Source organism: Tropicimonas omnivorans, from assembly GCF_031846565.1.
In the GTDB taxonomy this organism is placed as follows: domain Bacteria; phylum Pseudomonadota; class Alphaproteobacteria; order Rhodobacterales; family Rhodobacteraceae; genus Tropicimonas_B; species Tropicimonas_B omnivorans.
This window is the reverse complement of sequence record NZ_JAVRHL010000002.1, coordinates 957139-1013713: the sequence shown is the minus strand read 5'-3', so window position 1 is coordinate 1013713 and position 56575 is coordinate 957139. Positions and strand designations below refer to the sequence as shown.

Annotated in this window: 55 protein-coding genes (2 of these 55 running past the window's edge); 28 read left to right on the top strand and 27 right to left on the bottom strand. The window is 65.8% G+C overall.

All coding sequences use genetic code 11. The features are described 5' to 3' along the window. Positions 1-474, bottom strand: the 5' portion of a protein-coding gene (locus RM543_RS10115; RefSeq protein ID WP_311691142.1) for a Tm-1-like ATP-binding domain-containing protein. It extends 780 nt beyond the left edge of the window; 474 of the gene's 1254 nt are visible here — the first part of the coding sequence; it begins with the start codon at positions 472-474; the stop codon falls past the left edge of the window. A 486-nt stretch (positions 475-960) separates the two neighbouring features. Between RM543_RS10115 and RM543_RS10110 the strand changes: the two genes are divergently transcribed. Next, on the top strand, positions 961-2115 hold the full coding sequence (locus RM543_RS10110; RefSeq protein ID WP_311691140.1) for an efflux RND transporter periplasmic adaptor subunit: 1155 nt from the start codon (positions 961-963) through the stop codon (positions 2113-2115). Between the two features lie 9 nt (positions 2116-2124). Further along, a complete protein-coding gene (locus RM543_RS10105; protein ID WP_311691138.1) occupies positions 2125-5235 on the top strand; it encodes a multidrug efflux RND transporter permease subunit in 3111 nt (1036 codons plus the stop codon). Positions 5236-5447: 212 nt separating this feature from the next. Here RM543_RS10105 and RM543_RS10100 read toward each other — a convergent pair whose 3' ends face one another. From RM543_RS10100 to RM543_RS18940, 8 genes are all read right to left on the bottom strand, one after another. Next, entirely contained in the window at positions 5448-6254 is an 807-nt protein-coding gene (locus tag RM543_RS10100) for an HpcH/HpaI aldolase/citrate lyase family protein (RefSeq protein ID WP_311691136.1), read from the bottom strand. Beyond that, a complete protein-coding gene (locus tag RM543_RS10095) occupies positions 6251-7126 on the bottom strand; it encodes an HTD2 family dehydratase (RefSeq protein ID WP_311691134.1) in 876 nt (291 codons plus the stop codon). Before RM543_RS10095 ends, RM543_RS10100 begins: the two co-directional genes overlap by 4 nt. 23 nt (positions 7127-7149) lie before the next feature. Further along, positions 7150-8343, bottom strand: a complete 1194-nt coding sequence (locus RM543_RS10090; protein ID WP_311691132.1) for a CaiB/BaiF CoA transferase family protein — start codon at positions 8341-8343, stop codon at positions 7150-7152. Continuing rightward, positions 8340-9506 (bottom strand): CoA transferase, encoded by a 1167-nt coding sequence (locus tag RM543_RS10085; RefSeq protein ID WP_311691130.1) that lies wholly within the window; start codon positions 9504-9506, stop codon positions 8340-8342. Before RM543_RS10085 ends, RM543_RS10090 begins: the two co-directional genes overlap by 4 nt. Before the next feature lie 28 nt (positions 9507-9534). After that, positions 9535-10767 carry an FAS1-like dehydratase domain-containing protein gene (locus RM543_RS10080; protein ID WP_311691128.1) on the bottom strand — a complete coding sequence of 411 codons (1233 nt, stop codon included), beginning with the start codon at positions 10765-10767 and terminating at the stop codon, positions 9535-9537. 236 nt (positions 10768-11003) lie between these two features. Continuing rightward, positions 11004-11582: a cysteine hydrolase family protein gene (locus RM543_RS10075; RefSeq protein WP_311691126.1), complete on the bottom strand. Its 579-nt coding sequence runs from the start codon at positions 11580-11582 to the stop codon at positions 11004-11006. Positions 11583-11651: 69 nt separating this feature from the next. Further along, the gene (locus tag RM543_RS10070) at positions 11652-12287 is read right to left on the bottom strand and encodes a GntR family transcriptional regulator (RefSeq protein WP_311691124.1); all 636 of its coding nucleotides are present in this window, start codon (positions 12285-12287) and stop codon (positions 11652-11654) included. Positions 12288-12709: 422 nt separating this feature from the next. Then, complete coding sequence (locus tag RM543_RS18940) at positions 12710-12997, bottom strand: MBL fold metallo-hydrolase (RefSeq protein WP_432280452.1); 288 nt, start codon at positions 12995-12997, stop codon at positions 12710-12712. Here RM543_RS18940 and RM543_RS10060 point away from each other — a divergent pair. Beyond that, entirely contained in the window at positions 12878-13156 is a 279-nt protein-coding gene (locus RM543_RS10060) for a hypothetical protein (protein ID WP_311691120.1), read from the top strand. The genes RM543_RS18940 and RM543_RS10060 overlap by 120 nt on opposite strands. A 19-nt stretch (positions 13157-13175) precedes the next feature. On the opposite strand, the gene RM543_RS10055 is transcribed toward RM543_RS10060, so the two are convergent. The 7 genes from RM543_RS10055 to RM543_RS10025 all read right to left on the bottom strand — a co-directional run bounded on the left by RM543_RS10055 (position 13176) and on the right by RM543_RS10025 (position 19467). Then, positions 13176-13871 carry an ABC transporter ATP-binding protein gene (locus tag RM543_RS10055; protein ID WP_311691118.1) on the bottom strand — a complete coding sequence of 232 codons (696 nt, stop codon included), beginning with the start codon at positions 13869-13871 and terminating at the stop codon, positions 13176-13178. A gap of 25 nt (positions 13872-13896) precedes the next feature. Next, positions 13897-14673, bottom strand: a complete 777-nt coding sequence (locus RM543_RS10050; RefSeq protein ID WP_311691116.1) for an ABC transporter ATP-binding protein — start codon at positions 14671-14673, stop codon at positions 13897-13899. Then, complete coding sequence (locus RM543_RS10045) at positions 14673-15662, bottom strand: branched-chain amino acid ABC transporter permease (protein ID WP_311691114.1); 990 nt, start codon at positions 15660-15662, stop codon at positions 14673-14675. The genes RM543_RS10050 and RM543_RS10045 overlap by 1 nt, the downstream gene beginning before the upstream one ends. Then, a complete protein-coding gene (locus RM543_RS10040) occupies positions 15655-16545 on the bottom strand; it encodes a branched-chain amino acid ABC transporter permease (protein WP_311691112.1) in 891 nt (296 codons plus the stop codon). The genes RM543_RS10045 and RM543_RS10040 overlap by 8 nt, the downstream gene beginning before the upstream one ends. After that, on the bottom strand, positions 16542-17453 hold the full coding sequence (locus tag RM543_RS10035; RefSeq protein WP_311691110.1) for an NAD(P)-dependent oxidoreductase: 912 nt from the start codon (positions 17451-17453) through the stop codon (positions 16542-16544). Before RM543_RS10035 ends, RM543_RS10040 begins: the two co-directional genes overlap by 4 nt. A 4-nt stretch (positions 17454-17457) precedes the next feature. Then, positions 17458-18207: an SDR family NAD(P)-dependent oxidoreductase gene (locus RM543_RS10030; RefSeq protein ID WP_311691108.1), complete on the bottom strand. Its 750-nt coding sequence runs from the start codon at positions 18205-18207 to the stop codon at positions 17458-17460. Positions 18208-18279: 72 nt separating this feature from the next. Then, positions 18280-19467, bottom strand: coding sequence for an ABC transporter substrate-binding protein (locus RM543_RS10025; RefSeq protein ID WP_311691106.1), 1188 nt, complete (start codon positions 19465-19467; stop codon positions 18280-18282). 172 nt (positions 19468-19639) lie between these two features. On the opposite strand from RM543_RS10025, the gene RM543_RS10020 reads away from it, so the two are divergent. After that, a complete protein-coding gene (locus tag RM543_RS10020) occupies positions 19640-21004 on the top strand; it encodes a CaiB/BaiF CoA transferase family protein (RefSeq protein ID WP_311691104.1) in 1365 nt (454 codons plus the stop codon). A gap of 297 nt (positions 21005-21301) precedes the next feature. Here the strand turns inward: RM543_RS10020 and RM543_RS10015 are convergent, their stop codons facing one another. From RM543_RS10015 to RM543_RS09990, 6 genes are all read right to left on the bottom strand, one after another. Beyond that, positions 21302-22282, bottom strand: coding sequence for an NAD-dependent epimerase/dehydratase family protein (locus RM543_RS10015; RefSeq protein ID WP_311691102.1), 981 nt, complete (start codon positions 22280-22282; stop codon positions 21302-21304). Then, positions 22275-22847, bottom strand: coding sequence for a TetR family transcriptional regulator (locus RM543_RS10010; RefSeq protein ID WP_311691101.1), 573 nt, complete (start codon positions 22845-22847; stop codon positions 22275-22277). Before RM543_RS10010 ends, RM543_RS10015 begins: the two co-directional genes overlap by 8 nt. A 368-nt stretch (positions 22848-23215) precedes the next feature. Then, the gene (locus tag RM543_RS10005) at positions 23216-24004 is read right to left on the bottom strand and encodes a ChaN family lipoprotein (protein WP_311691100.1); all 789 of its coding nucleotides are present in this window, start codon (positions 24002-24004) and stop codon (positions 23216-23218) included. Next, positions 24001-24711, bottom strand: a complete 711-nt coding sequence (locus RM543_RS10000; protein ID WP_311691099.1) for a hypothetical protein — start codon at positions 24709-24711, stop codon at positions 24001-24003. The genes RM543_RS10005 and RM543_RS10000 overlap by 4 nt, the downstream gene beginning before the upstream one ends. Beyond that, positions 24708-26441, bottom strand: coding sequence for an ABC transporter ATP-binding protein/permease (locus RM543_RS09995; RefSeq protein ID WP_311691097.1), 1734 nt, complete (start codon positions 26439-26441; stop codon positions 24708-24710). Before RM543_RS09995 ends, RM543_RS10000 begins: the two co-directional genes overlap by 4 nt. Continuing rightward, entirely contained in the window at positions 26442-28685 is a 2244-nt protein-coding gene (locus RM543_RS09990; RefSeq protein WP_311691095.1) for a TonB-dependent receptor, read from the bottom strand. Positions 28686-28971: 286 nt separating this feature from the next. Between RM543_RS09990 and zigA the strand changes: the two genes are divergently transcribed. From zigA to RM543_RS09955, 7 genes are all read left to right on the top strand, one after another. Beyond that, positions 28972-30198, top strand: a complete 1227-nt coding sequence (gene zigA / locus RM543_RS09985; RefSeq protein WP_311691093.1) for a zinc metallochaperone GTPase ZigA — start codon at positions 28972-28974, stop codon at positions 30196-30198. Next, positions 30195-30566, top strand: coding sequence for a DUF6525 family protein (locus RM543_RS09980; protein WP_311691091.1), 372 nt, complete (start codon positions 30195-30197; stop codon positions 30564-30566). The genes zigA and RM543_RS09980 overlap by 4 nt, the downstream gene beginning before the upstream one ends. A gap of 193 nt (positions 30567-30759) precedes the next feature. Continuing rightward, entirely contained in the window at positions 30760-31818 is a 1059-nt protein-coding gene (locus RM543_RS09975; protein WP_311691089.1) for a zinc ABC transporter substrate-binding protein, read from the top strand. Next, entirely contained in the window at positions 31815-32522 is a 708-nt protein-coding gene (locus tag RM543_RS09970; RefSeq protein ID WP_311691088.1) for a DUF1007 family protein, read from the top strand. The genes RM543_RS09975 and RM543_RS09970 overlap by 4 nt, the downstream gene beginning before the upstream one ends. Continuing rightward, positions 32513-33439: a nickel/cobalt transporter gene (locus tag RM543_RS09965; protein WP_311691087.1), complete on the top strand. Its 927-nt coding sequence runs from the start codon at positions 32513-32515 to the stop codon at positions 33437-33439. The genes RM543_RS09970 and RM543_RS09965 overlap by 10 nt, the downstream gene beginning before the upstream one ends. A gap of 274 nt (positions 33440-33713) precedes the next feature. Beyond that, positions 33714-34037 (top strand): DoxX family protein, encoded by a 324-nt coding sequence (locus tag RM543_RS09960; protein ID WP_311691085.1) that lies wholly within the window; start codon positions 33714-33716, stop codon positions 34035-34037. A 169-nt stretch (positions 34038-34206) separates the two neighbouring features. After that, positions 34207-34545: a hypothetical protein gene (locus tag RM543_RS09955; RefSeq protein ID WP_311691083.1), complete on the top strand. Its 339-nt coding sequence runs from the start codon at positions 34207-34209 to the stop codon at positions 34543-34545. A 5-nt stretch (positions 34546-34550) separates the two neighbouring features. On the opposite strand, the gene RM543_RS09950 is transcribed toward RM543_RS09955, so the two are convergent. Continuing rightward, positions 34551-34781 (bottom strand): hypothetical protein, encoded by a 231-nt coding sequence (locus tag RM543_RS09950; RefSeq protein WP_311691080.1) that lies wholly within the window; start codon positions 34779-34781, stop codon positions 34551-34553. Positions 34782-35047: 266 nt separating this feature from the next. On the opposite strand from RM543_RS09950, the gene RM543_RS09945 reads away from it, so the two are divergent. The 3 genes from RM543_RS09945 to preA all read left to right on the top strand — a co-directional run bounded on the left by RM543_RS09945 (position 35048) and on the right by preA (position 38466). Beyond that, the gene (locus RM543_RS09945; protein ID WP_311691078.1) at positions 35048-35479 is read left to right on the top strand and encodes a PACE efflux transporter; all 432 of its coding nucleotides are present in this window, start codon (positions 35048-35050) and stop codon (positions 35477-35479) included. A 198-nt stretch (positions 35480-35677) separates the two neighbouring features. Continuing rightward, the gene (locus tag RM543_RS09940; RefSeq protein ID WP_311691076.1) at positions 35678-37102 is read left to right on the top strand and encodes an NAD(P)-dependent oxidoreductase; all 1425 of its coding nucleotides are present in this window, start codon (positions 35678-35680) and stop codon (positions 37100-37102) included. Between the two features lie 59 nt (positions 37103-37161). After that, entirely contained in the window at positions 37162-38466 is a 1305-nt protein-coding gene (gene preA / locus RM543_RS09935) for an NAD-dependent dihydropyrimidine dehydrogenase subunit PreA (RefSeq protein ID WP_311691074.1), read from the top strand. Between the two features lie 5 nt (positions 38467-38471). Here preA and RM543_RS09930 read toward each other — a convergent pair whose 3' ends face one another. After that, positions 38472-39062: a TetR family transcriptional regulator C-terminal domain-containing protein gene (locus tag RM543_RS09930; protein ID WP_311691072.1), complete on the bottom strand. Its 591-nt coding sequence runs from the start codon at positions 39060-39062 to the stop codon at positions 38472-38474. 169 nt (positions 39063-39231) lie between these two features. Between RM543_RS09930 and RM543_RS09925 the strand changes: the two genes are divergently transcribed. The 14 genes from RM543_RS09925 (at position 39232) to RM543_RS09860 (ending at position 54000) form a co-directional block, all read left to right on the top strand. Beyond that, on the top strand, positions 39232-40488 hold the full coding sequence (locus RM543_RS09925; RefSeq protein ID WP_311691070.1) for a Zn-dependent hydrolase: 1257 nt from the start codon (positions 39232-39234) through the stop codon (positions 40486-40488). Positions 40489-40714: 226 nt separating this feature from the next. Further along, complete coding sequence (hydA, locus tag RM543_RS09920; RefSeq protein WP_311691068.1) at positions 40715-42169, top strand: dihydropyrimidinase; 1455 nt, start codon at positions 40715-40717, stop codon at positions 42167-42169. Beyond that, entirely contained in the window at positions 42166-42585 is a 420-nt protein-coding gene (locus RM543_RS09915; protein ID WP_432280451.1) for a VOC family protein, read from the top strand. The genes hydA and RM543_RS09915 overlap by 4 nt, the downstream gene beginning before the upstream one ends. Further along, complete coding sequence (locus RM543_RS09910; protein ID WP_311691064.1) at positions 42582-43376, top strand: ABC transporter ATP-binding protein; 795 nt, start codon at positions 42582-42584, stop codon at positions 43374-43376. Before RM543_RS09915 ends, RM543_RS09910 begins: the two co-directional genes overlap by 4 nt. A gap of 77 nt (positions 43377-43453) precedes the next feature. After that, positions 43454-44377, top strand: a complete 924-nt coding sequence (locus RM543_RS09905) for an ABC transporter permease (RefSeq protein ID WP_311691372.1) — start codon at positions 43454-43456, stop codon at positions 44375-44377. Next, a complete protein-coding gene (locus tag RM543_RS09900) occupies positions 44374-45213 on the top strand; it encodes an ABC transporter permease (RefSeq protein WP_311691062.1) in 840 nt (279 codons plus the stop codon). Before RM543_RS09905 ends, RM543_RS09900 begins: the two co-directional genes overlap by 4 nt. 32 nt (positions 45214-45245) lie before the next feature. After that, positions 45246-46241, top strand: coding sequence for an ABC transporter substrate-binding protein (locus RM543_RS09895; RefSeq protein WP_311691060.1), 996 nt, complete (start codon positions 45246-45248; stop codon positions 46239-46241). A 228-nt stretch (positions 46242-46469) separates the two neighbouring features. Continuing rightward, on the top strand, positions 46470-47513 hold the full coding sequence (locus RM543_RS09890; protein WP_311691058.1) for an NAD(P)-dependent alcohol dehydrogenase: 1044 nt from the start codon (positions 46470-46472) through the stop codon (positions 47511-47513). Positions 47514-47898: 385 nt separating this feature from the next. Beyond that, entirely contained in the window at positions 47899-48819 is a 921-nt protein-coding gene (locus tag RM543_RS09885; protein WP_311691056.1) for a helix-turn-helix domain-containing protein, read from the top strand. Positions 48820-48911: 92 nt separating this feature from the next. Next, positions 48912-49829, top strand: a complete 918-nt coding sequence (locus tag RM543_RS09880; RefSeq protein WP_311691054.1) for an ABC transporter substrate-binding protein — start codon at positions 48912-48914, stop codon at positions 49827-49829. Positions 49830-49895: 66 nt separating this feature from the next. Next, positions 49896-51395 carry a sugar ABC transporter ATP-binding protein gene (locus RM543_RS09875; protein WP_311691053.1) on the top strand — a complete coding sequence of 500 codons (1500 nt, stop codon included), beginning with the start codon at positions 49896-49898 and terminating at the stop codon, positions 51393-51395. Further along, positions 51385-52362, top strand: coding sequence for an ABC transporter permease (locus tag RM543_RS09870; protein ID WP_311691052.1), 978 nt, complete (start codon positions 51385-51387; stop codon positions 52360-52362). The genes RM543_RS09875 and RM543_RS09870 overlap by 11 nt, the downstream gene beginning before the upstream one ends. Before the next feature lie 113 nt (positions 52363-52475). Continuing rightward, positions 52476-53201: an SDR family oxidoreductase gene (locus RM543_RS09865; RefSeq protein WP_311691051.1), complete on the top strand. Its 726-nt coding sequence runs from the start codon at positions 52476-52478 to the stop codon at positions 53199-53201. A 70-nt stretch (positions 53202-53271) separates the two neighbouring features. Next, positions 53272-54000, top strand: a complete 729-nt coding sequence (locus RM543_RS09860) for an SDR family oxidoreductase (protein WP_311691050.1) — start codon at positions 53272-53274, stop codon at positions 53998-54000. A gap of 2 nt (positions 54001-54002) precedes the next feature. Here RM543_RS09860 and RM543_RS09855 read toward each other — a convergent pair whose 3' ends face one another. The 3 genes in view from RM543_RS09855 to ugpE are tightly spaced (each overlapping or abutting the next) and all read right to left on the bottom strand, a layout consistent with a single transcriptional unit that may run on beyond the window. Continuing rightward, complete coding sequence (locus RM543_RS09855; protein ID WP_311691049.1) at positions 54003-54992, bottom strand: endonuclease/exonuclease/phosphatase family protein; 990 nt, start codon at positions 54990-54992, stop codon at positions 54003-54005. After that, positions 54989-56062, bottom strand: a complete 1074-nt coding sequence (ugpC, locus tag RM543_RS09850; RefSeq protein ID WP_311691048.1) for a sn-glycerol-3-phosphate ABC transporter ATP-binding protein UgpC — start codon at positions 56060-56062, stop codon at positions 54989-54991. The genes RM543_RS09855 and ugpC overlap by 4 nt, the downstream gene beginning before the upstream one ends. Then, on the bottom strand, positions 56062-56575 hold the 3' portion of the coding sequence (ugpE, locus tag RM543_RS09845) for a sn-glycerol-3-phosphate ABC transporter permease UgpE (RefSeq protein WP_311691370.1). It continues 329 nt past the right edge of the window; only the last 514 of its 843 coding nucleotides appear in the window; its start codon lies beyond the right edge, outside the window — the gene reads right to left on this strand; its stop codon occupies positions 56062-56064. Before ugpE ends, ugpC begins: the two co-directional genes overlap by 1 nt.

Sequence of the window (56575 nt, the reverse complement as noted above, 5' to 3'; positions counted from 1 at the left end):
GAGCCCGTAGAGACCGCCCGCCCAGAGGATCATCTGGATGTCCGCCGACAGCCGATCGGGCGCGATCAGCCCCGAAAACGCGATGGTGGATACGACGTATTTCGGCACGCCGAGCGGCAGCGCCCGAGCGCAATCGAGCGCCAGATCCGTGCCCATCGTGCCGCCAAGCGCGATCATCCCGTCGATCCGGCCCTCTGCACAGAGCTGCTCCGTCAGCTTCGAAGCCCCCTCCGCCATGATCTGCATCGCGACGTTCTCATCGCCCGCGGCGATCACGTCGGTGATCGACTTGTCGGCCGCCTTCGCCACGTCGTGCTTCGAAATGTCGGTTGGGCGCGAGGGATCGCCGAGTACGCTGACATCCATCTCCAAGACATCGCCGCCGAGCTTGCGGATGCGATCCGACACGAAGTGCAGCTCGCCGTCCTTCGTATCGTAGGTGCCGATGATCAGTATCGTTTTTCTATCGGTCATTGTCCTCTCCCTGCAGATCCGGGCCGCCTCTTGGCGCACCCGGTACGAGAGCTGACGCGACTGGCACCCGATGACACCGGGTCACGCCGGATCTCGTTCCGCGCCCCTTCGGCGAAATCGCACGTCCCTGTCGGATGCGGGCCGAAATCGAGTTCGCCCGGTCAGATTGTTTAACTTGTTATCTATTTGCAAGCGCAAATGCCGATGTCCCTTGGCGCGGCTTAGGTGGTGATACCGGCGCTGCCGTGCCTGCGGCTGACGGCCTCGCTTGCCGGTCGGCGGCGGCACCCAGACCATGTCCGGGTCGAACTACGAGACGACCCCCTCACCCGGACTTTGCGCAACAGAGCCGGGACCGGACGTCGTTTTGCGGGTAATCATCGAGGCCCCCCATCACGTTTGGGTCAGCTCGTTGCACAGGGTGCAGTTCTGTGGAAGTGAGCTTGAAAAGCCGGGTTCGCCCGCCGGACCGCACGAGGAACAGACATGGCCTTTCGCTTCACGCACCTTCTTGCCGGCGTTTTTCTTGCATCCGCCGCGAATGCCCAGATGCCGCCGCCGACCGTCGGTGTGATCGAACTGAAGACCCAGGCCGTTCCCCGCACCATCGTCGAGCCAGGGCGCGCGATCGCTTCAGCCCAGGTGGAAATCCGCCCGCGCGTCGAAGGCACCGTGACCGAGATTGGCTACCAGGCCGGACGGCCGGTCGAGACAGGCGATGTCCTCTTCCGGATCGATCCCTCGACTTACGAGGCCGACCTTCGCGCCGCCGAAGCCGATCTCGCCGCGGCCCGGGCATCGGTGCAGGAGGCCGAAGCGGCGCTACAGCGTTCCGAGCAACTGCTCGGGACCGGGACGTCGCAGGCGCAGGTCGATACAGCCCGCAGCACGCTGGAACAGGCGCGGGCGACGCTGCAATCGGCGACCGTGACCCGCGATTTGGCGCGGACGGATCTGGATCGCACGACGGTAACCAGCCCCATCACGGGGGTTGCCGGCTTCGCGAACGTTTCGGTGGGCGATCTGGTTGCAGCCAACCAGGCGGACGCCCTTGCGACTGTCACGCAGCTGGACCCGATCGACGTGGAGATCTGGGCACCCTCGGCGCGCATCCTGTCACTGATCGACGATGTGTCGAGCGATCGGGTGGAGATCGCGGAGTCGATCACGGCGACGCTGACGCTCGAGACGGGCCGCACCTTCGACGCCGACGGGCAGATGGTCGCAACGGGACAGAACGTATCCGAGACGACCGGCTCCCGCGCGACCCGCTTCCGCTTCGAGAACCCCCGCCATGTTCTCCTCCCGGGCATGTTCGTCCGGTCGGAGGTCATGCTGGGCTCGGCCCGAGCGATCCTTGTGCCGCAATCGGCCACCGAGCGGGCACCGACCGGAGAGCTGACGGCCTGGGTCGTCGTGGACGGGGCAGCCGAGCAGCGCAGCCTGAACGAGATCGGCACGCACGAGCATGGCTGGATCGTGACCGACGGGGTCGCAGCCGGAGAGCTTCTGGCCGTCGACGGCCTGGCAAACCTCACGACCGGGATCGAGGTGCAGACCGTTCCGGTCATGCTCGACGAGGACGGCGTCGTTCGCGATCTCGAGGATGCCGATGCACCCGGCGACACCGAAGCGGAATAACGGCGCATCATGGCACAGTTCTTCATCCACCGACCCGTCTTCGCGTGGGTCATCGCCGTTCTCGTGATGCTCATGGGGGCAATCAGCCTCTGGCGTCTGCCGATCGAGCAGTATCCCCAGATCGCCCCCACGACGATCAACGTCAGCGCCACGTACGGCGGAGCCAATGCGGAGGTCGTCGCCAACTCGGTCACATCGATCATCGAAGACGCGCTGACCGGGATCGAAGGCGTGATCTACATGACCTCCTCGTCGTCGTCCGGGAGCGGCGGCGTCGTTCTGACCTTCGAGGACGGCGTCGATCCGGACATCGCGCAGGTGCAGGTTCAGAACGCGATGCAGCGTGTCTCCGCGCAGCTGCCCTCGATCGTTCAGCAGAACGGCGTGTCCGTGAGGCGGTCGACCAGTTCGACGCTTCTGGTGGCGGCTCTGGTCGACCCCGAGGGAAACAGCACCTCGCTGGAACTGGGTGATCTGGTGACGGGTCGGATCGTGGGCCCGATCCAGCGCCTCGACGGCGTCGGTTCGGCCCAGCTTTTCGGCGCCGGCTACGCCATGCGGATCTGGATGGATCCGCTTCGGATGAACCAGTACCGTGTGACCCCCGCCGACGTGACCGCCGCGATCTCCGAGCAGAACTCCAACCTGACCGTGGGCCAACTCGGCAGCGAGCCCATCGCCAAGGGTCAGCAGATCACCGTGGCCCTCTCGGCGCAGTCCCAGCTGAGCACCGCCGAAGAATTCGAACGCATCCTGCTCAAGACCTCGCGGGACGGATCGACCATTTTCCTCGGCGACGTCGCCGACATTGCCATCGGGCAGGAATCCTACGGCACCGGCGGGCGCTACAACGGCCAGCCCGCTGCTGGCTTCTCGGTCTCGCTGGCGCCGGGCGCGAACGCCGTCGCCACCGCCGATCGGGTCCGCGAAACGCTGACGACACTGGGCGCGGCGCTGCCCGACGGGGTCGAGGTCGTCTATCCCTACGACACCTCCCCGTTCATCGAGGAATCCATCAACCAAGTCTACCACACGCTGATCGAGGCGGTGGTCCTCGTCTTCATCGTGATCTTCGTCTTCCTGCAAAGCTGGAGGGCGACGCTTATCCCCGTCGTCGCCGTGCCCGTGGTGCTGCTCGGGACCTTCGGCGTGCTGCTGCTCTTCGGCTTCACAATCAACACGCTGACGATGTTCGCCCTGGTGCTCGCCATCGGCCTTCTGGTCGACGACGCCATCGTGGTCGTGGAGAACGTGGAACGGATCATGGACGAGGAAGGACTGGATCCCGTCGCGGCCACCGAAAAGAGCATGAAGGAGATCACCTCCGCCCTCATCGGCATCGTGCTCGTCCTGTCGGCAGTGTTCCTGCCAATGGCTTTCATGACCGGCTCGACCGGGGCGATCTACCGCCAGTTCTCCATCACGATCATCACCGCCATGGTCCTGTCGCTGGGGGTCGCGGTCATCCTCACGCCGGCCATGTGCGCGACCTTGCTCAAGCAAAGCAGCCACCGGTCGCGCTTTGCGCCGGCACGCTGGTTCAACACCTCCCTCGATCGCACCACATCGGGCTATGGCCGTGCCGTCGGCGTCCTGATCCGGCGGCCCCTCTCGATGCTCGTGGTTCTTGCCGCCATCACGGCCGGCGCGCTCTACTTCTACGACCGTCTGCCGAGCTCGTTCATTCCGCAGGAGGATCAGGGCGTCCTGCTGGTCATGGTCTCGACCCCCGACGGATCGACGACCCCCAGGACCGAGGCCCGCGTGTCCGAGGTCGAAGACTACCTGCTCAACGCGCAGGGAGACGCGGTGGAGTCGGTTTTCGGCGTCATGGGCTTCAGCTTCGGCGGCTCGGGTCAGTCGTCGGCCATGCTCTTCGTCAAGCTGGCGGATTATGAAGAGCGCGAGGGTACGAGCGCGGCCGATATCTCCGCGCAGATCAACCAGCACTTCTATCTCAACAACCGGGCCGGCACCGTCTACGCGCTCCAACCGCCGGCGATCCAGGGAATGGGCGCAACCTCGGGCTTCTCGATGTATCTCGTCGACCGCAGCGGTCAGGGCGCCGAGCGCACCGCCGAAGCAGCCGACGCGGTCGTGGCAGCAGCGCAGCAAGACGGGCGGTTGACCAATCTGCGCGGCAACGACAACCCGATCCAGTCCTCGCTCCGCATCGACATCGACCAGCAGAAAGCGGCCGCACTCGGCCTGTCCGTCAGTAACGTCAATGCGATGCTGTCGGTCATCTTCAGCGGGCGCGAGGTAGGCGATTTCCCGATGGCCGACGACTTGCGCCCGGTGATCGTGCAAGGTCAGGCCGAAGCACGCTCGCAGCCCGAGGATATCGGACGCTGGTACGCCCGCAACGATTCCGGCGAGATGGTCTCGCTCGACGCGTTCACCTCGCTGGTCTGGGACGAGCAGCCTCAAGCCATCAACCGCTTCGCCGCCACACGCGGGATCCAGTTGACCGGGACCGCCGCGGAGGGTGTATCCTCCGGCGACGCGATGCTGCTGATGGAGGAGTTCGTCGCGGATCTCGGCGACGGTTACGGCGTCGAATGGACGGGGCTATCCTATCAGGAACGGCTTTCGGGCAACCAGGCGCCGCTGCTCTACGCCCTGTCGGCGCTCGTCGTCTTCCTCGCGCTCGCAGCGCTCTACGAAAGCTGGGCCCTGCCGCTGGCCGTGATGATGACGGTCCCTGTCGGCATCTTCGGGGCGATCGGCGCGGCGCTCTTCTTCGGCCAGCTCAACGACGTCTACTTCAAGGTCGGCCTTCTGACGACGATCGGTCTGGCCGCGCGGAACGCGATCCTGATCGTGGAATTCGCCGAGGAACAGCGGCGCGAAGGCAAAGGCCTCGTGGACGCCGCGATCACCGCCTGCCGGATGCGCCTGCGTCCGATCCTCATGACGACGCTTGCGTTCATGTTCGGCGTGCTCCCCCTGGCGATCGCTTCGGGTGCGGGCGCCGCCGCGCAGCAGTCGATCGGCATCGGCGTTCTCGGCGGCATGGCCGCCGCAGCGGTTATCGGGATCTTCCTGGTGCCGGTCTTCTACGTCGCCGTCCTCGGAGCCGTGGCACGCGTGCGGAAGGGCGCAAGACAGCCGGCGTAGGTTTGGACTGCGCCGCGCTGTCGCTCGCATAGCCGGCTGGCCAAGGTGGCTCGAGCCGGCGTGCCCGGGCCATTCCGGCCAGGAACATCAAGATCGGAAGGCATTCGCTTTCGGAGCGGAGTGCCCTTTGTCCGACAGCTCTTCGAAAGGCAGGGCGTTCAGCGGCCGCGGTCGCGCTCCCTGCCCCGCTGCCCCGCTGCCCGGTTCACGGATCAAGGGCTTGCGGCATCTGCATCCTGAAGAATTTGCTGCGCGCGGTCGATCAGGGGTCGGTCCACCATCTTACCGTCGAGCTGCACCACCGACCCTGCGGCCGCGTCGAGCGCCGCAAGGATGCGCTGCGCCCAGTCGATTTCGGTCGGGGTCGGAGCGAAGCCGTCGTTCACGCGTGAGACCTGCGCCGGATGGATGCAAAGCTTCGCTCCGAAGCCCATGGCCCTGCCCCGGACAACATCGCCGGCGATCACATCGGCGTCCTTGAGTTCAGTGGTGACGCCGTCGATCGGCGGCGCCAGCCCGCCGAGGCGCGACGCCAGCACGAGTTCGAACCGAGCGGGGTCAAGCACGGGACCGCCTTCGGGAATGCGCGCGTCGGCGCCAAAATCGAGATTGCCGAAGGCAACGCGTTCGACACCGTCAAGCCGCACCGTGTCCCGAAGCCCGGCGAGCCCCGCGACCGTTTCCACGAGCGCGATCAACGGACGTCCATGCAGATGCGCGGCAACATGTGCGACGGCATCGGGTTCGGCCTTGGGCACCATGACGGCGACGGCCGGCAGTGCTGCAAGCGCATCGAGGTCGTCCTGATGCCAGGGCGTACCCGCACCGTTGATCCGCACCAGCCCCTGGCCGCCTTCGGCAAACCAGGTCCGAACGTGCGCGCGCGCCTCATCCTTGGCTTCAGGGCCGACCGCGTCTTCAAGGTCGAGGATGATGGCGTCCGCACCGGACGCTGCCGCCTTGGCGAACCGGTCGTGGCGGTGGCCTGGCACGAAAAGATAGCTGCGCGGATGTTTCATGGCGCCACACCGGTGCCGAAGGCTGCCTCCGCCTTCATGGCCAGTTCGCCGTCTGGCCCCCTGGCCCAGAGGTCGAGCTTGCCATCCTGGCCCGGCGCGGATTCCAGTTTGAAGGATTGACCGACGAACAACGGCGCCATGCCCCGGAATGTGAATTCGACAAGCCGCTCGTCAGGCCGGGACTCCGCGGCAAAACCCTGTAGCAGGGTCGCGATCAGCGGGCCGTGGACCACGAGATCGGGATACCCTTCCTCGCCGGTGGCATAGGGGTGATCGTAGTGTATGCGGTGGCCGTTCCACGTCAGTGCCGAATAGCGGAAGAGCAGCACCGGATCGGGAACGACCTCGACCGAGCGATCTGCATTCGCGGGAGCGGCGGACGGCGACGGCTTCGGTGCATCCGGCGCGGGCGCCTCGCGGTAGACGATGTCCTGCTCTTCCTCGATGCAAAGCGCGCCGCCAACCGCGATACTGTGCCTCACGGTGACGAAAACCAGATTTCCGGCGCGACCGGACTTCGATACCACGTCCAGGATTTCGCTCGTTTTCTCGGCCTGCGCGCCAACCGGAACGGGAGCATGATACCGCAGCCTGCCTCCGGCCCACATGCGACGAGGCAGCGCCACATCGGGCAGAAAGCCGCCGCGCCTTGGATGACCGTCCGAGCCGAGTTCGCTGCGGCGGACCGCCGGATTGAAGAACAGCCAGTGCCAACCCGGGGGCAACGCCCCGCCTTCGACCGGCGCGTCGTCAAGATCCAGTACCGCCGCCATTGCCGCAACGCGGGCCGGTCCCATTCGCTCCGACCTCGTCTCCACCCTCCCGATGGCAGAGCGGTGATCGTCTTCGCGCAGCGCCGTTTGTGTCGTCATTGCCAGAATTCCTCCTCGTGAGGTCAGAAGATGACCTTTTCGTCGACCAGACGCGTCTGCTCGGCCCGGCCCAGGCCCAGAAGCGCGCCGTAGACGTATTCCTCATGTTCGCCGAGGCCGGGGGTGCCGCGCTCCATTCCGGGTGCGTCGCTGCCGGAGAAACACGCCGGAAAACCGACAGCCATCCGGCGACGCCCGTCGGTTTCGGTCACCGGCACCACGGCGCCGCGGCCAATCATGTGCGGATCGTCGGCGATATCCCCGGCACGCCACGACACGTGCGCCGCGATGCCTGCCTCCTGCAGACCTTCCGCCGCCTCGTCGGCGTCCACCGATGCTGCCCAGTCCGCGACCAGCGCATCCACCTCTTGCCGAGCGGCAACGCGCGCCTCGGACGTGGAATAGCGGGAATCCTGTGCAAAATCGGGGCGTCCGATGATACCCGCCAGTGTCGACCATTCCACGTCACTGGACACCGCGATCGACAGCCACCGGTCATCGTCGCGTGTCGCGTAGAGCCCGTGCGGCGCACGTTGCGGGTCGGTATTTCCGGTCCTGCGCATCTCCACCCCGGAAGAAGCCGCGGTCATCGCATCACCGGCGAGAGATGAGGCGACCTCGCGTGCAGCGACATCGACGTGACAGCCCTGACCCGTGTGGCGGCGCTTGTGCAGAGCGGCCATCGTTGCGAGCGCAGCGTTCATCCCGACGGAATGGTCCATGACATGGCGCATCTCCACGGGAGGGCCGTCTTCGTATCCGCTCAGATGTCCCAGCCCTCCCCATGCTCCGAAGAGCGGCGCGTATCCGGCAAAATGGCTGTCAGGTCCCGTCTGGCCGCAGGATGAGACCGACGTCATGACGATGTCCGGTTTCACCTCGCGAAGTGCCGCATAGCCCAGCCCCAGGCGCTCGATGACGCCGGCACGAAAGCTCTCGGCGGCGACATCGGATCGTGCGACGAGGCGTTTGGCCAGCGCTACACCTTCCGGATGCTTCAGGTTGAGCCGCACCGACAGCTTGTTCGACGCGACCTGATCGAACGTCGCGGGGCCGGCGCGGCCATAGACCGCGTGCGGTTTGCGGAAGATGTCCAGACGCTGTGCGCTCTCGATCTTGATGCACTCCGCGCCGAGTTGCGACAGCATGTGTGTGCAGAACGGGCCTGCAGCGTGAACGGTGAAATCCGCGATGCGGATGCCGGAAAGCGGTTTCATACGGTCGCCCTCCGTGCAGTTGCCTCATCGCCTGCATCAAGAAGACCTTGATGAGCACCCGGCGCAGGTGCGGCCGCGCCAAGCGGCAGGCCGGTCTTGGCAAAACGGAACGGCGCCGTCTGGATCTTGATCGTCCCGGTTCCGGGAACCTCGAGGTCCTGGAAGATGCCGCGCGCCGTCTCATGTTTTCCCGACAGGATCTGTTCGGGCGTGTTGTACCGCGCCATCGGCACACCCAGATCCTGCGCCCGCGCGACAAGCTCATCGACATCATGGTGCCGCGCCCATGCGCGAATGGCGTGATTGATCGTGTCGCCCTGTTCGCTGCGACGGGCGGGGTCGCTCATTGCCTCGTCGAGCGCCCATTCCGGGTTCTCCATGAGCCGCACGAGCCCTTGCCACTGGCGCTCCTCGAGCGTCAGAAGCTCGACGTAGCCGTCACGGCACTCGAGTACGCCGCCATACCGGAAGGATCGCGAGTGGCGATGTTCGATGGAGCCATCGCCATATCGCTGCAGCGCAAAGGCCCCGACCGCGACGTTGGCATCCTGCACCGACGCATCGACAAACTGTCCCTCGCCGGACCATAGCGCGGCAAGTGCGGCGAGCGCCGCGGCGACGCCGCCCTGCATTTCGGCGAAGTGTCCGGCGATCTTCAGAGGCGGACGATCCGGAAACATGTCTGCCGACAAGCCGTTAGGCAGAAGGTAGCCCTCGCCGCCCGCATGGACGATGTTGATCTCGCCGGCTTTCCAGCCAGCCTTTGGTCCGGCCGCGCCAAAGGGCAGAACCGAAAGATGCACCAGCTCCGGATGCCGTTTCGCAACGCTTTCCTGATCCAGCGACCACTCTTCTCGATCTGCCAGCGGAGTGTCGTCGATCAGGATCTGGGCGCCGTCCAGGAGGACCGCGAGCGCATCGCGGCCCTCGCCCGTGTCGAGGTCACAGATGACGCTGAACTTGTCCGCTGCGACGTACTGGAACAGCGCACTGCCCCCGGTTTCGAAAAGCGGCGCCTCGCGGCGCAGCGGGCACAGGGCCGGAGGTTCGACCATGATCACCTCCGCCCCCATGGCCGCGAGAAGGCGTCCGGCCCAGGCCGCGGACACGCCGGAGGCGTGTTCAACTACGCGAATGCCCGCAAGTGGCTTGTCCTGCTGCATGGCGACGCCCTCCCCTCCTGGTTTCGGCTCAGCGGACGACCGGCAGGTCGAGTTCGAGATTGCCGCCATCGAGGAACACCCGGAGCTCGGGATCGCGCGACTGCAGCGCGACGGTCGCGACGCCGGGGGTGGTGACTTCCCCGCGCTGGTTCTCCCCCCAGATCTCGATGTCGACGAGAGCGTGGCCGTCCTTGATGTACTTCTTGGACACCTTGCCCTTGCACCAGGTGCTGTCGCCCATGGTGTTGAAGCGGCGCATCTCCGTGCGGACCCGCTTGAGGAAGGCCGCGTCGCCCATCCAGTTGGTGACCAGCGTGGCCATCCACGATGACCGCTGCGGGCCATAATCATAGACGCCGGGGACGCCGACCTCTTTCGCCGTGGATTCGCGGTGATGGCCGATGCCGGTGTACTCGATGCCGCCGCCCGCTTCGGGGTTGCGGAAGAAGTGGCCCGGATGCTTCATCGCCGCCTGGAACACCACGCCGTGTGTGTGACCGCGACCGCAGCCGACGAGGAAGCCCATCGTGTCCATCAGCGACAGCGGACCCCGCACGATGGTGTCGAGCGTCTCGCCCTCGGTCACATCCTCCCAATAGCGCACCTTGGACCCCCGGATCTTCTGGGGTTCTTCCATGATGCAGGCGTCGAGTGCCTCGTATTCTTCGGGCGTGTAGTCGTGGGTCGTGATGTCCTTGTACTTTCCGGCGTCACGCGCAGCCTTGCGTTCGTGACGGGTGCAGGTGCCAAGAGCCCGCGCCAGCAGGTCACCGTGCTGGTTGAAGTAGCTGGCTTCGACGTATTGCAGGACGAGGCGGCCGGAGAACCTCGACTCCTTTTCCTCGATCCCGATCACGCGCTCCACGGCGTTGACGCGGTCGCCGGGACGCACGTTGCGGAACAGTTCCCAGTCGTTGCCCGCATAGAAACCGTGGACGCCCGGAAGACCCCAGCGGGTGCGCCCGATCCAGCCGAAGGCCATCGGGAACATCGGGTGACCAAGCTGCGTCCCAAAGCGGGACGCGGCACCGTAGCCAGGATCGCGGTACAACGGATTGAGGTCACCGATGCCGTTGCACCAGTTGCGCAGGGTATCGGCGGTCGCATCCTGCAAGTAGGGGCCCTCGGGGCGCAGCTGCAGGCCGATCATGTCGCGGGCGGCAGCAATGGCCTCGTCCGTGATCTTGCCCTCGGCCGGTGCGCCACCCATGCCCTTGGTTGCGGTTTCGTCACTCTTCTTGATCGTTTCGGCAGTGGTCACGGTCCGTGTCTCCTCTTGTACATTCAAAATTTCCGCGGCGCGGACTGCGCCGTGGCGGCGCCGGGACATCTGCCCGCCATTGCCCCTCAAATAATGCATTATATTATTTTTGGTCAAGCGTAGTTTGTTGAGGCGACGTATTTTCGCTCAAAACACCGATTATTTTGGGATAAGACGCAGCTTTGGGGGGCCAAACCCAGTGGCGCCCCCGATAAAAGATGCATTATTATGACTGCTTAGAGCGTCAGGTCGCTCGCCGTCGTGATGGTTGCGTAGCGCTTAAGCCCGGCCAGAGCGAAATCATGCTCCTCGCGCGTTGCGCCCGCGCAGCAATCTTCCAGCACGACACATTCGTAGTCGCGATCATGTCCCTCTCGAACCGCCGCAGAGACGACGCCGTTCGTGGACACCCCGGCGAGAACAAGTCGGGAGATGCCCTGCGCCCGCAGAAGCGGCTCAAGCTTCGTGCCGTAGAAGGGGCTGACACGATGTTTGATGATATCCGGGTCGCCTTCCTGCGGGGCGAAATCGGCGAAGACCTCGGTTCCCCACCCCCCAAGGGTAAATACGTTGTGGTCCCGTGCTTTCGAGAAGATCGGCGAACCGGGCGGGCACTCGGCATAATCGGGTGAAAACCCGACGCGGACGTATCCGACCATCAGGCCGGCTTCGCGCGCGCGGCGAATGGCAAGCCTGGTGGCATCGTAGACACCGCGCTCCTGGCAGAGCGGGACGTAGGATTTCGCCCCCATACCCTCCGGATGGATAAGATCGTTGAGCATGTCCATGACAAGCAGGATGCTTTTTTCAGGCATGTCTGTCTCCTTGCTACGTTGCGATTGCGCCTTTGGCGGCACCGCGTAGCGCAGGAGGCCCGCTCCGCCCTATTCGGTGTAACCCGCCTTGAACTCGTCCCACCCGGCGCGGATGTGCGTGCGCAGGGCTGACAGCATGGTCGCTTCCTCGTGAGCCAGGATGGCGCTCAGCATCTCGCGATGCTCGTCCGAGGCCCGCTCGACCCGATTTTCCAGCTTGTTGATCAGATCGAAGGGATAGCGCGCCCAAAGCGCCCGCACGAAGCGCAGGGTCTGCGGCAGGTCTGCTGCCAGATAGAGAACCTCGTGAAAGCGGTAGTTGATGCTCCGCACCGCGTCCCGATCGCCCTGCCCTGCCGCCGCTTCGAGCTGCTCCTGCAGGTCGCGGAGCTCCCGCATCTGTTCCGATGTCAGCTTTTCCATCGCGCGCAGGGCAAGCTTGCATTCCAGCGTCACCCGCAGGTCCACGATCTCTTCCGTCGCGTTGATGTCGAACGGGGCCACGACCGCGCCGCGATGGGACGTGCTCAGAACGAACCCTTCCGCCTCCAGCAGCTTGATCGCTTCGCGCACCGGGGTGATGCTCGTCCCGATCTGCTCGGCGACCTCGGCCTGCTTCAGCTTCGAACCACGCGGAAACTGCCCGGAAATGATCCCTTCGCGCAGGTAGTCGGCAACCCGCTCTTCCTTGGTCTGGTGCTTCAACGTGCCGGCCTTCCATGCATCTTCCGAGTGCCATATAGCCTTCTTCCGGTGGCATGATGCAATATTTCACCCCAGGGCACCGCGATCGGGATCACCATCCAGTCGCAGGACATGTGGCGATCCCGCGCCGTCGGCCGGCGGATACAGCAGGGCGACCAGGGGATCATGGCCCGGCAGCACGTGATCGTCGCTGTCGGCCAGAGCCCGGATGGTATCGTGCGCCGCGATCATGTCGGAAGACTTGAAGACGACGGCGAAAGGCACGCCGCGCTCGTATTCCTCGTAATAATGCAGGGCGTCCGACGCCAGCACCACCCAGCCTCGCTCCGTTCGGACGCGGACGACCTCCTGTCCGGCACAATGTCCGCCCACCCAATGCACGCTGACCCCGTCGGCTATGTCCGCCTCGCGCCCGTGCAGGCTCAACCGGTCCGCATGCAACAGGGCGACCAGTTTCTGGATCTCGTCGACCTCGTAGGCGCGACGAAACCAGGCCTTTTGCATCCAGGGACCGGTGACATACGACATCTCCTCGGCCTGCATGTGAAATTGCGCGGCGGAAAGGCGTCGAGAAACCCCAGATGATCGTAATGGGCGTGCGTCAGGATCACCGTGTCCGCGGCAGCGGCGTCGATCCCAAGCGTCGCCAGCGCCTCGACCGGGCTGAGCAAGTGCGTATGTCCGTGAAGAGCGGCCTTTTCGGGGGCCATGCCCGTATCGACGATGATATGCCGGTCACCGCACACCAGCACCCACGAATAGAAATCGAGCACCAGCGGCACATCCGGCTGCGCCTCGAGGATGAAGTTCTGCCCCCGTGTCCGGTCCGGATTCACCGCGTGCCGGATGCCGTAGATCTTCCAGATTGAATCCGACATCGCTCTGACCTCACACCGCTGCGCCGAGAAACGTGTCGATGGCTTGCTGGCGCGAAGCACTGTCTTTCAGCTCCTCCGCGCTGCGGTGTCCCACCAGCATTCCTCCGCGGAGGAAGTGCAGCTCATCGCAGATGCGCATCGTTACCGCCAAATTCTGCTCGACGAGAACGATGCTGAGGTTCGTCTCCTTGCGGATCGCGGCAAGCCGGTCGAACACCCGCCGCACCAGCATGGGCGCAAGCCCCAGCGACGGCTCATCGAGAAGCAACAGGCGCGGCCCAGCCATCAGGCCCCGCCCGATCGCCAGCATCTGCTGTTCACCGCCCGAGAGGCGCCAAGCGGAGCGGTCGGCCTTGTTCGCGATTTCCGGAAAGAGATCCAGCACCATCGCGGCCCGGCTTTTTCGGTCGCGCCCGCCTAGATGGTACCCGCCCAACACGAGATTTTCGCGGACCGTCATGTTGCCGACGATCTCGCGACCCTCGGGAACGTAGACGATACCGCGCCTGACACGCCCTCGTGTCGGAAGATCATCCAGATCGGTGCCATCGAAACGAACGGTTCCCGTGGCGGGGATAAGCCCCGCAATGGCTTTCATGATCGATGTCTTGCCGGCGCCGTTGGCTCCCAAAAGGGCAACCACCCTTCCGGTCCCCACCGAGAAGGAGACATCCTCGACGGCCTGCGCCTTGGCCCCGTAGAACACCGACAGGTCCGAAACGTGCAGAAGATCAGTCATCGTCGCTCCCCAGGTAGATCCGAACCACGTCTTCGTCGTTGCGGACTTCATCAGGCGTGCCGCAGGCGACGAAGGCGCCGAAGTTCAGAACGTAGATCCGGTCGCAGATCGACATCACCAGATCCATGTCATGCTCGACGACCACCATCACCAGCTCGGGTGATGCGAGGGCGCGCAGACTTCGCATCAGATCTCGCGTTTCCAGGTTGTTCAGGCCGGCAGCCGGCTCGTCGAGCATCAGAACCGCGGGGCGCCCGACGATCGCGCGAGCGATTTCGACGAGCCGCAGCATCCCCGGCGGAAGCTCCGACGTCATCTTGTCCGCCGCCCCGGCGAGCCCGAGTTCGGCCAGCGCGCGTTCGGCGTCTGCCCGCATCTCCGACATCTCGTCCCGGCCGCGACGGGTCGGCAGGAAGGAATGCAGCCAGCCCGAGCGGTAGTTGCGGGCCACCCCGATCATGACGTTCTCGAGCACCGTCAGATCTGGGCTGAGGGCGGTGTGCTGGAAACTCCGCACGATGCCCTTGCTGGCGCGGGCCGCAGGTGACAACCCGTCGAGGCTTTCCCCGGCATAGGTGATTGTCCCCTTCTGTGGAGAGTATGCACCGGTCAGACAGTTGAAGAGACTGGTTTTCCCGGCCCCGTTGGGGCCGATCAGGCCGCTTATCTCGCCCGCGCGAAATTCCACGTCCAGCCCCTTGAGGACCTCGATCCCACCGAAGGACAGCGCAATACCGTCACCCTTCAGCGAATTCGTCGCGATATCCATCACCGTGCCTCCTTGCGATCTGCAATCATCGCCTTCAGGCGCGGCAGGTAGTGCCCCAGCAGGATCATCCCCAAGAGCGCGAGTCCGTAGAACACCGGGATCCAGGCCCCCGACGCCGACAGGAACTGAGGCACCAATGTCAGAAAGGCGCCGCCGATCAGCGCTCGTGGCAGCGTCAGCCCGTAAAAGCTGACCACCGATCCCACGAGCAGGAAAATCGAGGACCAGAGCGTGTAACCGCTGGGCGAAACGGTCGAGCCCGCGAAAGCGAGCATCGAACCGCAGAGCGCGGCGATGCCGCCGCTGATCCCCATGATGGCGATGCGCGCCCAGACCTGCCGGGTGCCGAAAGCGTCGGCGGCGGCCGGGTGGGTCTTGGCAAGCAGGATCGCCAGCCCCTGGCGGGACTGGCGAAACCGCGACAGCGCGTAGACCGCCGCAATCAGCACAACCAGCGCCACGTAGTAGCGTTGATAGCTCATCGGGACGCCCGGGATCAGCGGCCGGGACACGTAGAGCCCCTCGTACCCCCCCGTCAGCGCGTCGGCGTTGTTGATAAGTTCCGGCACCGCCAGGGCCAGTGCCATTGTCGACACCGCAAGGTAGATCCCCGAGAGCTTTCGCGACGGCCATGCGAAGGCTACGCCCGAGATCACGCCGAGCAGAAGCGCCAGCGGGACGCTCAGCAGTATAGACAGACCATATCGTGTGTCCAGGATCGCCACCGAATAGGCACCCACCGCAGCGAAGAATGCGTGGCCGATCGAAACCTCTCCGCCGTAGCGTACGAGCACGCTTACCGCGAGCACGCCGATGGAATTGGCAAAGCAGACGCCGAGCGCGAAGATCCACGATCCGCCGATCAACAACGGCATGGCGATCAGGATCACTGCCAGCACGTAGCTGCCGAGGCCTGAGGACATGAGGCTCCAGAGACGTTCGTGGGTCCCTGACTGCAGGTCTGTTACCTTGGCGGGTTGGTTATACACGGGTGCCTCCTGCGCGTTCCAATATCCCGTTGGGAAAGATGTTCAGCGCCAGCAGGATCACTCCGAGCAGAAACGTGCTGCTGAATTCGGGCGAAACGTAGAAGGTGAACAGGTTCATCAGAACGCCGATGAGGATGCCGCCGACAAGGCTGCCCGGCAGACTTGCGAAACCGCCGATCACGGCCGCCGCGAATGCCTGCAGCATGAAGGCGGCCACGGTGGTCACGCTGAGGAAGGTCGTTGGCACGATCAGGAGCGCGCCGACGACACCGAGGACTGCGGCCACGGTCCACGAAAAGAGGTGAACCGAACGGAGGTTGAGACCGCAGACTTCGGCGGCGAAAGGATTTTCCGATATGGCGCGGAAGGCGATGCCAAGCTTGGTATAGTCGATGACCGAGAACAGGGCGCCTATGGTGACGACGGCCACGGCAAGAACCGTCAGATCGTAGCCGGTGATCAAGAGGCCCAGGACCGACATGCGGAAGCGCGGGATCGGCAGATCGAGGCTGACGATATCGGCGCCGAAGATCAGGAGCGTCGCGCCCTGTGCGATCAGGCCGATACCCAGCGTCGCTATGGTTGCCGTCAGGTCGGATTCGAATACCAACGGCGAGATGATGGCGTAGGTTACGAACGCGATGGCAATCACCGCCATGACAGCCAGCAGCACCGCGGTGCCCCAGCTCAGCTCCAGCAGCACGCCGCTGGAGAAGCCGTAGATCAGGAAGGCGGCGAAGCCCGCGACATTGCCGTGGCTGAAGTTGACCACACGCGAGGACTTGAAGATCATGACCAGCCCCATTGCACCCAGGGCATACAGACATCCGGTGATCATCCCGGACCAGGCGAGCGGAAACAGGTCGCGGAGAAGGTCGCTCATGCCGCGTCCCCCCGCGTGACGGCGTCATCCACGGCGCCGCGTTCCACGAGTTCGATCACGCCCGGAAAGTAACGTCCCGACAGATCGGTCGTGGTCGCCGCCTCATAGTAGCGCCTGACGCTCGCTGCAGCAGGCAGATTGATGCCGGCGGTCTGCGCCATCTCGAAGACGTAGGAGATGTCCTTGAGCACATATTCCGGCGAGAACGCCCTTTCGGGAAATTCGCGCGGGAGCATCGCCTTCCTGCCGTGGTTACGAAGAACAAAGCTGTCCCCCGACCCCTTCGAGACCGCCTCGAGAAGCGTCTCGGGCGCAACGCCGGACTTCTCGCCCAGCACCATCATCTCGGCCAGTGCCACGGTATTGGCGAAGACGAGCATGTTGTTGACGAGCTTGAGGACCTGCCCCGCTCCGACTTCGCCGCCGTGAGTGATGTCGGTGGCGATATAGTCGAGCATGGGCTTGATCCGCGCGAACAGGTCGGACGGCGCGCCCACCATGATCGCCAGAGACCCCTTCTGAGCCGCCTCGCGGGTGCGGGCGACCGGCGCATCTGCAAAGGCGACCCCATTGCCTGCAAGCGACGCGGCCACTTCGCGGGCCAGTTCGACCGGTGCGGTCGAAAGGTCGACGACCGCCGTGCACCTGCCCTTGTTCGCGCCGATCTCGCCTGTCACCGCCTTCACTTGCTGGCCGCCGGGCAGCGACAGAAAGATCACATCGGCTTGCGCCGCCATGTCTGCAATCGATCCGGCCCGCTCCGCCCCGGCTGCTTCGACATCGGCCAGCGCATCCTCCGACAGATCGAAGGCCACAACGCGCCCAAGGTGTTTTGTCGCCATGTTCCTGCACATCGGCCCGCCCATGACGCCAAGCCCGATGAACCCGATGGTTCCCATATTGCTCATGATCTCAATCCATCAACATGCCGCCGTTCACATCGAGAACGGTACCGGTGATCCAGTTGGAAGCAGGCGAACAGAGAAAGAGGATCGCCTGCGCGATATCTTCGGGCTGACCGAAGCGGCCAAGGGGAACACTGCCATTGGCCGACGGCGCAGAGCGTTGCGTCACGGTTTCCCACATCGGGGTTTCGACCGGACCGGGCGCAATGATGCTGGCGTAGACGCCCTTGGGCGCGCCAGCCTTCGCGACCCATTTCATCAGACCGTGAACCGCCGATTTTGCGGCCACGTATGACGGTCCCGAGGCGACGCCCCCGATCTTGGCAGCTATGGATCCAAGCGCGACCATCTTGCCCATGCCTTGCTCTTCCATGACCGGAAAGATCGCCCGCACGGGGTTCACCACGCCCATCAGATTGACGTCGAGGATCGCCCGCCATTCGTCATCGGTGGAGTCGGACAAAGGTCGGTGCGAGATAGTCCCGGCGCAAAGAACCAGAGCGTCGATGCGGCCGTGTTCGTCCAGAACGCTTGTCACCAGAGCGTCCGTCTCGCTTTGCGAGGTCACGTCGTAGCGACGGTAGATCACATCGGTCCGGCCAAAATCGGCGCTTTCGACGATGTCCGTCGCGATGACCGTGGCCCCCGCCTCGGCCAGGGCGAGCGCTGTCGCCCGACCTATTCCGCCTGCCGCGCCGGTCACGAGCGCGACCCTGCCGTCCATACGTGCGGGTGCGCTGATTGGTGTCAGGGCCATCCCTGTCTCCCGGATTAACTTGTCTGGTAGGATAAAGCCTCCGCCGCTGTGCGGCGAAGGCTGGGGGTGCCGTCACTCGGCCGGAGCCTCGTTGAAGACGACCGACGGATAGGGGCGGAATTCCTGGACAAGCTCGAAGTCGTCACCCTTCGCCTGGATGATGCCCTCTTGCCGCGTACCGCGGTGATCCCCCTGCTCGAAGGTCACGCCGCGCGCGCCTCCGACAGAGGCGCCTTCGAGCGTTTCCAGCGCGGCGACCAGGTTCTCGCGCGTCAGTTCATCGCCTGACTCCAGAAGCGCTTCGAACCCCTTGTGGAAGATCGCGGCATTGCTCCAGCCATTGAGGCCGAACACCCCAACGGGGTCATTGGGATAATACTCCGCGATCGAGTCGCGATAGGCCGCGATCTCAGGTTCATCGCTGGAGACCGGAAGCAGCCAGGATGAAAAATAGACCCCGTCCAGCAGATCACCCGCCAGTTTGAGCGTCGAGGGATCCGCAGTGAAGAACGGCGCGAACCATTCCGCTTCGAGCCCCTGCAGATCGGCAGCCTTCAGCGCCGCCGCCAGGTTCGCATTCGATCCGAAGAGGATCACCGCCTCGGCACCGGAATTCGAAACGCGCCGGATATGAGGACTGAAGCTGGTCGTCTTCACATCGAAGGGCACGGATTCGACTAGCTCCATGCCCGCCTCCTCCATGTAGCTTTCGATGCCGCGCTGCGCGGATTTACCGAGTTCGTCGTTTTCCCAGAGCAGCGCGATCTTGGTCAGCCCCAGGTCATTGACCGCGTATTCCGCGTTCGACGCTGCCGACCAGCCATAGTCGGGCAGAAGCGGAAAGACGTTCGGCTCGACAAAGAACGCGCTCGCGCCTCCGATCGGACCAACCACCGGAAGCCCGACTTCCCGTGCATAAGGAAGCACCGCCACGTTCGTGGCCGTCCCGATGGGCGCCGAAAGAGCGAAGATCCCGTCATCCTCGACGAGCTGCCGTGTCACCGAGACTGATCGTGCCGGATCGTAGCCATCGTCCTTGGTGACATAGTTGACCGTCCAGCCATCAATGCCGCCATTCTCGTTCAGGTGGCGGTAATACGCTTCGGCGGCGTGGGTCAGGGTTGCGTAGAAGGGAACTGGCCCCGTCACCGGCGTGAACGCACCGATGGTGACGACCTTGTTCTCCTCGTCGATCCCCGCATCCGCGGCCGCCAGGGGCCCTGCGGCCACTCCTGCAGCTACGATGGATGCGACGCACATCGGCCTCCTCAACTGCGAAATCATCTGCACTCCTCCCATGCATGTTTCGTGGTCTTGCGACGACGTTACGTTCCTCCGAACGGTTTCGTCAACTTATGTAATGCATTTTTTACGGGTAAAAAACGGTGTAGTCTGGCGTTTCACCTAGATATATCCAAATTTATCAGCGGATATGCGCCAAAATCTGGCTTTTGCCAGCTCTGCCCATGAACAACAATGCATTTTATTCTTGCTTGGCGCCATCGCCTGTGCGACCCGTGCCGCTGATATCGCCGTCCGTGCGGCAGCCAGTAACCGGGAGAGCGCCATGGAGAGCGGAGTTCTGAAAGGAAGAACCGTCGTCGAACTGGGGAGCATGATCGCGGCCCCGTTCGCCACACACATTCTGCAGCAGCTTGGCGCCGAGGTGATCAAGATCGAGCCGCCGGCGGGCGAGACCACCCGCAAGCTGGTGCGCGGGGGCCCGAGCGGCAGTTATCTCGCCTTCAATCGCGGCAAGCAAAGCCTGTGCCTCGACCTGCAGTCCGAGGCGGGCAGCGAGATCTTTCGCGAACTGGTAAGTCGGGCGGACATCGTCCTGCACAACCTCTCGCCCTCGGCGGCCCGGAAGCTCGGCGCCACGTTCGAGGATTGCAACGCGCTGAACCCCGGCATCATCTTCTGCCACATCAAGGGTTACGGCGCCGGTCCGCTCGCCGAAGAAGTCGCGTCGAACCCGATCGCCGAAGCTGCCACCGGGGTGATGTTCTCGAACCGGGTTGCCGGCCGGCCGTCGCGCCTCGGGCCCTCCTACCATGATCAGTTCGCGGGGTGTTACGCCGTGATTGCCGTCCTTTCGGCATTGCTTTCCGGCGACGATGAAAAGCGCAACATCGAGCTTGGCCTCTACGAGACGGGCCTGCACATCGCCGCACGCGATCTGCTGGGCGTCCAGCTCAAGACGCAGCTTCTGGGACGCCCCGAAACCGAACCGTCGGCCGAATTCAGCATTCCCGGATACGGAGCATACGAGACGTCGGACGAGCGGTGGGTCTATCTCGTCATGCTTACCGATGAACATTGGCGAAAGTTCTGCCTGGCGACCGGCGTCGCACCGGACCCTGAACTCGCCACCCTTCGCGCCCGCCGCCGCGCAAGACCTCGGGTGGAGGAGATGGTGTCTTCCGCGGTTGCCGAATTCAGCTATGACACGCTGGCTGACAAACTTTCCGCTCACGGCGTCGGCTTCACCGAAATCCTCTCCACCGATCGCGTGCTGAGCACCCCGCAAGCGACGTCTCCCGGCAAGACGTCGGAGTTCGGCTTCAGGGATCTGGCGTTCGAAACGCCCGACCTGCCGCTTCCGTCGATGGTGCGGAACGACGGGCTTTCTGCAGCTCCCCCCCTTCTGGGCGAGGACACCGAAGCCGTGCTCGCCCGGCTGGGTTACGACGCAGACACCATTGCCGCCATGGTTGCCTCCGGTGCGGCCGTGCTGGCCGACAAGGAGGCCGACCTCTGGTCGCGCCCGAAGGTTCCGACTGCGGCCACGTCGTGATCGTCGACACCTCCGCTCCAAAGCAGCTTGGCAGTGGCCATCGAGCTACCGCCGCGAAGGTCAGCGGCGGTGTCGACCATGCGCGTTCTCTTCAAGTGTTACGATCCGGGGGTCCGGCGTCGGCGAAATGGGTGCCGATATTTCGCATGCAGACATCCATGTCCCCCCCGCCACTGGGTTCGCACGAAGAGCGCCAGGGGAAATTTTGCAAAGTCTGTTCTTTGCCCGGAACGGGTATCGGTTGACGAAGATTCCGTCGGCGTGGAAACTACCGACACCACGGTGCGCTGCTGCTACTCAGTCGCCCCTCATTGCGCGCAGCTCCTCCAGCCCCCGCTCCCAGGTCATGGTCGGAACGTAGCCCAGTTCGCGCTCGGCCTTGCCGATATCGAGCGTTATCTCGACCGCGCTCGTGGAGAACTCCTGCAGGCTCAACGGCCCCCGCAGCCGACCGCCGCTCAGGCGGTAGGCCGCTTCGCCGGCACGCGCGACGGTGCGCAGGACGGACCGCGGCACCGTCTTCGTCGGCGGGGCGACGCCCTGGCTTTCAAGCAGGCCCGTCACCGTCTCGCGGAACGGGCGCGCCGGGCCATCGGACAGGTGATAGATTTCGCCGCTCTGCCCCCGTTCCAGTGCAAGATCGACGGCGTGGCATAGATTGGCGACGTGCAGGGTCGAGCTGAGATACGTGCCGCCGGAAATCCAGGCAAGCTGACCGCTGCGGGCAGCCGCCAGCAGGACCGGCAGGGCGGTCGTGTCATCCCGTCCCCAGACCATGCGCGGTCGCAGGATCACGATATGCTGGCCGTCGGCCGCGGCGCGGCGCGCGATCCGCTCGGCCTTGGCCTTCCCCGCCCCGTAGGCCCCCGCGGGGCGGCGCGGGTAAGGCGCGGTCTCGTCGACGTTCCGGAGCGGGCGGCCGCTTTGCAGGACGGAATCCGTGCTGACGAGGATTATACGACCCACGCCAGCCCGACGCGCGGCCTCGAGGACGCGGCGCGTTCCCTCTGCATTGGTCCGGTAGGCCTCGGACCCGATCCCGTGATCGGTGCTCGCCGCCGCGTGGATCAGGACGTCCGACCCGGCAAGCAGGGGCGCAAGATCGGTCTCCATGATGTCGCCGAGGACGGGCTGTCCGCCCCAGCCCGCCACCCTGTCGGCCGCCTCGGTATTGCGGACGAGACCCGTGACGCGGCTACCGCGACCCGAGAGATGGCGCAGGAGATTACGGCCGACATAGCCCGCCGCGCCGGTGACGAAGATGCAGGCGTCAGACATCGGCGGGCTCCTCGTCCAGGCTGCCGTCCCGTGCGAGCGTTTCGATCTCGGAAAGGATCGCGGCGCGGTCGGCTGGATCCCAATGGTGGAACTGGAGATGTTCCTGAAACTTCAGCCCCTCCAGCGCCAGCCAGGCCAGCCGGGCGGCCCGGGGCCGGCTGGCCGCGCCCGATAGCTCCTTGCCAAGGGCGTTTTGATTCTCGCGGAAGGTGGCGCGAAGAACGTCATCCTGCATCAGGGCGGCAACGAGGCTCAGGACCGCGGCATTCGCCTCCGGCCCCGGCGGACTGCGCCGCGCCGCCTCGATCCGGCCCATCAGCGGCGCGTCCGGCGCGCCTTCGAAGGGCGCACGGCAGGCCGCGTTGAAGGCGTTGTCTGCCGCAATCGTGCGCTCGACCAGGGCCGCGACGAGGTCGCGCTTGGTGGAATGCTCGTAGAGAACGGTCGCCTTGGAGACGCCGGCCTCTTTCGCGATAGCGTCCACCGTCAGCACGCCGTCCCGCGCGACCACGCGCTCGACCGCGTCCAAAATCTCGTTCTGATCGTGCTTGCGTGGGCGCGGCATCGTCTTGACCAATTTTATTTCCGACCGTTTGGTTATTAACTGGCGTGATGCCTCCGTCAACGATCAATCGGCCGTAAACCCCATGACCCGGTGCTGGCCTCGGCGCGGTCGGTCCACGGCCGCTCCGGCGAAGAGAAGAGGACGACGGCGCTCCACCCCTCCTGTCGCATCCCTGTGCTGTCGTGGTGACCGGCAACGAAAGCTGGCGCTTCCCGGAGATCGGATGCCGCCGGGGTCAGGCTTCGCATTCCAGCACTGATCGCCTTCGCCTTTTGTCGATCCCCGCCGAATTCAGCGGGGGGCCGGGCGTGCGGGCAACACGGCGCTCCAGGCCGATGCGGCGCGTCGCGGGGCGACGTGTCGCCCTGTCAGGCGAGGCACATCGCGTAGTCGGCCGCGCCGCCCTTAATCTTCGCCTGCTCAGTCGAATGCGGGATCGCGACGCGCACGTCCGTCACGCCGAGATCGGCGAGTTGCCAGGACACCCCTCCCCCGTAGGCCAGGTGCCCCATCCCCACGATCCCGACGAGAAGCGGCCCGTCCGTCCGAACGGCTGCCGCGAGGCGCGTGGCGAAGGCCCGGTCCCAGACCTCCTGAGCCCGCAGGAACCTGCTGAACCGGGGGGAGTCCGGGTCGGCGTCGCTTCGTCCGGGCTGACCGTTTCCGGTCAGATCAAAGATGTGACGGCGGTAGGCCTCGGGCGAGGGGCGCGCCGGTGTCAGGCCCTCGCGGTCCTCCTCCCGCACGCTCTCCCATCCCCCCTTGCCGACCTCGCTGACGAGACCGCGGCGGCAATTGAGGCCGAGCATCGGCGTGCCGGTCTCCCGGCAGAACCGGAACAGCGGCAGGTAGAGGTCGGCCGGGAAGCCCCAGACCGTGCCCCACTCGGCCTTCTGGAGGAACTCCTCCTCGGCAAGTTCGCCTGCGACCCATTCCGACAGGACCGGACCCATCCGCGCTGGAAACATCTCGAACCCAAGGATCAGCGGGCGCCGGGCGAGAAGCCCCGCCGCCACATGAAGCTGCCAGCGGTGCATGTCCGCCCGGTCGTGCTGCTCGCCGAGAAGCACCACGTCGCCGCCGGCCATGTCGTCGAGGACGGTCGCGTGCGGGACGGCGTCAGGCGCGCCGGGACGATACCAGAAAGGTCCGGTCACGCCGCTGCCTTCGTCATCCGCGCCACGACGAGGCCGATCTCCGAACCGTCCGGTGCCACGGCCATCCATCCCGCCCGTGTCTCGCGCCACTCCGACACGGCGCCGGCCTTCACGTGCAGGTGGAAATCGTCCGTGGTGACGTTCGAGAACCCCATGCCCGGGCGGACCGTTTCGATCGTTCCCTGCCACGATTGCTCCCGTCCGGCGAGGCGGTGCCGGATCTCGACGGGATCCCCCTCCTCCCGCAGCCTGTTCAGCAGGATGAACGCCGGATCGGAGGTGATTTCGTCGGCATCGCCGCCCATCCGTGGCATCATCCGCTCCTTCGGCTCGAGCGCTACCCGCGCTTCCGCGCCGAAAGCCGCGACGAAGGCGGGCGCCCCGCCCATCGCGATGGCCTTGAAGAGCTCGGTGCCATCCCCGTCCTGGAACTCGAGAGCCGGATAGCTTCCGCCGGCGATCACGAGCGAGGTGTCGAACACGACGCGGCTGGCGGTGCCGGGATCGATCCGGGCGGTGTGGACCGGTCCACCGATCGCGATCATGTCGTCCACCCGTGACACCTCCCCCACCGCGCCGATCCGCTCGTGGGTCGCCCCGCCGGAGCGGAGCACGATCATGATGTTCTCCATGCCTTCCAGCCGGTGGAGCATCTCGCCCACCTCGGCATCGGGCAGCTCCCAGCGGCCTTTCTCGATCTCGGTCATGCTGTCTTCCTTTCGTCTTGGGGGACCTCCCCGATGAACCAGGTCCCGGTGGGGTCGAGCCCGACCGGATCGCGGTGCGCAACGCAGAGGATCGCGGCCCGGGGCAGTTCGCGCCTGAGTAGCGCGAGGAGATGCGCCTCGCTGGCGGCATCCAGAGAGGATGTCGCCTCATCGAGGATGACCCAGTCCGGCCGGTGCAGGAGCACCCGCGCCAGCGCCAGGCGTTGCCGCTCGCCGAGGGACAACCCTTCGAGCGCCGCATCGCCATCGTCCGGGCCATCGGCCGAGAGCGCGCCCAAACGATGCGTCAGGCCGAGGCGCTCCAGAACGGAGCGCAGCCGGTCCGGCGGAACGTCGGCGGGATCGGAGGGATAGCAGGCCGCCGCGGCGAGGCCGTCCGAGAAGAGATGCGGTCGCTGCGGCAGGACGATCATGCGCCCGGTCGGCATGTCGATCCGCCCCTCGCCGTAACGCCAGAGCCCGGTGATCGCCGCGAGGAGTGTCGTCTTGCCCTGGCCGGACGCGCCGGAGATCCAGATCCGCTCGCCAGGCCGGATCACCCGGTCGGGCACGGGCGCGAGCCATCGTCCCTCCGGGGTCGCGAGGGTCAGGCCGCTCACGCGAAGGGCAACGTCGCCCCCATGGGTCCGCTCGATTGCCGTAACGGCACCTGCGACCGGCTCGGGGTCCCCCGTGGCGCGGAACAGCTCGTCGAGGCGGTGGGACACGGCGGCGAACTCCGCGAGTTCCTTGTACTGGAAGATGAACCAGGACAGGGTCGTCGTGACCCGGCTGAACGTGCCCGAGAGCTGCATCAGCCCCCCGAAGGTCACCGATCCCGCGAAATAGGCCGGCAGCGCGAAGAACAGCGGCACCCGCAGGACCGTCTGGTAATAGGGCCGCGTGAAGAGGCCGAGGATCAACTCGCGGCGGATCAGGTGCAGCCAGTTGTGTCGGATCCCCTCGAACCGCGCATCGAGCCGGCGCCGCTCCGCCGCCTCACCGCCGGACTGGGCGATCTCGGTTGCGTTGTCCCGGACCTGGACGAGCGAATGCCGGAAGTCGGCTTCCCGCCTCTCGTGCCGGAAATAGAGGGATTTCAGCGGCCAGCCGACGGCGTGGGTGATGAGACTGGACACCAGCACATAGAGCAGCGCCAGCCAGACCATGTAGCGCGGGATCTCGATGCCCACGCCGAAGAGGGAAAAGCTCAGGACGAAGTCGGACAGCGTCCAGAGGATCGCGATATAGGTCACGACCCCGGCGATGCGGCCGACAAGATCCAGTGTCAGCAGAAGAAGTAGCGCGACGAAGCGGTCGCAATCCTCGGCGATGCGCTGATCGGGATTGTCCACGGTCACGGCCGAAAGGCCGGGCCGGAGATGCCAATAGGCCTTGCCCCCCGTCCAGCGGTCGAGCGCCTGCCCGGTCAGCTTCTGACGCCATCTCAGCCGCAGGCGCTTGCGCAGGTAGTCGCTCGTCAGGAAGATCGCGGCGGAGGCGGTCACGAGGACCGCGAAGACGCCGAGCTCGCGCATCGCGGCGGCGGTCTCCATCTGCTCCACCGCGTCGTAGAACCGCCGCGTCCAGGCGATCATCTTCACGTCGACCCAAAGTTCGACGCCGATGAGGGCGAGCGCGATCCCCGCCATGAGCAGTCCGATCCCGGCGCCCGATCCGAAGACCGCGCGCCGGGTCAGGCCCCAGATGCGTGCGAGGGAGTCCCGCATCTAGAACGTCTTGTCGAAGCTTACGGCGAAACTGCGACCGGGCCCGGTCTGCAGCTCGATCGGGTTCGTCGCGGCCACCGAAGCCGAAGCCGTGGACCCATAGGTCGCTGCGCCCGCGACGAAGTAGCGCCGGTCGAAGACGTTGTTGACGCTGAGCTTCAGGAAGCCGTCCTCGACCATCTCCCACTTCGCGTGCAGATCGAGCACCTGATAGGCATCGGGCTTGAAGTCGTCCGGGCTCGCGGTCTCCTTAACGTCGGAGGCGAAGGTGGCGACCCCTTCGAGGAAGAGACCGTAGTCCGGGAATTCGTGCGCCAGCGCGAGGGTCGCCGTCAGCGGCGGCAGCGTATGGGGCGTTTCATCGGCGTCGTCGCTGACCTGCTGGGTGCCCTCCTGCCAGGCGGCGGAAACGCTCATCGTCGTCCCCTGCCCGAACGTCCACCCGGCTTCCGCCTCGACGCCGTGGACGTTCACCACGGAGAGGTTGCGGTAGGTGTAGTCGATCGTTCCGGGCGGGTTGTAGAAGCTCTGGATGAAGTCCGAGTAGTCCGCCTTGAAGACGCTCAGGGACGCGAAGCCCCGCGGCTCCTCGTATCTCAGGCCGAGCTCGTAGCTCCGCACCTCCTCCGGCTTCAGATCGGGCGCGGGGGTGAGATTGAAGAAGGCGCCGGGCGAGGAGGTGAAGAGCTGCTGCGCGGTGGGCATCTTGAAGCCTTCGCCGTATTTCGCCCAGGCCGACCAGCTGTCATCGAAGCGCAGGATCGCGCCGAGGCTCTTCAGCAGGGTCTCGTCCTCGCGGACTCGTGGCGCCTGGCCCGGTACCTCCTCGTAATCCCCGTCCGGGCGCGGATCGATCTTGTAGGTGGCGTAGCGCAGCCCCGGCGTCAGTTCGAAGCGGCCCCCACCGAAGGTCACGCGGTCCTCCACGTAGACGTCCGCCCTTTGCGTGGTGGCGTTGGCGAAGTTGAAGCCGCCGGCGACCGTTTCGGTCACGGCGCCCGTCGCGAGGTTCGTCTCGACGTCCCGGCGTTCGTAATCGGTGCGCGTCCGGTCGCCGTCGAACCCGAAGATCAGACGGTGATCCGCCGCGCCCGTCTCGAAGCGGGAGGTCGCCTGGATGTCCAGTTCGACGAAGTCCTCCTCGTAGGTCAGCTCATCTTCGGTGAGGATCTCAGCACCGCCCGCGGAGGTCGAGAGTTCCCGCCCCGTCCGCTCGTAGCCATGGGGGGTGTAGGCCAGCGTGGAAACGATCTCGTCGAACGGGCCGGCAGCGGGCGTCCAAGTATGCTCCAGACCGAGGCGATGCCGGTAGAGGCCGAGCGCGCGATCCTTGCTGTCGATCACGTCTCCCGTCGGTGCGCCGGTGATCGTGGACAGCACCGGCCCGAGGGAAGAGTCCTGCGCGACGCTGGTGTCCCTGATCAGGGCATCGACGCTGAACTCCAGACGGTGCGCCGCGTCCGGCGTCCAGACCAGCTTCGCAAGGGCCCGCGTCGAGGTGGCATCGGTCGGGTCGAAGGCCCCGCAGGGAGTGGCGCCGAACTCCGTATCGCGCGGGCAGCCATAGATTCCACCATCATCGCGCGCGTTCGTCAGTTCAGGCTCGTGCGCGGCGCTCTGGGCGATCCCGGCGAGGACGGACAGGCTGTCCGACAATCTCCGCCCGAATGTCAGGCTCGCGCTGACGCCGTCATCGTAGCTGTCGTACCCGGACGTGACCCGGACTGCCTCGTCCTTGCCTTCGAGGAGATCCTCGGGATCGATCGTCTCGAAGGCGACGAGCCCGCCGAGCGCATCCGCCCCCCAGAGAACGGAGGCCGGCCCCCGGACGATCTCCGCCTGCTTGGTGAAGTTCAGGTCCACGTAGTCGCGCGTGCCGTCGATAATCCTTTCGGCCATGCGGGAGCCGTCCACCTGCACGGCCACCCGGTTGCCACCGACACCGCGGATCGTGAACCCGCCGAGGGTGCTGAAGGGATCCGCGCCGGAGCTTTGCCGGTTCACCGTCACACCCGGAACGCGGCGCACCAGCTCCTCGATGTCAGAGACCTGACGGTCCTCGATCTCCTCCTGCCCGATCACCGTGATGCTGGCCGGAACGTCGAGGATTGCTGTCCCGGACCGGTCCGTCGTGACGATGATCGGATCGAGGGTGAAGCTCGTGTCCTGCGCAACCGCCAGCGACGGGCACAAGGTGGGAAGGCAGAGCGCGGCACAGAGTACGGGTGTCGGGCGATGACGCACGGCAGTCTCCTGAGATTGAGAAAATCCGGGAGCTTGCTTTGGCGCTGGCATCGGTCGGGCCGGCAGATGTCCGCCGGCGATGGAGGGGTATTCTCAAACCCGATTGTTTTAGTCAAGTATCCCGCGGGGTTTTTTACGCAAGAGCGGCATGCCGGCGAGACAGGACGAAACACCCGATCCCCCGCCCCGCCCCGCCCCGCGAGAGCACGATGACACCACAACGGCTTGCACGCCGCCTGTGACGACTTTATGTGTTATGCTATTACATACTACAAAGGATCTCGACGTGACCCCTTCGCCGAACGATTCCGCCCTTCTGCCCGTCACGGTCCTTTCGGGCTTCCTCGGGGCGGGAAAGACTACGCTTCTCAACACTGTCCTGAACAACCGGGACGGTCTCCGCGTCGCCGTCATCGTCAATGACATGTCTGAAGTGAACATCGACGCCGACCTCGTCCGAGCGGGCGATGCGAACCTGAGCCAGACCGACGAGACGCTGGTCGAGATGTCCAATGGTTGCATCTGCTGCACCCTCAGGGACGACCTGCTTCAGGAAGTCCGCCGCCTCGCCGCGGAGAAGCGGTTCGACTACCTGCTGATCGAATCCACCGGCATCTCGGAGCCCCTGCCCGTCGCGGCGACCTTCGAGTTCCGCGACGCCGAGGGTCAGAGCCTCTCGGATGTCGCCCGGCTCGACACGATGGTGACGGTGGTCGACGCGGTGAACCTGCTGCAGGATTATTCGAGCCACGACTTCCTCGGGGATCGCGGCGAAAGCCTCGGCGGCGAGGACGAGCGCACCATCGTCGATATTCTGGTCGACCAGATCGAATTCGCGGATGTCGTCGTCCTGAACAAGGCGAGCGATGCGGGTTCGGACCGGCTCGACGCCGCGCGGAAGATCGTGACCGCGCTCAACCCGGATGCACGGATCGTGGAGGCCGATCACGGGCACGTCCCGGCAGACGAGGTCCTCGGCACCGGCCGCTTCGATTTCGACACAGCGCATGAGCATCCCCTTTGGGCAAAGGAGCTCTACGGGTTTGCCGACCACGTTCCCGAAACGGAGGAATACGGCGTGTCGTCCTTCGTCTACCGCGCGCGCCGTCCCTTCGATCCCCGGAAGATCCACGAGATCCTGACCGGCGAGCTGCCGGGAGTGATCCGGGCGAAGGGCCATTTCTGGATCGCGACGCGCCCGGACTGGCTCGCCGAATTCTCGCTCGCAGGTGCCCTGAGTTCCGTGAAGCCGCTCGGCCGGTGGTGGGCGACGGTGCCGCAGGATCGTTGGCCGGACCATCCGCAGGCGCGGGCCTATATCTCCCGGCACTGGCAGGAGCCGTTCGGCGACCGGCGGCAGGAACTTGTCTTCATCGGCAGCGGAATGGACCGGGAGGCGATCGTCCGGTCACTGGACGCGGCGCTTCTGGGCGGCGAGGCGTTCACCCCGGACGACTGGTCGACTCTGGGCGACCCCTTCCCCGGCTGGCTCGACAGGATGGCCGCGGAATGACGCGCGCGAATACCGGCAATAGCAGCCTCGCCCGGAGGAGGCGCCGGGTCTCCCCCATGGGCGAGTATGACCGGCTACCGAAGCCCCTTCGCCGCTGGCTCGCCACGGCCACTCTGCCCTGGTCCCCCCGCTCCGCTCTCCGCACCTGGCAGACGGCCCTTGGCCATACCGGAGGCGACGAGGCGGCCGCGCTTGGGCGGCTCGACGCCATCGAGGCCAGGCAGATCAGCCGCGACGCGCGCAAGGTCTGGAACCGGGGTCATCCGGCTTCCGAGAGCCCCCGCCCGTCATCGCGGGCCGACCCGCGGCGGCCGACCCCTGGCCTTGGGACCCGCGCGTCAGCGGTGCAACAGGCCACTGTGAGATGACGCGTGTGGGCTGGACTCCGCATGGTGCCCCCCGCCTCGCTGGAGGGGTAGCACGCCCTTGCCGGCAATGTCGGTCCGCCCTCCGGCCCCTTCTTCTCGCGGTCTCGGACCAGTGACACCGCTCCGGGTTGAAGCGTTAGATGATAACAGCTATCGAACACGACGAAATGTAATACAGTTACGAGGCACCTACATGTCGATCCGCCTGACCACGTTCTCCGGCCTCGCCGGCCTCCTTGCCTCCGGCGCCGCCCTCGCCGATGTCCCGCAGGTGGTCACCGACATCCCACCGGTCCACTCGCTCGTTGCCCGTGTCATGGACGGAATCGAAGACGAGCCGAGCCTGCTCGTGAAGCCGGGCGTCTCGCCGCACGGATATGCGATGCGCCCGTCCGAGGCGCGTGCCCTGCAGGACGCCGACGCGGTCTTCTGGATCGGCCCGGACCTGACGCCGTCTCTCGAGGGCTCGATCGCGAACCTCGCGGACGGCGCCGAAATTGTCGGGCTTCTCGACCTGCCCGATACCCAAACTCTTGCCTTCCGTCATGGCGCCACGTTCGAGGCACATGATCATGGCGATCACGACCATGAGCACGGCGAGCATCAGCATGATCACGACGAAGAGCATGCCGGACACGACCACGATCACGCCGATCACGATCATGGCGAAGAGCATGCGGAACATGACCATGAGCATGACGACGCCCACGAGCACGCCGGCCACGATCATGCGCATGACGGCACCGATCCCCATGCGTGGCTCGACCCCGAGAATGCCAAGGTCTGGCTGGATCAGATCGCAAGTACCCTGAGCGACCTCGACCCGGACAACGCCGCCGCCTACGCGTCGAACGCCGAAGCCGGCAAGACCGAGATCGATGATGCCGTTGCCCGGGCGAGCGAGACCCTTGCTCCCGTGTCCGACCTGCAATTCATCGTCTTCCACGACGCCTACCAGTATTTCGAAACGCGCTTAGAGCTGTCCGCCGCGGGGGCCATCTCCCTCAGCGACGCATCCTCCCCCTCTCCCGCCCGGATAGAGGAGGTCCGCGATACGGTGCTGGATCTCGGCGTTTCGTGCGTCCTCTCCGAGCCGCAGTTCAATCAGGGATTGGTCCGGACCGTGGCCGACGGCACCGGCGTCTCGAGCGGCATCATAGACCCCCTCGGCACGGACATCCCGCTCGGGCCGGACTTCTATCCCGCCCTCATCCGGACCGTCGCGGAAGAGGTCGCATCCTGCGGGAAATGACGAGATCGGCGCCCTCTTGCCGCCGCCTCGCGGTCCGGCTCGTCCGGGCCGCGTCGGACGGGGTGGTCTGCGCCGCCGGCCTCCTTTTCTGCGCAAGCGAGGCATCCGCCCATCCGCATATCTTCATCGACACGGATTTCGACCTGATCTTCGATGCGGACGGGCGGATCGAAGCCGTTCTGGTCGAATGGACCTATGACGATTTCTACTCGCTCCTCCTTCTGGAGGAGAAGGACCTCGACGAGAACGGCGACGGCGTCCCGGAGCAGGAGCGGCTCGATGCCTTCGCCGGCCGGGACGTCGACTGGGACGCGGGCTTTCCGGGAGACTTCACGCTCACCATCGACGGGGCGCCCATCGAGCTGGACCCGCCGGAAGCCCACACCGCCGAGTGGCGGGACGAGCGCTACGTCACCTCGCATATCCGCCCCCTCGCCGAGCCCACCGGGATCGAAGGGCACGACATCGTCGCACGGGCCTACGATACCACCTACTTCGTCGCCTACGACGTTCCGGGCGAGCCGGGCGTGATCGGGCGGGAGGGGTGCAGTCTCCTGCGCGATGAAGCGGATGCCGAAGAAGCGCGCGCGACGTACGGCGACCTTCTCGCGGAGGTGGACATGGCCTCCGATCCCTTCGACGTCGTCGATCTGCCGGATATCGGCATCCTTTTCACGGACGCGTTCCTTCTATCATGCGACTGAGCTTTCTCATCCTGCCGGCCCTCGCGCTCGGGGTGTTCGCGACTATGCTGATCACCGGCGCCGACGCCGATCTCGCCCGGTGGGCCGCCGGCTGGCAGCGCGCCTTCCAGAACGAACTTGCCGGAGCCCTGCGCGCCCTCAGATCCGGCGATCCCGGCGCACTGGCTCTGATGATCGGCCTGTGTTTCGCCTATGGCGTCGTCCATGCGATCGGCCCCGGGCATGGCAAGGTGCTGATTGGAGGATATGGCGTCGGCCGCCGCGTGCCGATCTTCCGCCTCTCCGCCATCGCCCTCTGTGCCTCGCTGGGACAGGCCGTGACGGCGATTGCCATCGTCTGCATCGGGATCCTCGGCATCGGGTGGACGCGGGTGCAGGCGACGGGGGCCGCGGAAGGCATCATGGCGCCCCTCAGCGCCCTCGCCATCGGCCTCGTCGGCATCTGGCTTGCCATTCGCGGCGCGGGGCGTCTCTGGCGCATGAGCCGGACAGGCAGCAGCGGCGGCCAATCGGGCCACGATCACCATGACCACGACGACCATCGGCACGAAGGCGGGTGCGCGCATGAGGGATGCGGACATCGACACGGCCCGACGATCGAGGAGGTGTCCGGGGCGACGTCCGCGCGCGGTATCGCCGTCCTCATCGCGAGCATCGCGATCCGCCCCTGCTCCGGCGCATTGCTGCTTCTCGTCCTGACATGGCACATGGGACTCCTCGCGGCCGGAATTGCGGGGAGTGTCGCCATGTCCCTCGGCACCGGCGCCGTGACCGCCGGCGTCGCCATCCTCGCCGTCACCGCACGGGAAAGCACGCTGCTGTCCTTCGGGGAGGGCTCCCGGGTCCGGCTGTTCCTCCCGTGTCTCGAGGTTCTCGCCGGCAGCTTCATCATCCTTGCATCTCTTCAGATGCTCTGATTGATACGCCCGCGCCAAGACGTGCGACGCCCCTCCTTTCATCACATGGAGCGGTTTGGGCATGGCGCGGCATGCCCAAACCTCGATCAAAGTGCTCAAAGAAAGCTCTCGGCAAAGCCGTTGTAACGGATTGGAAACTTTCGTAGTTAGAGGCGCAGTCCGTATAAAATTGCGCATGGGTCACCGTAAATTCGGTTACCTTGAATTCGGTCGCCGTGAATTCGGTCGCCGTGAATTCGGATCGATTGGACCGGTTTGCTCAGTAAAGGTGTCCATGTCCCATTTCATTGCCTGGTCCGCGTCTCTCTTCTTCCTCATCGGCGGCCTTATAAACCTGATCGGAGAAGAAAGCGCCCGGTCCGAATATACGCGCTGGGGATACCCCACATACATGAACCGCCTCGTGGGCAGCCTTGAGCTGCTGACCGCTATCTTGCTGATCCCGGCAATGACGCGGGATCTCGGCGCGGGAATGGGAATCAGCGCCATGTTCGGGGCCGGTTTCACGCTCTTTGTTCATCGCAAGTACCGGCATGCCTTGATGCCGGGCGCGGTGATCGTCCTGCTCGTGATCGTTGTGGCCATGTCGATGGACTGATCGGTGACGGCCGGGCTCCGCCAACCTGGCCCTTCTGCCGCTACCGCCCTGCACGGCCGCGATAACCGGTCTTCCCGTTCCCCGTGCGGCTCGCGATGCCGTGACGCGTCATGGTAATGCGCGGCGCAGCGGTCTACATTAGTGCCGGAATGGACGAACACGGGGCTTCATGGGCCGGGACGAGAAAATCATGCTGGCTGGCGAATACGCTCTCGATCTGCTCGAGGGCGAGGATCTACGTCAGGCGCGCGATCTCGCCTCATGGGACGTGGATTTTCGATCCGAACTCGAGCGTTGGCAGGGGACGTTCACCGAGATGTTCAATGTCGATCCCGTATCGCCGCCGGACCGCATCCGCCGGAGCGTGGAAGCCCGGATCTTCGGTTCGAGCAGGCCGGCGTGGCAGGATATCTTCCTCGCCCCGGAGAACCGCGGAACACTCGTCGCCGTCGTCTGCGCAAAAGCCATCCTGATCGCGGCGATCATCTGGATGTTGATCGGCTCCTGATCCGTTCAGTTCGAACGCGCCGTGGCTGCAGGCCGCTCCGCGACACTCTTCACAGCGCTATTCAGGAACGTCAGAAGCAGCACCGCAGTGATCAGCGTCGCCAGGAACGTTCCACCGATCAGCGCCCAATCACCTTCGCTGCCATCCCTCAGCAGGATTGCGACCACCGCCGCAAGCGGAATATGCGAGAGGGCAAAACTTACGATCTGAATGCGCCGAATGGCTGAAGTGACCATTTTCCGCCGTGCCTCCCCGACAAGCCTGACCTTCGCTATGGTTAATTCATTCGCATCTGGGCGGCATGGAGGCAAGCGCATCTCATTGCAGCGCCCGGTCAGGCGCCCCGCCGGGACCAATGTCGCGGTCAGGGGTCCCTGCGACACGGGCGCCGCTTGAAACTGGCGGCAATGGTGCCCAGACTCCGCCTCAGGAGAGGACGACCTCGCCCGGCCAATCGGTCAGCATTCGGGACGGCCCGACACTCAATCGGAGCCCTTCCTTCATGCGCAGTACCGCTGATCGTGTCCGTCAGGCCATCTGCTTCGAGCTGATCGGCATCCTGATCGTCACACCGCTCTTCGCCTGGGTGTTCAATCATCCCATGGGCGACATGGGCGTCCTTGTGGTGTTGGGCGCCACGGCCGCCACGGTCTGGAACTACCTCTTCAATCTCGGCTTCGACCATGCCCTGCACCGCCGCAGAGGTGATGCCCGGAAGACATTCCCGCTGCGGATCCTTCATGCCGTGCTGTTCGAGGCCACTCTCCTCGTCATCCTTTTGCCGATCTTCGCGTGGTGGCTCCAGGTCTCGCTGGTGTCGGCCTTCCTGATGGAGATCGCCTTCGCGGCCTTCTACGTCGTCTACGCCTTCGTCTTCACGTGGTGCTACGACACGCTCTTTCCGCCGCAGGGCACCAACGAGAGAACGGCCTGAGGGAAAACGCTCGAGGCGCTGCCGGTTTGGCATGTGGGAGCGGAAGGACTGCACGTGACGCCCCTCGCCGCATGGGAATAGGCCGGCCGGGGCGTGGCGCCCGCCCTCTTTTGCCGTTCACGCTTCGCCCAAAATTTACCGTTTGATAAAAAAACGAACCGTGCAAGGCTTCACCTGACCCAGCCAGAAGGACAGGTGATGACCGATCCCTTGACGCCAGGACTTGCCGCCGGCCGCCTCTCCCCCGAAGAGATCGAGGGCAACTTCGCCGACCTGCATGCGCCGCTCGGGCCGCGGGACGCTGCTGTCGCGGCCGATCGCTGCTACTTCTGCTACGATGCGCCCTGCATCGCGGCCTGCCCCACCGAGATCGATATCCCGCTCTTCATCCGTCAGATCGCCGGCGGGCGGCCGGAGGACGCGGCGAAGACGATCTTCGACCAGAACATCCTCGGTGGCATGTGCGCGCGTGTCTGTCCCACCGAGGATCTCTGCGAAGGCTCCTGCGTGCGGGAGACGTCGGAGGGCAAGCCGGTCGAGATCGGCCTCCTCCAGCGCTACGCGACCGACAGCCTCATGCGGCGGCAAAGTCACCCCTACGACCGGGCGGACGAGACCGGCAAGACCGTCGCCGTCGTCGGAGCGGGCCCCGCAGGGATGGCCTGCGCGCATCGGCTGGCCATGCGGGGCCACCGGGTCACCCTGTACGATGCGGCGGCGAAGCCCGGCGGGCTGAACGAGTTCGGCATCGCGGCATACAAGTCGACCGGCGATTTCGCACAGGCCGAGGCCGACTGGATCATGCAGATCGGCGGGATTTCCTTCGAGGGTGGCAAGGCGCTCGGGCGCGAGCTGTCGCTCGAGAAGCTGGCGGAGAGCTTCGATGCGGTGTTCGTCGGCGTCGGGCTGGCTGGCGTGAACGCCCTTGTGGCGGAAGGGGCCGAGAAGGACGGCGTGACGGACGCGGTGCGCTACATCGCCGAGCTGCGGCAGAGCACGGACCTCGCGTCCCTGCCCGTGGGGCGCAACATCGTGGTCATCGGCGGCGGCATGACGGCCATCGACGCGGCCGTGCAGACGAAGCTCCTCGGCGCCGAGAACGTCACCATCGCCTACCGCCGCGGGCGGGACCGCATGGGCGCCTCGGTCTACGAGCAGGATCTGGCGGCGTCCAAGGGCGTGCGCATCATCTGCAACGTGCAGCCGGTGGCGATCCACGGGAACGGCGCGGCGGCCGAGATCGAGCTCGAATACACCGCCGATACCGGCGGCGGCCTGAGGGGGACCGGTGAACGGCTGCGCCTGCCCGCGGACCAGATCTTCAAGGCCATCGGCCAGGCGATGACCCTCGAAAGCGGTCTCGAGCTGGAAGGTGGGCGGATCTCTGTGGACGCGAAGTACCGCACCTCGATGGAGAAGGTCTGGGCCGGCGGCGATTGCGTCGCGCCGGGGGACGACCTGACCGTCTGGGGCGCGGCCCAGGGCCGCGATGCGGCGGAGGACATGCACGCCGCGCTCATGGGCGTTCCCGAAACCTCCACCTGTGCCGTCATCGCCGAGGCCGCGCGCGGGATCGACGCGCCCCCCCACGGCCACGCGCCGCACCGCGACATGCCCGGCTGACCCGCCCCGCCCCTTTCGACCCTTCCCGTTCTCGCCCTCGCCAATTCCGGAGACCAGCCATGGCCGATCTGACGACAGACTTCGTGGGCATCCGCAGCCCGAACCCGTTCTGGCTCGCCTCCGCGCCTCCGACGGACAAGGAATACAACGTCCGCCGCGCCTTCGAGGCCGGCTGGGGCGGCGTGGTCTGGAAGACGCTGGGCGCCGAGGGGCCGCCGGTGGTCAACGTCAACGGCCCCCGATACGGCGCGATCTACGGGCCGGACCGGCGTCTGATGGGGCTCAACAACATCGAGCTGATTACCGACCGCCCGCTCGAGACCAACCTCGAGGAGATGGCGCGGGTGAAGGCGGACTATCCGGACCGCGCCCTCATCGCCTCGATCATGGTGCCGTGCGAGGAAGCGGCGTGGAAGGCGATTCTGCCCCGCGTCGCCGAGACCGGCGCGGACGGGATCGAGCTGAACTTCGGATGCCCGCACGGAATGGCGGAGCGCGGCATGGGATCGGCGGTCGGCCAGGTGCCCGAATACATCGAGATGGTCACCCGCTGGTGCAAGACGTACTACGACCGGCCCGTGATCGTGAAGCTGACGCCCAACATCACCGACATCCGCATGCCGGCCCGCGCCGCGCTGAATGGTGGCGCCGATGCGGTCAGCCTGATCAACACGATCAACTCGATCACCTCGGTCGACCTCGACCGGATGGCCCCCGAGCCGACGATCGATGGAAAGGGCACCCATGGCGGCTATTGCGGCCCGGCCGTCCGCCCCATCGCGATGAACATGGTGGCCGAGATCGCCCGCGACCCCGAAACCAAGGATCTGCCGATCAGCGGCATCGGGGGCATCACGACCTGGCGCGATGCGGCGGAGTTCATCGCGCTCGGCTGCGGCAACGTCCAGGTCTGCACCGCGGCCATGACTTACGGTTTCCGCGTCGTGGAGGAGATGGCCGCGGGCCTGTCCGCATGGATGGACGAGAAGGGCTTTGCGTCCGTTGCCGAGGTCTCGGGCCGCGCCGTCCCGAACGTCACCGACTGGCAATACCTCAACCTCAATTACGTCACCAAGGCGCGGATCGACCAGGATCTCTGCATCAAGTGCGGCCGCTGCTATGCCGCCTGCGAGGACACCTCGCACCAGGCCATCGCGATGGAGCCGGGCCGGACCTTCGAGGTGATCGACGCCGAATGCGTCGCCTGCAACCTGTGCGTCGATGTCTGCCCGGTGGAGGACTGCATCACCATGACCCGGCTCGAGCCGGGCGAGACCGATCCCCGGACCGGGCGCGTGGTGCCGGCCGAACCCGGAAACTGGACCCAGCACCCGAACAACCCCGCCTCGACGGCGGCCGAATAGGGCGATCAGCCCCTCAGGGTGCGGCGGAAGAGCGTTTCTAGATGCGCCGCCGCGCCCGCCAACGGATCGGCCATGCCGGTCACAGCCCGAACCTGAACATCGGCATCCACATAATGCTGCGTCAATGCCCAGATCGACATGATGAGCTGTCGCCCGTCCACCGGCGCGATGCGCCCCGCCGCGGCCCAGCCCTCGATCACCGCCGCCTTCTCGGCGACCAGCCTGTGGAGCGGGCCGGTCAGGTGCGGCGCGATCAGGGGCGCGCCGCGAAGGATCTCGTTCGCGAAGAGGCGACTTTCCCGCGGCATCTGGCGCGACAGGTCGAGCTTGCGACTGACGTATCCGAGGATCTCCGCCTCCGGCTCTCCCGCGGGATCGAGCGCGGTCAGCGGCTCCAGCCAGCGCGACAGGAGGCCGGTGAGAAGCTCTTCGTAGATGGTCTCCTTGGAGGGGTAATAGTAGATCAGGTTCGGCTTCGAGAGCCCCGCCTCACCGGCGATGGCATCGAGCGTCGCGCCGCGAAATCCGTTGCGGGAGAAGACCTCCAGCGCGGCCTCGGCAATGCGCGCGCGGTTTCGCTTCTGGATCCGGCTCATGGTCATTGCGAGATCACCCGAGTGCAGCGAAAGTGCTCAATGATGCGGCAGTGTCCGACCAGTTCTTCAGCATTCGACCAAATCAACTGCGCATCCCGGTTACGGACCCGCGCCGATCTAGCGTCTTTTTGACCATACGGTCAATTTGTCAGGATCAGGAGGACCTGCAATGGCATCTCAAGCACCCGGCGACAACATGACGATCGATGGCGCCCGCCTGTGGCAGTCGATCATGGACATGGCGAAGATCGGCCCCGGCGTGGCGGGCGGCAACAATCGCCAGACCCTGACCGATGCCGACGGCGAGGGCCGCGAGCTGTTCCGGAGCTGGTGCGAGGCGGCAGGCTGCACGATGGGGCTCGACACGATGGGCAACATGTTCGCCCGCCGGGAGGGAACGGACCCGGACGCCCTGCCCGTCTATGTCGGCAGCCACCTCGACACGCAGCCCACGGGCGGAAAGTATGACGGCGTCCTCGGCGTTCTCGGAGGGCTGGAGATCCTGCGAACGCTCAACGACCTGAACGTGAAGACGAGGCATCCAGTCGTCGTGGTGAACTGGACCAACGAGGAAGGCACCCGCTTTGCCCCCGCCATGCTCGCCTCGGGTGTGTTTGCGGGCGTGCACGATCAGGACTGGGCCGAGGACCGGACGGATGCGAAAGGCGCGCGGTTCGGAGACGAACTCGACCGGATCGGCTGGCGCGGCCAGGAACCGGTCGGTTCGCGCAAGATGCACGCGATGTTCGAACTCCATATCGAACAGGGCCCGATCCTCGAGGCCGAGGAGAAGCAGATCGGCGTCGTCACCCACGGGCAGGGCCTGTGGTGGCTGCAATGCACCGTCACCGGAAAGGACGCGCATACCGGCTCCACGCCGATGGAGATGCGGGTGAATGCGGGCCTGGGCATGGCGCGAATGACCGAGGCCGCGCACCGCGTCGCGATGGATCACCAGCCCCACGCGGTGGGGGCGGTCGGGCATTGCGAGGTCTTCCCCAACTCGCGCAACGTGATCCCGGGAAAGGCGGTCTTCACCGTCGATCTGCGCTCCCCCGACCTTGAGAAACTGACCTCCATGCGCAAGGCCTACGAGGCGGCGGCGAGGCAGATCGCCGATGATCTCGGCCTCGGCCTCGAGATCGAGCCCGTCGGCCATTTCGACCCCGTCACCTTCGACGAGGGCTGCGTCCTGGCCGTCCGGAACGCCGCCGAGCGCCTCGGCTATTCCCACATGGACCTCGTCTCGGGCGCCGGCCACGACGCCTGCTGGATCAACCGCGTCGCCCCCACCGCCATGGTCATGTGCCCCTGCGTGGACGGTTTGTCCCACAACGAGGCCGAGGAGATCACCGAGGACTGGGCCAAGGCCGGGGCCGACGTGCTGCTGCACGCGGTCGTCGAAACGGCGGAGGTGGTGGGATGACGTCGATCCACGCGACCACGGGAAGAGAGGCGAGGCCGATCCGCGCCCGGCACGATACCGCCTCGATGTCCTGGGTCAGAACGATATCCGGCGTGACCGGATTTCCCTGTTCGAACCGGGGGTCCGGACGGCGCGGCGCCCCGAACGGGAGCCGGAGCACTCAATACAATGCGATCATCCACAAGGATCTGATCATCCGTCGCACAGACGGACGGGAGGAGAGAACATGACCACCGTCATCAAGAACGGCACCATCGTCACACATGATCTGACCTACGCGGCGGATGTCCTGATCGATGGGGAGACGATCATCGAGATCGGCGAGAACCTCGAGGGCGACGAGGTGCTGGACGCGACCGGCTGCTACGTCATGCCCGGAGGGATCGATCCGCATACGCATCTGGAGATGCCTTTCATGGGCACCTATTCCTCCGATGATTTCGACAGCGGCACCCGTGCGGCGCTGGCCGGGGGCACCACCATGGTGGTCGATTTTGCCCTGCCCCAGCCCGGACAGGGCCTTCTCGATGCGCTGAAGACGTGGGACAACAAGTCCGCCCGCGCGCATTGCGACTACTCCTTCCACATGGCGGTGACGTGGTGGAGCGAGCAGGTCTTCGACGAGATGAAGACCGTGATCGAGCAGTACGGCATCAACAGCTTCAAGCACTTCATGGCCTACAAGGGCGCCCTGATGGTGCAGGACGACGAGATGTACGCCTCCTTCCAGCGGCTGGCGGAACTCGGCGCCATCGCTCTCGTCCACGCCGAGAACGGCGACGTGGTGGCGGACCTCTCCGCGCGCCTGCTGCGCGAAGGCAATGACGGCCCCGAGGGCCACGCCTATTCCCGCCCGCCACAGGTCGAGGGCGAGGCGACCAATCGCGCCATCATGATCGCCGACATGGCCGGCGTGCCGCTCTACGTCGTTCACGTCTCCTGCGAGCAGTCCCACGAAGCCATCCGCCGCGCCAGGCAGGCCGGGATGCGCGTCTGGGGCGAGCCGCTGATCCAGCACCTGACCCTCGACGAAAGCGAGTACTTCAACGAGGACTGGGACCACTCCGCCCGCCGCGTCATGTCTCCCCCCTTCCGGGACGAGAAGCATCAGGACTCGCTCTGGGCCGGGCTGCAATCGGGCTCGCTCTCCTGCGTCGCCACCGATCACTGCGCGTTCACCACCGAGCAGAAGCGGACCGGGATCGGGGACTTCACCAAGATCCCGAACGGCACCGGCGGCCTCGAGGACAGGATGCCGATGCTCTGGACCTATGGCGTCGGCACGGGCCGCCTGACCCCCAACGAGTTCGTCGCCGTGACCTCGACCAACTCCGCCAAGATCCTGAACTGCTATCCCAAGAAGGGCGCGATCCTTGTCGGATCGGATGCCGACATTGTCGTGCTCGACCCTGAAAAGGAGAAGACGATCAGCGCGAAGACGCAGGAATCCTCGATCGATTACAACGTCTTCGAAGGCAAACATGTGAAAGGTCTGCCGCGCTACGTCCTCTCCCGCGGACGGGTGATGGTGGATGACGGCGTCCTCAAGCCGTCCGAGGGGCACGGTCGCTTCGTCAAGCGCCGGCCGCAGGGCGAGGTCAACCGCGCGCTCACCTCATGGAAGGACATGACCAAGCCCCGCCCGGTCGAGCGCAGCGGCATCCCGGCGAGCGGGGTATAAGGCGAATGAAGGTCGAAGGAGTTCTCGAGGCCGCGCTTTACGCCAGCGACCTGGCCGCGGCAGATGCCTTCTACGGCGGGACGCTGGGGATGGAGGTGATCGCGCGCAAGGAAGCGCGGCACATCTTCTACCGCGCGGGCAGTACGGTCCTTCTCGTCTTCAATCCCGACGCCACGGCCGTGGCCGATCCGGGCGGCGGCCTTCCCGTCCCTCTCCATGGCGCCAAGGGCCCCGGGCATGTCTGCTTCACGGCCAGCGGCGCGGTGCTCGACGACTGGACCGCGCATTTCGCGAAGGAGGGGATCGAGATCGAGGCGGACTTCCTCTGGCCGAATGGCGCCCGGTCCGTCTACGTTCGCGATCCTGCCGGAAACAGCGTGGAATTCGCCGAACCCCGGCTCTGGGGGATGCAATGAGCGCGCCCGGCACGGAGGGCGCCGTCGTCACCGCCCGCAACCTCGATCTCACCTTCCAGACGTCGGACGGCCCGGTCCATGCGCTGAAAGATGTCTCGCTGTCGGTCGAGCCCGGCGAGTTCGTGTCGTTCATCGGCCCCTCGGGCTGCGGGAAGACCACGTTCCTGCGGTGCGTCGCAGGGCTCGAGGAGCCGACCGGCGGGACACTTGAGGTTAACGGGATGAGCGCCGACGAGGCGCGCCGCGCCCGCGCCTATGGCTACGTCTTCCAGGCGGCGGGGCTTTACCCGTGGCGCACCATCGGCGGCAACATCCGCCTGCCTCTCGAGATCATGGGGTATTCCGAGGAGGAGAAGGCGCGCCGGGTGCGACAGACGCTGGAGCTCGTCGATCTGGGCGGGTTCGAGAAGAAGTTTCCCTGGCAGCTATCGGGCGGCATGCAGCAGCGCGCCTCCATCGCGCGCGCGCTGAGCTTCGATGCGGACCTTCTTCTGATGGACGAACCCTTCGGCGCGCTCGACGAGATCGTGCGGGACCGCCTGAACGAGGAGTTGCTGTCGCTCTGGGATCGCACCGGCAAAACCATGCTCTTCGTGACGCACTCGATCCCCGAAGCCGTTTACCTGTCCACGAAGATCGTCGTGATGTCCCCCCGTCCGGGGCGGATCAGCGACGTGATCGACAGCCCCCTGCCGAAGGAGCGTCCGCTCGACATTCGCGACAGCCGGGAGTTCATCGAGATCGCGCACCGCGTCCGCGAGGGGCTGCGCGCAGGGATGGAGGCGGCATGAGCGAGACCGCAGCCCCGATTTCCGCTCCCGAGGCCGGCGTCGGCTGGTCGGCCCGCGTGGCTCGCGTGACGAGCGCCATGCGGCAGACCACCCTGCCCGTCCTCGGCGTGCTCGCCGCGCTCGTCCTGATCTGGACCCTCGCGTGCATCCCCATGAATGCGGCCCAGTCCGTCCTCGACGCCTCGCGCGCAGGAGAGACGGTGTCGCCAGAGGCCGCATCGGAGCGCCGGGGCATGTCCGCTCTGGCCCTGGCGCTTCGCAACCCCGGCCCCGCCATCGCCCATGCCTACACCCAAGGTCGCCCCCGTCTGCCCGCGCCGCACCAGGTCGCAGGCGCGCTCTGGCAGAGCACGGCGACCGTTGCGCCGACCTCGGCGCAGAGCCTGATCCATCACGGCTGGGTCACGCTGTCGGCCACGCTTCTCGGCTTCGCCATCGGGGCCGGCCTCGGCATCGCCCTGGCGGTCGGGATCGTCCATTTCCGCGTGATGGAGATGAGCGTGATGCCCTGGGCCATCGTCAGCCAGACCGTGCCCATCATCGCCATCGCGCCGATGATCGTCGTCGTGCTCTACGCCATCGGCATCGAGGGCATCCTCCCCAAGGCGGTGATCGCGGCGTACCTGTCCTTCTTCCCCGTCGTCGTCGGCATGTCCAAGGGTTTCCGGAGCCCCGATGCGATGCAGCTCGACCTTCTGCGGACCTACGGCGCGAGCCGTCCCCAGACCTTCTGGAAGCTCCGTCTTCCCGCCTCGACACCCTATCTCTTCGCCTCGCTGAAGATCGCCGTCGCCGCGGCGCTGATCGGAACCATCGTCGCCGAACTGCCCTCCGGTGCGCAGGCCGGCTTCGGCGCCCGGCTCCTTGCGGGCAGCTATTACGGCCAGACCGTCCAGATCTGGGCCGCGCTCTTCGCCGCCGCGATCCTGGCCGCCGGGCTCGTCGGGCTCATCGGCGGGCTGGAGCGGAAGTCGCTCGCGCGGATGGGGATGCGGCCATGACGCTCGTTGCCCTCGCCCTCGTTCTCTGGGCCGCCGGCTGGGCGCTGAACGTCCGCCTCGCAAGCGGTCCGCAGAGCCGAAGCGTCGCGCTGGCCGTGCCGCTGCTCTTCGGCGCGACGCTCCTCGTGATGTGGGAGCTGATCGTGCGCGGGCTGGACGTGCCGATGGTGTTCCTACCCGCGCCCACGCAGATCGCCCTGCGCTTCGCGGCAAGCCTGCCGACGCTCTGGGAGGACTTCGTCCAGACCGTCCTGAAAGGCGCGCTCAGCGGATACGTGATCGGCTGCCTCGCCGCCTTCGCCGTCGCCCTTCTGGCGGACCGCGTCGACGTCCTCCGCCGCGGTCTCCTGCCGGTCGCGAACTTCGCCGCCGCGCTGCCGGTGGTCGGTGTCGCGCCGATCCTCGTGATGTGGTTCGGGTTCGACTGGCAATCGAAGGCCGCCGTCGTCGTCGTCATGGTGTTCTTCCCGATGCTGGTGAACACCGTCGCCGGCCTCCGCGCCGCCGAGACGATGCAGCGTGACCTGATGCGGACCTTCGGGGCGAGCTACTGGCAGGGCCTCGTGAAGCTCCGCCTGCCCGCGGCGATGCCATTCATCTTCAACGGGCTGAAAATCTCGACGACGCTGGCCCTCATTGGCGCGATTGTAGCCGAATTCTTCGGCTCGCCGATCCGCGGGATCGGTTTTCGCATATCGACCTCCGTGGGCCAGCTGTCGCTCGATATGGTCTGGGCGGAGATCGCGGTGGCGGCGCTGGCGGGCAGCGCGTTCTACGGCCTCGTCGTCGCAATCGAGAAACGGGTGACCTTCTGGCATCCGTCCAACCGGGGATGAACTCCGGGGACAACCGACTAGGGAGACAACACATGAAGAAGATCCTCATCGCCGCCCTCGGCAGCACGGTTCTGGCCGCCCCCGTGGCGGCTCAGGATGCCGTCACGCTGCAACTCAAATGGGTCACGCAGGCGCAGTTCGCGGGCTATTACGTGGCCGAGGAGAAGGGCTTCTACGACGAGGCCGGCCTCGACGTCACGATCAAGCCGGGCGGGCCGGACATCGCGCCCGAGCAGGTCATCGCCGGCGGCGGCGCCGACGTGATCGTCACTTGGATGGCCGCGGCGCTGGCCGCCCGCGAGCGCGGCGTGCCGCTCGTCAACATCGCCCAGCCATTCGCCACCGGCGGCCTCCAGCTCACCTGCCTGGCCGAGACCGGCATCGAAACCCCCGAGGACTTCCCGAACCGCACTCTCGGCGTCTGGTTCTTCGGCAACGAGTACCCGTTCTACGCGTGGATGGCCCAGCTCGGCATCGACACCGACGGCGCGGATGACAGCGGCGTCACGGTCCTCAAGCAGGCCTTCAACGTCGATCCGCTCCTTCAGGGTCAGGCCGACTGCATCTCCACCATGACCTACAACGAGTACGGCCAGGTCCTCGATGCCGGCTATACCGAGGAGGAACTGGTCAACTTCAACTACCTCGACGAGGGCGTCGGGATGCTGGAAGACGGGCTCTACGTGCAGGAGGAGGACCTCGAGGATCCGGCCTTCGTGGACAAGATGGCCCGCTTCGTCTCCGCCTCGATGGAAGGCTGGCGCTATGCGGAGGCGAACCCCGAGGAAGCCGCGCAGATCATCATCGACAACGATACGACCGGCGCGCAGACGCTGGAGCATCAGGTCTACATGGTGAACGAGGTTGCCAAGCTCACCGAAGGGTCCGACGGCACGCTCGATCCGGAGGATTACCGCCAGACTGTAGACACGCTCCTCTCCGCGATCAGCGAGGAGAATCCCGCGATCACCGAGGAGCCCGAGGGCGCCTGGACCTCCGACGTGACGGACATGGTCTCGGGCATGTGATACGGGGGCTTCCCCGGCCGCGCCGCATCGCGCGGCCGGGACCGCATCCGCGGGCTCGTGATACCAGGCCCGCCTGCCCGTGATAGGATTTTTGCCGGGCCGCGGGACGACACTCCGCCCCGGCGCACTCCCCCGTTTACTTGCAGGCCTCCCGGGGCGAACATCACAAGCGCCGAGCCGGGATGCGTTCCCGATCGATGACAAGTGACGTGATGGGGAGGATCGACCATGGCCGAAGCGCTCGTACTCGAGGAAAAGGGCAAGCTGTCCCTCAGGGACTTTCCGGTTCCGGATGATCTCGGCGCCGGCGACGTGCGCGTGGCGATCCGGACGGTCGGCGTCTGCGGGTCCGACGTGCACTACTACACCCATGGCAAGATCGGCCACTTCGTCGTGAACGAGCCGATGATCCTCGGTCACGAGGCCGCCGGCGTCGTGCTGGAGGTCGGTGCGCAGGTCGAGGGACTGAAAGCGGGCGACCGTGTCTGCATGGAACCCGGCATCCCCGATCAGACCTCCCGTGCCGCCAAGCTCGGGATCTACAACGTGGACCCCTCCGTGCAGTTCTGGGCCACGCCGCCGGTGCATGGCTGCCTGACACCGGAAATCGTTCACCCCGCCGCCTTCACCTACAAGCTGCCGGACCACGTGACCTTCGCCGAAGGGGCCATGGTCGAGCCGTTCGCGATCGGCATGCAGAGCGCCCTTCGCGCCCGCATCCAGCCCGGCGACATCGCCGTCGTGACGGGCGCGGGACCGATCGGCATGATGACGGCCCTCGCCGCGCTCGCCGGTGGCTGCGCCAAGGTCTACGTCGCCGATCTCGCGCAGCCGAAGCTGGACATCATCGGTGCCTATGACGGGATCGAGACCATCAACATCCGCGAAACTCCGGTGGCCGGGGCGATTGCCGAGGCGACGGAGGGCTGGGGCGCCGACGTGGTCTTCGAATGTTCGGGCGCGGCCCCCGCGATCCTCGGCCTGCCCGCCCTCGCCCGTCCCGGCGGCGCGGTGGTGCTCGTCGGCATGCCGGTGGAGCCCGCACCGATGGATATCGTCGGCCTCCAGGCAAAGGAGCTCCGGCTCGAAACCGTCTTTCGCTACGCCAACATCTACGATCGCGCGATCGCGCTCATCGGCGCCGGCAAGGTCGATCTCAAACCGCTTATCTCCGCCACCCTGCCCTTCAAGGACAGCATCGCGGCCTTCGACCGCGCGGTGGAAGCCCGCGAAACCGACGTGAAGATCCAGATCGAGCTTCCGGACGCCTGACGACGGATCCGGGGCCCGGCCGGCGCCCCGGATCCCGCCGGGCGGGCCGGCTGCGCCGGACGGGGCAGTTGATAGGATTCGGTAAGAACGCTGACGGAAAAGTATGATGATCGGCGCTCGGCCGCCCCGTAGTACCAGACACCACCGTCCGGGGTGCCCTGGTCTCACGGGCGTCCGCTTCCCCGGAAATCCCTTCATCTTTCTGCATTGCGGCGACGCATCGAGGCACGCGTCGCGCATTGCAAAGACCACCGGCGGACGACCTGATGCACTTCGGACGCGGGCCGGTCAAAAAAGTACCAGTATTCAAGCGATGGTGTCGTGGCTGGAGATTCGGAGACGTGATACAAAAGCGTTAACGCCGAGAGGAGGATCGAGACTGCCGATGGCACATCGATTTCGGCCGGGAATGGGGGGAAAGATGCAACTCGATCTGGAGCTGGTCCATATCCGCAGCGGCGAATCCTTCGCCGCGTGGCGGCACGGCTACCCGTTCCGGACCGTGCGGTGGCATTACCATCCCGAGTACGAAATCCATCTCGTCGTGGCGACGAGCGGCAAGTATTACATCGGCGACCATGTCGGCGATTTCGAGCCCGGTCAGCTGATCATGACGGGCCCCAACCTGCCGCAGAACTGGATCAGCGACGTGCAGCCGGGCGAGGTCTCGGCGAGCCGCACCGAAGTGATCCAGTTTTCCCAGGACTTCGTCGACCGCCTGGCCGATGCGTTCCCGGAGATGGAAGCGGCCGAAGCGCTCTTCCAGCGCAGCCGGCGCGGGCTTCTGTTCGATGGCGAGACCGGCCGGAAGGTCGCCCCGCTCATGCGGCGGGTGATCGACGCGCGCGGCGTGCTGCGCCTCGCCCTCTACTTCGAGATCCTCGACGTGCTGCTGAACGCGCCCCGCGTGCAGACGCTCTGCAGCCTCAACTTCATGCTGGACATGGAGAAATCCGAGGAATCGGCGATGAACCGGGTGATCGCGCATCTCAGGGAGAACCTGACCGAGCCCCTGAGCGAGACGGAGCTCGCCGAGATGACGGGTCAGAGCCAGAGCGCCTTCTCCCGCTCCTTCAAGCGGCACACGGGGGCGACACTGGTGCGCTTCCGCAACCAGCTCAGGATCGACCTGGCCTGCCAGATGCTCGTTTCGGACCCCGAGGCGCGGATCTCGGATATCTGTTTCGATGTCGGGTTCTCGAACCTGTCGAACTTCAACCGGCATTTCCTGCGACTGAAGGGACGGTCTCCATCGGAGTTCCGGGCCACCTTCGCGGAAAACGAGGCGGCGCGCATGCCCGCCTGACCACCGAAATTCCCCGACCGCACTCTATCCCGGCAGCCCGTTGAGGGTCCCGGAGCGGACGGGGTCTGACTGCCAACCAAGGGAGGACTACCATGAAGAACCTTTTGAAATCCGGCACCATCGCCGCTCTGGGCGTCGCAGCCTGCGCCACGGTCGCGTCGGCCCAGGACGACCAGCTGAAGATCGGCATGACGTTCCAGGAGATGAACAATCCCTACTTCGTCAGCATGCGCGAAGCGCTGATGGAAGCGGCTGACGGGATCAATGCCGAGGTCGTGGTGACCGATGCCGGCCATGACGTCGCCAAGCAGATCTCCGACGTCGAGGACATGCTCCAGCAGGACATCGACATCCTCCTGCTCAACCCGACGGACAGCGCCGGCATCGAATCCGCCGTGCGCATGGCCAAGGATGCCGGCGTCATCGTCGTCGCCGTGGACGCCAATGCCAACGGCCCGGTCGACACCTTCGTCGGCTCGAAGAACCGCGACGCGGGCTACCTGTCCTGCCAGTACCTCGCCGAGGCGATGGGCGGCGAAGGCGAGGTCGCGATCCTCGACGGCATTCCGGTGGTTCCGATCCTCGAGCGCGTCGAAGGCTGCAAGGAAGCGCTGGACGAAGCCCCCGGCATCACCCTCGTTGACACGCAGAACGGTCGTCAGGACCGCTCCGTCGCGCTCGGCGTCGTCGAGAACATGATGCAGGCGCATCCCGATCTCGGCGGCATCTTCTCGGTGAACGACGGCGGTGCCATGGGTGCTCTCGCCGCGATCCAGGGCGCCGGCCGGGACATCAAGCTGACCTCCGTTGACGGCGCTCCCGAAGCGGTCGACGCGATCGCCCGCGGCACGCCCTTCATCGAGACGACTGCCCAGTTCCCGCGCGACCAGATCCGCGTCGGCCTCGGCATGGCGCTGGCCCAGTACTGGGGTGCGCAGGTCGTTCCGGCCGAGGTGCCGATCGACGTCCGCGTCGTCGATGCCGAGAATGCCGAAGACTTCGCTTGGTAAGATCCGGGTCTGAACGCCTGCCGCGTCCGGGAGCCTCCGGGCGCGGCGTCATTGGGAGGGAACGACATGCTTGAGATGAAGGGCATCCGGAAGGCCTTCGGTCCGGTCAAGGTCCTCCACGGAGTGGACCTCGAAGTCCGCGCCGGGGAAGTCCATGCGCTCCTTGGCGAGAACGGCGCAGGCAAGTCCACGATGATGAAGATCCTCTGCGGGATCGTCCATGCCGATGAGGGCACCATCGTCATCGATGGCAACGAACGGTCCTTCGAGCATTACGACGAGGCCATCCAGGCCGGCGTCGGCATCGTGTTCCAGGAATTCAGCCTGATCCCCTACCTGACGGCGGTGGAGAACATCTTCCTCGCCCGCGAAATCAAGACGGGCGGCTTCCTCGCCCGCAAGGCCATGCGCAAACGCGCCCGCGAGGTTCTCGACAAGCTCGGCGTCGATGTCCCCCTCAACGTGCCGGTCGCCGATCTCAGCGTGGCCGAACAGCAATTCGTTGAAATCGCCAAGGCGCTGTCTCTCGACGCGCGCATACTCGTCCTCGACGAGCCGACGGCGACGTTGACCCCGAGCGAGACGGAACACCTGTTCAAGGTGATGCGGGATCTGCGCTCACAGGGCGTCGCCATCGTCTTCATCTCCCACCACCTCGAGGAGATCTACGAGATCGGGGATCGCATCACGGTCCTGCGCGACGGCGAGTATGTCGGCACGCGGGACGTCGGTTCGATCAGCACCGACGAGCTGGTCGAAATGATGGTCGGTCGCCGGATCGAGAACAATTTCCCGCCCAAGCCCCCCGCCGCCCCGAACGCTGAGGTGGTCATCGACGCGGCCCAGATACAGCTGCGCAAGAACGGCCCCGTCAGCACGTTCCAGCTGCGCAGGGGCGAAATACTCGGCTTCGCCGGGCTCGTCGGATCGGGCCGGACCGAAACGGCCCTGTCGATCCTCGGCGCCTACCCCGCCGCGAGCGTGAAGGTGGAGATCAACGGAACGCCCGGCGCGCCGGCAAACCCGAGCGAGGCGCTGGCCCGCGGCATCGGCCTCCTGCCCGAAAGCCGGAAGGACCAGGGGCTCATCACGTCGTTCTCGATCATGCAGAACGTCTCGATCAACAATTACGGCAAGTACCGGACGCTGAAGTTCTTCCTCGACCTCTCGGAGGAGCGGAAGCACACCACGAAGGTGATTAAGGACGTGCAGGTGAAGGCACCGGGTCCGGACGTCCCCGTCGACACGCTGTCGGGCGGGAACCAGCAGAAGGTCGTCATCGCCCGCTGGCTGAACCACCACACGCCGATCCTGATCTTCGACGAACCGACCCGCGGGATCGATGTCGGTGCCAAGTCCGAGATTTACCACCTGATGCGACAGCTCACCGAGGAGGGTTACTCGATCATCATGATCTCCTCCGAACTGCCCGAGGTGATGGGCCTGTCGGACCGCGTCTGCGTATTCCGCAGCGGAGCCATCGTCGCGACCATCGAGGGCGACGAGATCACCTCCGAAGACATCATGAAACATGCAACCACGGGGAAGCTCAGATATGTCGCATGACGCCGATACTCAAAGGTCGTCCTCGCCGGTTCACAGGGTTCTGGCGAGCATCAAGCATTCGCCGCTCCTGCTGCCGCTCGTCGGTCTGATCGTCGTCTCGATCGCCATGGCCTTCGCGAGCGACAACTTCTTCAGCGTCGACAACATCGTCAACGTGCTTCGGCAGCAATCCATCATCGGCATCCTCGCCATCGGCATGACCTTCGTCATCCTGACGGGCGGCATCGATCTGTCCGTCGGCGCGGTGATGGCGCTGTGTGGCACGCTCGGTGCCGGGGTCATGGTGAACATGGGGATGCCGGGCTGGCTCGGCCTCCTGGCGATGATCGTCGTCGGCATCCTCTTCGGCCTCTTCAACGGGATCCTCGTGGCCTGGGGCAAGATGCCGGCGATCATTGTGACGCTGGCCACCATGCTGATCGCGCGCGGCCTCGGTCTCGTCTATTCGGGCGGCTACCCGATCAGCGGGCTGCCCGGCTGGGTCTCCTGGTTCGGCATCGGCAGAATCGGCGGCATTCCCACCCCGATCATCATCATGGTGGTGCTCTACGCCCTCGCATGGGTTCTCCTCCAGCGGACCGCCTTCGGCCGGCATGTCTATTCCATCGGTGGCAACGAGACCGCGGCGAACCTCTCCGGCGTGAACACCAAGCGCATCAAGCTCTTCGTGTTCATGATCTCCGGCTTCACCTCGGCGATGGCCGCCATCGTGCTGACCGGGCGGCTCATGAGCGGACAGCCGGGCGCCGGCGTTGCCTTCGAGCTCGACGCGATCGCCATGGTCGTCCTCGGCGGCACGGCGATCGCCGGTGGACGGGGCCTGATCCTCGGCACGCTGATCGGCGCGATCCTCCTCGGCATCATCAACAACGGCCTGAACCTGATCGGGATCAACCCCTACCTGCAGGACGTGATCAAGGGCCTCATCATCCTCCTGGCCATCTATATCGGCCGGGAATGGCGCTGAGGAGCGGCCGGGGCGCGCGTTAAAGCCCCGGCCTCCCCCGGCCTCGCCGATCCCGGCACATTGCATCACGTGAAGGCGGGCCGCGGCCGGCCGGACCATTCTTCGAGGGCATCATGGATTTCACTGGCAAGACCGTCATCATCACCGGCGCCGGCAAGGGCATCGGCCGCGCAACCGCCGAGCTTCTGGCCGAGCGGGGCGCGGAGATCATCGCCCTCAGCCGAACGCAGTCGGACCTCGACAGCCTGCGCGAGAAGATCGGCGGGCAGAGCTACGCGGTGGACCTCTCCACGGCCGCCGGCGCCCGCGCCGCCATGGCGGAGGTCGGGCCTGCCGATTTCCTGGTAAACTGCGCCGGAACGAACGTCCTCGAAAGCGTCCTCGACATGACGGAAGAGGGCTACGACGCGGTGATGAACATCAACCTGCGGACCGCCCTCATCTGCGCGCAGGAATTCGCGCGGAGGCGGATCGAGGCGGGCGGCGGCGGCGCCATCGTCAACGTCACGTCCATCGCCGGGCATCGCGGCTTCCAGGATCACCTGTGCTACGCGGCCTCGAAGGCGGGCCTCGAAGGCGCGACGCGGGTCATGGCCCGGGAGCTCGGGCCCCACGGCATCCGCGCCGTCGCCATCGCTCCCACCGTCACCATGACGGAGCTTGCCAAGGGCTCCTGGAGCGACCCGGCGAAGCGCGACCCGATGATGGTGCGCCACCCCGTCGGGCGGTTCGCCGAGGCAGAGGACGTCGCCCGCGCGATCGCCCTTCTGCTGTCGGACGATGCGGTCATGGTCACGGGCAGCGTCCTGTCCGTCGATGGCGGCTTCCTCGCGATCTGACGGCACGCTGCCCGGAACACAGGCTTACGGGCGCCAGGGACCAACCGGCGCCGCGACCAAGGAGACTAAAATGGCTGAATCACTGAACGGGAAGGTCGCTGCCGTCACCGGCGCCGCCTCCGGCATCGGGCTTTCGATGACGAAGGACCTGCTCGCCGCCGGCGCGACGGTCGTCATGGTCGACCGCGACGAGGCTGGACTGACGAAGCTTGCGGGCGAGCTCGGCGACAAGGCGATCGTGCAGGTGAGCGATCTTCTGAACGCCGAAAGCTGCAACGCGATGGTGCCGGAGATCCTCGAGAAGGCCGGGCATATCGATATCCTGCTCTGCAATGCCGGCAGCTATATCGGTGGCGACCTCGTCGACACGACGCCCGAGGCCATCGACCGGATGGTCGGACTGAACGTCAACGCGGTGATCAAGAACGTCCACGCCGTCGCCCCGCACATGAGCGAGCGCGGCATCGGGGACATCATCGTCACCTGTTCCATCGCCGGCCACAGCGCGATCCATGTCGAGCCGGTCTATTCGGCCTCGAAATGGGCCATCACCAGCTTCGTCCAGACCATGCGCCGGCAATTGATGGAGAAGGGCGTACGCGTGGGACAGGTCTCCCCCGGACCCGTCATCTCGGCGCTGTTGTCCGACTGGGAGCCGGAGCGGCTTCAGAGAATGAAGGATGCGGGCGCCCTGATGGAGACGCAGGAAGTGTCCGATGCGGTGATGTTCATGCTCACCCGGCCGCGGAATGTCACGATCCGGGACATGATCGTCCTGCCGTCGAACTTCGACATCTAAGCCTATAACTTCGAACGATTAAGTCCGATCACGCGCGTCACGAGAGCGTCGTGATCGGACAGTGGCCGGCCGTCTGGGTCCAGCGAGGAACGGATCTCCGTCTCGCCCATCCGCAGACCGCGGGTCAGGATCCAGTCGAGTTTCTGGGACCGCTCCGGCCAGCGCGTGATCAGGCTCGGGCGCGTCGTCGGCTGGTCCTCCGGCCCGCCATGGATCTCGAAGCCCGCGTTCAAGGCGGCATCGAACAGACCTTCGGCGCGCCAGTTCCCCTCGTTGTGGTTCCCGGTGTTCAGGTCGCCGCCGATGAGGCACGGCACCTCCGGAAACTCCGCATCGATCACTTCGAGGAGTCCGCGGACCTGCCGCTCCCTGTGCTCCGGCCCGCAGGCGCTTTCGAGATGGGTGGAGACGGCGAGGATCGGCCCCTCCTGCGTCGCGACGCGCGCTCCGACGGCGATGCGCTCCCCGAGGCGGGGCTGCTCGGCGTCCCGGAACCACTGGCGCTCCCCGGAAAGGCGAAGGGCGAAGGGCGCCTCGAGGGCGGTCTTCGCCATCAGCCCGTTGCCGTGGAAGCCGAGCGCGTTGAAATCGTCGGTACAGAAGTCCCGCTCGACGGGGGAGCCGAGGCCGAGCTCGAGGAACTCCACGGCGTAGGCGTAGTCCATGCCGAGCGCCGCGGCGACGTCCCGCGTGGTATTGCGCTGGCCGGTGCGGGCCATGCCGTGATCCATCTCGGACACCAGCAGCAGGCTGCGATCGCTCATCTTCGCGGCGGACGGCCCGGGAAAGAGGCACCGTTCGAGGTTCCAGGCGCCGACCGTGATCGGAAACGGCAGGGCCGCGGCACCTGCACTCCCGCCGACCTCGACGAGGTTCATCGGCGCCACGCCGGCCATGTGCGCGTCATGCGTGGCCACATCCCGCGGCAGATCCCTGAGCGCAAGGTCGGCGGGGGTCGGAGCCGGAAGCTCCCGGACGGTCTCGCGGATCACACCGCGCCCTCCAGGACCGGCGCGCGGGACGCCTCGATGCGCCTGCCCGACATGGTATCGAAGAGGTGCAGGCGGGCGGGATCGACGGCAACGAGGACCTTGCCGGGCAACTGACGCTCCGAGGTGTCGATGACCGCGAGAGGCTGGCCGCCGACGACCCCGTGCACGATCCGCTGCGCGCCCAACTCCTCGACATGCTCGACGACGAAGGGCAGCCCCTGGTCCGAGATGCGCAGATCCTCGGCCCGGAGGCCAAGCGTCACCGGCCCTTCGGCGCAGTCCGCGCGTCCCAGCCTGTGTCCTTCCAGGACGATCCCGCCGCCTTCGATCCGGGCGTCGAGAAGGCTCATCGCCGGGGCGCCGATGAAGGAGGCGACGAAGGTGGAGGCCGGAGAGCGGTAGATCTCGAGTGGCGCGCCGATCTGCTCGACCCGGCCGCCGTTCAGGACGACGAGCCGATCCGCGAGCGTCATCGCCTCGAGCTGGTCGTGGGTGACGTAGAGCGAGGTCGTGGCAAGCCGCTTCTGCAACTTGCGGATCTCCATCCGCATCGACACGCGGAGCTTGGCATCGAGGTTCGAGAGCGGCTCATCGAAGAGGAACGCGGCCGGCTGCCGCACGATGGCCCGGCCCATGGCGACACGCTGCCGCTGGCCGCCGGACAGCGCGCGGGGCTTGCGGTCGAGGTAGGGCCCGAGCTCCAGCATCCGGGCCGCCTCGGCGACGCGCTCCTCGATCACCTGCCGGCTCTCGCCGCGGTTCTTCAGCCCGTAGGCCATGTTGTCCCGCACGGTCATGTGCGGGTAGAGCGCGTAGTTCTGGAACACCATCGCGATGTCCCGCTCGGCGGGATCGAGCTTGTTCACGAGGCGGTCGCCGATGCGCACTTCGCCGTCCGTGATCGTCTCCAGCCCCGCGACCATGCGCAGAAGCGTGGACTTGCCGCAGCCCGACGGGCCGACGAGGACGATGAACTCGCCGTCCTCGATTTCGATGTCGATGCCGCTGACGGCGGGCTGGGTGCTGCCGGCATAGGTCTTGCCCACGCCCCGGAGGGAGAGATGTGCCATCACTTGTCGCTTTCCGTGAGACCCTTGATGAACATGCGCTGGAAGATCACCACCACCGCAACGGGGGGGATCATCGCCAGCACCGCAAGGGCGAATGCTTCGTTGTAGTCGGGGATCTGGGAGCCGATCCACACCTGCAGGATGGACTTGATGCCCCGCATGAGCGTGTAGAAGGTCTCGTCCGTCGTCATCAGCAGCGGCCAGAGATACTGGTTCCAGCCGTAGATGAACATGATGATGAAGATCGCCGCCATCATCGTGCGCGAGAGTGGCACGAGGATGTCGATGAAGAACTTGAAGGGCCCTGCCCCGTCTATCCGCGCGGCCTCCAGCAGCTCGTCCGGCACCGATCGGAAGAACTGCCGGAAGAAGAACGTGCCCGTGGCGGAGGCCAGAAGCGGCACGATCAGACCGGTATAGGTGTTCAGAAGACCGAGCGTGGACATAACCTGGTAGGACGGCATGATCCGGACTTCGAGCGGCAGCAGGAGCGTGGTGAAGATCATCCAGAAC

Bases quoted from the DNA above. Each gene is read 5' to 3' on its own strand.
- RM543_RS10110 (WP_311691140.1), top strand. From the start codon at position 961: ATGGCCTTTCGCTTCACGCACCTTCTTGCCGGCGTTTTTCTTGCATCC.
- RM543_RS10105 (WP_311691138.1), top strand. From the start codon at position 2,125: ATGGCACAGTTCTTCATCCACCGACCCGTCTTCGCGTGGGTCATCGCC.
- RM543_RS10100 (WP_311691136.1), bottom strand. From the start codon at position 6,254: ATGAAACATCCGCGCAGCTATCTTTTCGTGCCAGGCCACCGCCACGAC.
- RM543_RS10095 (WP_311691134.1), bottom strand. From the start codon at position 7,126: ATGACGACACAAACGGCGCTGCGCGAAGACGATCACCGCTCTGCCATC.
- RM543_RS10090 (WP_311691132.1), bottom strand. From the start codon at position 8,343: ATGAAACCGCTTTCCGGCATCCGCATCGCGGATTTCACCGTTCACGCT.
- RM543_RS10085 (WP_311691130.1), bottom strand. From the start codon at position 9,506: ATGCAGCAGGACAAGCCACTTGCGGGCATTCGCGTAGTTGAACACGCC.
- RM543_RS10075 (WP_311691126.1), bottom strand. From the start codon at position 11,582: ATGCCTGAAAAAAGCATCCTGCTTGTCATGGACATGCTCAACGATCTT.
- RM543_RS10060 (WP_311691120.1), top strand. From the start codon at position 12,878: ATGGGCGTGCGTCAGGATCACCGTGTCCGCGGCAGCGGCGTCGATCCC.
- RM543_RS18940 (WP_432280452.1), bottom strand. From the start codon at position 12,997: ATGGCCCCCGAAAAGGCCGCTCTTCACGGACATACGCACTTGCTCAGC.
- RM543_RS10050 (WP_311691116.1), bottom strand. From the start codon at position 14,673: ATGGATATCGCGACGAATTCGCTGAAGGGTGACGGTATTGCGCTGTCC.
- RM543_RS10040 (WP_311691112.1), bottom strand. From the start codon at position 16,545: ATGAGCGACCTTCTCCGCGACCTGTTTCCGCTCGCCTGGTCCGGGATG.
- RM543_RS10035 (WP_311691110.1), bottom strand. From the start codon at position 17,453: ATGAGCAATATGGGAACCATCGGGTTCATCGGGCTTGGCGTCATGGGC.
- RM543_RS10030 (WP_311691108.1), bottom strand. From the start codon at position 18,207: ATGGCCCTGACACCAATCAGCGCACCCGCACGTATGGACGGCAGGGTC.
- RM543_RS10025 (WP_311691106.1), bottom strand. From the start codon at position 19,467: ATGTGCGTCGCATCCATCGTAGCTGCAGGAGTGGCCGCAGGGCCCCTG.
- RM543_RS10020 (WP_311691104.1), top strand. From the start codon at position 19,640: ATGCGCCAAAATCTGGCTTTTGCCAGCTCTGCCCATGAACAACAATGC.
- RM543_RS10015 (WP_311691102.1), bottom strand. From the start codon at position 22,282: ATGTCTGACGCCTGCATCTTCGTCACCGGCGCGGCGGGCTATGTCGGC.
- RM543_RS10010 (WP_311691101.1), bottom strand. From the start codon at position 22,847: ATGCCGCGCCCACGCAAGCACGATCAGAACGAGATTTTGGACGCGGTC.
- RM543_RS10000 (WP_311691099.1), bottom strand. From the start codon at position 24,711: ATGACCGAGATCGAGAAAGGCCGCTGGGAGCTGCCCGATGCCGAGGTG.
- RM543_RS09995 (WP_311691097.1), bottom strand. From the start codon at position 26,441: ATGCGGGACTCCCTCGCACGCATCTGGGGCCTGACCCGGCGCGCGGTC.
- RM543_RS09980 (WP_311691091.1), top strand. From the start codon at position 30,195: ATGACGCGCGCGAATACCGGCAATAGCAGCCTCGCCCGGAGGAGGCGC.
- RM543_RS09975 (WP_311691089.1), top strand. From the start codon at position 30,760: ATGTCGATCCGCCTGACCACGTTCTCCGGCCTCGCCGGCCTCCTTGCC.
- RM543_RS09970 (WP_311691088.1), top strand. From the start codon at position 31,815: ATGACGAGATCGGCGCCCTCTTGCCGCCGCCTCGCGGTCCGGCTCGTC.
- RM543_RS09965 (WP_311691087.1), top strand. From the start codon at position 32,513: ATGCGACTGAGCTTTCTCATCCTGCCGGCCCTCGCGCTCGGGGTGTTC.
- RM543_RS09960 (WP_311691085.1), top strand. From the start codon at position 33,714: ATGTCCCATTTCATTGCCTGGTCCGCGTCTCTCTTCTTCCTCATCGGC.
- RM543_RS09955 (WP_311691083.1), top strand. From the start codon at position 34,207: ATGGGCCGGGACGAGAAAATCATGCTGGCTGGCGAATACGCTCTCGAT.
- RM543_RS09950 (WP_311691080.1), bottom strand. From the start codon at position 34,781: ATGGTCACTTCAGCCATTCGGCGCATTCAGATCGTAAGTTTTGCCCTC.
- RM543_RS09945 (WP_311691078.1), top strand. From the start codon at position 35,048: ATGCGCAGTACCGCTGATCGTGTCCGTCAGGCCATCTGCTTCGAGCTG.
- RM543_RS09940 (WP_311691076.1), top strand. From the start codon at position 35,678: ATGACCGATCCCTTGACGCCAGGACTTGCCGCCGGCCGCCTCTCCCCC.
- preA (WP_311691074.1), top strand. From the start codon at position 37,162: ATGGCCGATCTGACGACAGACTTCGTGGGCATCCGCAGCCCGAACCCG.
- RM543_RS09930 (WP_311691072.1), bottom strand. From the start codon at position 39,062: ATGAGCCGGATCCAGAAGCGAAACCGCGCGCGCATTGCCGAGGCCGCG.
- RM543_RS09925 (WP_311691070.1), top strand. From the start codon at position 39,232: ATGGCATCTCAAGCACCCGGCGACAACATGACGATCGATGGCGCCCGC.
- hydA (WP_311691068.1), top strand. From the start codon at position 40,715: ATGACCACCGTCATCAAGAACGGCACCATCGTCACACATGATCTGACC.
- RM543_RS09910 (WP_311691064.1), top strand. From the start codon at position 42,582: ATGAGCGCGCCCGGCACGGAGGGCGCCGTCGTCACCGCCCGCAACCTC.
- RM543_RS09905 (WP_311691372.1), top strand. From the start codon at position 43,454: ATGCGGCAGACCACCCTGCCCGTCCTCGGCGTGCTCGCCGCGCTCGTC.
- RM543_RS09900 (WP_311691062.1), top strand. From the start codon at position 44,374: ATGACGCTCGTTGCCCTCGCCCTCGTTCTCTGGGCCGCCGGCTGGGCG.
- RM543_RS09895 (WP_311691060.1), top strand. From the start codon at position 45,246: ATGAAGAAGATCCTCATCGCCGCCCTCGGCAGCACGGTTCTGGCCGCC.
- RM543_RS09890 (WP_311691058.1), top strand. From the start codon at position 46,470: ATGGCCGAAGCGCTCGTACTCGAGGAAAAGGGCAAGCTGTCCCTCAGG.
- RM543_RS09885 (WP_311691056.1), top strand. From the start codon at position 47,899: ATGGCACATCGATTTCGGCCGGGAATGGGGGGAAAGATGCAACTCGAT.
- RM543_RS09880 (WP_311691054.1), top strand. From the start codon at position 48,912: ATGAAGAACCTTTTGAAATCCGGCACCATCGCCGCTCTGGGCGTCGCA.
- RM543_RS09875 (WP_311691053.1), top strand. From the start codon at position 49,896: ATGCTTGAGATGAAGGGCATCCGGAAGGCCTTCGGTCCGGTCAAGGTC.
- RM543_RS09870 (WP_311691052.1), top strand. From the start codon at position 51,385: ATGTCGCATGACGCCGATACTCAAAGGTCGTCCTCGCCGGTTCACAGG.
- RM543_RS09865 (WP_311691051.1), top strand. From the start codon at position 52,476: ATGGATTTCACTGGCAAGACCGTCATCATCACCGGCGCCGGCAAGGGC.
- RM543_RS09860 (WP_311691050.1), top strand. From the start codon at position 53,272: ATGGCTGAATCACTGAACGGGAAGGTCGCTGCCGTCACCGGCGCCGCC.
- ugpC (WP_311691048.1), bottom strand. From the start codon at position 56,062: ATGGCACATCTCTCCCTCCGGGGCGTGGGCAAGACCTATGCCGGCAGC.